Consider the following 57671-nt stretch of genomic DNA (forward strand, 5'->3'; position numbering starts at 1 on the left):
CCGACTCCACCGGATCCAGCTCCGCCCGGGTCGCATCCCCGAACGGATCCCTGCCCTGCCAGCCAACGGTCCACAGACCGAACGTAAACCTGTCCTCGGGAGTCGGGTTGAAGCGCTTCGACATGGTGCGGCCCTTGCTGTCGTACCGCCCGGCTCCCGTGCCGGGACGGTTTTGTTTGATGGCATGACTAATACGTCACGGACAAGGTGCCGCGCTAGTCCCAAGTGACGCCCGTCTCTCGGTTCCGGGGGGTGAGGAGGGTGCTCTCGTCGGTAATCACGCCTGCTCAGCGCGGGAAGAGTCGCTTCGGACCCCTGGTGGCCGAATTTGTTTTGTGTACGATCAAAAGGCTTTCGAGACGTCCGCGCTCCCATCCGACCGCTCTCGCCCCCACCCCCGAGGAAGACTATGAAGTTCACCGACGGCTTCTGGCTCGTCCGCGACGGTGTGCACCTCTCGTACGCCACCGAAGTACGGGATGTACGCGCCCAGTCGAAGCGCTTCACCGCCCATGCCGCCGTGAAACGGGTGACGCGCCGGGGCGACACCCTGAACGCGCCCCTCATCACGGCCGAGTGTTTCTCCCCGGCCGAGGGCGTCATCGGCGTCCGGGTCACCCACCACGCGGGCAAGCGGCACCCCGGCCCCGAGTTCGCGCTCACCGGCGACCCGGACGGGGCCGGCGAGGTCCGCCAGGACGGGCCCGTCACCGAGCTGACCAGCGGCCCGCTGACCCTGCGCCTGGACCGGTCCGGCCCGTGGACGCTCACCTTCCACGACGCGGACGGGCGGGAGCTGACCCGCGCGGACGCCAAGAGCACCGCGTTCGCCACCACCGACCAGGGCGCCCACCACATGGTGAGCCGGCTCGCGCTCGGCGTCGGCGAGCAGATCTACGGCCTCGGCGAGCGCTTCACCCCGTTCGTGAAGAACGGCCAGGTCGTCGACATCTGGCAGGCCGACGGCGGCACCAGCAGCGAGCAGGCGTACAAGAACATCCCGTTCTACCTTTCCTCGCGCGGCTACGGCGTCTTCGTCAACCATCCGGGCGCCGTCTCCTTCGAGGTCGGCTCGGAGTCGGTCGGGCAGGTGCAGTTCAGCGTCGAGGACCAGACGCTGGAGTACTACGTCGTCGCCGGCCCCGCCCCGAAGGACGTCCTCGCCCGCTACACCGCCCTCACCGGCCGCCCCGCGCTGCCCCCGGCCTGGTCCTTCGGCCTCTGGCTCACCACCTCGTTCACCACGGACTACGACGAGGCGACCGTGACGTCCTTCGTGGACGGCATGGCCGAGCGCGGCATCCCGCTCTCCGTCTTCCACTTCGACTGCTTCTGGATGCGCGAGTACCAGTGGTGCGACTTCGAGTGGGACCCGGACGTCTTCCCCGACCCGGAGGGCATGCTGGCCCGGCTGAAGGAGAAGGGCCTGCGGATCAGCGCCTGGATCAACCCGTACATCGCCCAGAAGTCCCCGCTGTTCGAGGAGGCCGCGGAGCTCGGCCACCTGGTGCGCCGGCCGAACGGCGACGTGTGGCAGTGGGACCTGTGGCAGGCCGGCATGGGCCTGGTCGACTTCACCAGCCCGGACGCCCGCGCCTGGTTCCAGGCCAAGCTCAAGCCGCTGCTCGACCAGGGCGTGGACACCTTCAAGACCGACTTCGGCGAGCGCGTGCCCACCGATGTGGTCTGGCACGACGGCTCCGACCCGGAGCGGATGCACAACTACTACACCCACCTCTACAACCAGACCGTCTTCGAACTCCTGGAGAAGGAGCGCGGCCAGGGCGAGGCCGTCGTCTTCGCCCGGTCGGCGACCGCCGGCGGCCAGCAGTTCCCCGTGCACTGGGGCGGCGACTGCTGGTCCTCCTTCGGCGCCATGGCCGAGTCCCTGCGCGGCGGGCTGTCCCTGTCCCTGTCCGGCTTCGGCTTCTGGAGCCATGACATCGGCGGCTTCGAGGGCACCCCCGACCCGGCGGTCTTCAAGCGGTGGCTGGCGTTCGGCCTGCTCTCCTCGCACAGCCGGCTGCACGGCTCCTCGTCGTACCGGGTGCCGTGGGAGTTCGGCGAGGAGGCCGTCGACGTCGCCCGCCGCTTCACGCTGCTCAAGCACCGGCTGATGCCCTACCTGTACGGCGCCGCCGTCGAGGCGCACCGCACCGGCGTGCCCGTGATGCGGCCGATGGTGCTGGAGTTCCCCGGCGACCCGGCCTGCCGCCCGCTGGACCGACAGTACATGCTCGGCCCCGACCTGCTGGTCGCCCCGGTGTTCAGCGAGGACGGCGAGGTGGAGGTCTACCTGCCGGAGGGCACCTGGACGCACCTGCTCAGCGGCGAGCGGGTCACCGGCCCGGCCTGGCGCACCGAGCGGCACGGCTACGACAGCCTGCCGCTGTACGTCCGGGAGGGCGCCGTCCTGCCGCTCGGCGCCGACGACCAGCGGCCCGACGGCGACTGGCTGGACGGGGTGACGCTGCTCGCGCACCCCGCGGCCGGGGACGCGTACGCCGCCGAGGTCACCGTCCCGGACCTGACGGGCGCGCCGGCCGCGACCTTCCGGGTGCGCCGCGACGGCGATGTGCTGCGGGTGACCGCCGAGGGCACGGACCGGCCGTTCACCGTCCAGGTGGCCGGCGGGGAGCGGGCCGAGGGCACCGGGGAAGTGACGGTGCCGCTCGCCTGACCGCCGGGTCCGCGGGCCCCGGAGGTGCCGCCTCCGGGGCCCGGGGCCGTGCGGGTCAGCCGGTCGTGAGGTGCTCGCCCAGCACCGTGCGCAGGGAGCGCGGCTCGCGGCCGATCAGCTCCGCCAGCGTCGGGTCGACGGTCGCGAACTCCCCGGCCCGGGCGGCGGCGAAGATGCCCAGCAACTGGTCCGCCACGGGGGCCGGAGTGCCCTGGCCCGTCAACCGCTGCCGGAACTCGTCGTCGGAGACGGTGACCCTCTTGATGCCGCGGCCGGTCAGGTCCTCGACGACACCGGCGATCTCCGCGAAGTCGAGCGCCCGGCCGCCGGTGAGCGGCGGGGTGGGGCCCTCGAAGCGGCCCTCGTCCAGCAGGACGGCGGCGGCCGCGTCGGCGAGGTCGGCGTGCGCGGTCCAGGCGACCGGCCCGTCCGCGGGCAGCGCCACTTCCCCGGAGTGCGGCGCGTGGCTCACGAAGTGCGCCGCGCTGGTGGCGTAGAAGCCGTTGCGCAGCGAGGTGAACGGCACGCCGCAGGTGCGCAGCGCCTCCTCGGTGGCGGCGTGGTCGCGGCACGCCTGGAAGCGGGAGGAGGCGCCGGCCCCCATCTGGCTGGTGTAGACGATGCGCCGGGCGCCCGCGGCGACCGCCCCCTCGATCGCGGCGAGGTGCTGCGCGACGCACTCCTCGCCCATCTTGTCGACCGAGACGAGGAGCACCTGGGAGGCACCCTCGAAGGCGTGGGCGAGGCTCGCGGGGTCGGCGAAGCTGCCCTGGCGCACCCGCACGCCCCGGTCGGCGAACGCCTTCGCCTTGCGCGGGTCGCGGACGCTGACGCCGATCCGCTCGGCGGGCACGCGGCCGAGCAGGCTCTCGACGACCCGGCGGCCGAGCTGCCCGGTGGCTCCGGTGACGATGATCATGATGCGCTCCCGTGGCATGACAGAGGGGCATGACAGAACTGTTTCCGATGGAATCGCTATGACGTTATCACCGTTACTAACGGCGAAACCACTGCTCACGTATCATCGATTCATGTCATCTCGGGAGGAGACCCGGCAGCGGGTCGTCGAAGCCGCCATCGACCTGCTGACGCGCGGCGGGCGCGACGCCGTCACCACGCGTGCGGTCGCCGACGCGGCGGGCCTGCAGCCGCCGGCCATCTACCGGCTCTTCGGCGACAAGGAGGGACTGCTGGACGCCGTGGTCGAGCACGGCTTCGCCGCGTTCCTCGCCACCAAGCGCGTCGACCCGGACCCGCCGGACCTCATCGAGGACCTCGAGCGGGGCTGGGACACCGCGGTCGAGTTCGGGCTGGCCAACCCGGCGCTGTTCACGCTGATGTACGCCGAGCCCACCCGGACCGGCTCGGCCGCCTACCGGGCCGGCATGGAGATCCTGATGGGCCGCGTCCGGCGGCTCGCCGCGGCCGGCTGGTTGCGCGTGGACGAGGCGCTCGCGGCGCAGATCATCAACGCCACGGCGCGCGGCGCGGTGCTCACCTGGCTGTCCCAGCCCGCGGACCGGCGCGATCCGGCCCTGCTGAGCAGCCTGCGGGAGGCGATGGTCACCGCCGTCACCAACCAGCGGCCGGCCGTGCCGGACGACGGGGGACCGGCGGGCGCCGCCCGCGCCCTGCGCGCCGCGCTGTCCGACCGCACCCCCCTCACCGGCGCGGAGCGCCACCTGCTCGGGGAGTGGCTGGACCGCCTCGCCGCCCAGGGGTGAGGGGCGGTCAGTCCCCGGTCGTGCCGTCGATCAGCTCGCGCAGGATGTCCAGGTGCCCGTTGTGCCGGGACGTCTCCTCGATCAGGTGCATGAGGATCCAGTTGAGGGTGACGTGGCTGCCGTCCCGCACCGGCCGCTTCGCGGTGGCCGACAGGTCGGTGGCGGCGACCAGCTCCCGGTACCGGGCGCTCTGCTCCTCGTACGCCGTGAGCAGTTCGGCGATCGGCGTCGTGGCGCCGATCCGCATCTCCCGGTCGGGGTCCTCGTCGGTCCAGGGGCCCTCGTCCTCCTCGCCGAGGAACACCACCTGGAACCAGTAGTACTCGACCCAGCGCAGGTGGCTGATCAGCCCGCCCGGGGTCATCAGCGGGGACGTGGCCAGCGGGGCGGTGCCGGTCTCGCGGGGGGCCAGTCCGGCGCACTTGGCGGCGGCCGTGGCCCGCGCGTAGTCGAGGAAGGTCGTCAGCGTCGAGCGCTCGTCGTAGGCGGGAGGCATGTCGGTTCGTGTCATCGGGCCAGGGTCCCAGCAATCGGGGGGCGGGTCGCGGCATTTACCGGCGGGCGGGGTCCGTCCACCCGCCGCCCCGCCTGGGTCCGCGGTCCTTCCGCACGCCCCGCCCCCGTCCGTACACCGCGGGCTCCTCCGCGTACCCCGCCCCGTCCGCACGCCCCGAACCCCTCCGCGTACCCCGCCCCCGTCCGGGCCCCTACCTCAGGCCCCGCCTCCGTCCGGCGCCAGGTCCGGTGGCCGTTGCTCCCGGCCGCCCGGGTGGCGGTGGCGCCAGATCCAGAAGACCGCGCAGGACACCAGCGCCCACCCGGCCAGCACCAGGAACGGGAACGCGTGCTGGTGCCCGGCGAAGTACACCGCCGTGTGCTGGGCGTTGACCGAGGCGCCGGGCGGCAGCCACTGGCCGATCACCCCCAGCGCCGACGGCAGCAGCGGCCAGGACACCGCGCCGCCCGAGGACGGGTTGCCCAGCAGGATCATCACCCCCCAGGTCGGCAGCATCGCCCACCGCCCGACCAGGGTGTTGAACATGGTGAAGGTCATGCCGCTGGCGAACATCGTGAACGCCAGGATCAGCCACGACTCCACGAACGGCAGGTCCAGCGCGCCCAGCAGCCAGTCCACGACCGCCGCGATGGCGAACCCGCCGAGCAGCGCGTACGCGGCGGTGAACGCGATCCGCTCCAGCGGGGTCAGCGCCCGCGCGTGCACACTGAGCTGGATCGCGCCGACGAATCCGATGATCACCGCGGCGAGCGAGATGTAGAAGATGGCCAGACCGCGCGGGTCGCCGTCCTGGAGCGGGTTGACGTCCCGGACGGTGACCGACACCCCGGTGGCGCGCCCCACCGCCGGGGCCGCCTGCTCCAGCAGCTCCGCCACCGAGGACCCCGACGCCGAGGACACGTCGAGCAGCACGTGCTGCCCGTTGTCCCGCAGTTCGAAGACGCCGAAGACCTTCTGGTTCTCGACGGCCGCCAGGGCCGCGTCCCGGGAGTCGTACACATGGGTGCGCACCGAGGAGTTGAGCGCCTCGCCCAGCCCGGCCAGGAACGCCCGGCCCCGCGCCTGGTCGTACGAGCCGACGACGGCCGTCGGCAACTGGTGCGGGGTCGGATCGGCCATGGTGTACGTGTACGACCCGGCGAACAGGCCGGCCGCCGCCGCGAGGATGAACACCAGGACGACGGCGGGCCACCACGGCGTCTTGCGGAACCGCGCCCAGCGGCCCTCCGGCGCCGGGGCCGGGGGCCGGCCGTCGGGGGCCGTCTCGGGATTGTCGTGCACGTTCGCCCGTCCTCGGGTCGGCGGACCGGGCCTACGCCCGTACCAGCGGTGTGTCCACCAGGTGTTCGGCGAGGAACCACGCCTGGAGTTCGTTGGTGCGGATGACGTCCGAGACGAGGATGTCGTTGGTGCCGTCGTCGCCCAGGTCCTGCACCCGCGCGGCGGCGTCGTGGGACTCGACGAGGATCAGCTCGTGCGCCTCCAGCAGCCGCGACAGCATCGCGGGCACCTCCTCGACGCCGTCCGGCGCCCGCGGCACCGTGGTCAGCTCCGCGACATGGCGCGGATCGCCGACCGCCACCCCGCCGAGGGTCTGCACCCGCTCCGCCATGGTGTCGATCAGCGCCAACTGCTCACCGGCGTGCTTGTCCAGCAGCAGGTGCAACTGGTAGAACGTCGCCCCGCGCATCAGCCAGTGGTACTTCTTGTACAGGTCGTGCAGGATGCGCGTGTCCGCCAGGACCTTGTTGACCCGCTGGCAGGAGTACAGGCGGGCGTCCATGGACAGCGCCACGGGGAACTGCTTGACGGTGCCGAACTCCTGGACGATCCGGCCCTGCTGGTGCAGCCACGGCTGACTGCCGTCGGTGTGCTGGGCCGGACTCGCCGGCCGCGGATCGGTGCTCACGCCTGGACTCCTTCCACGGGGGGCTGACGGGGAGTGCCGGTGCCTCGCGCGACCGGCCCCGGCCCCCTGCGACAGTCGACCAGCAGGCCGCGGGGCCCGCAAACGCTGCGGCCCGAGTGAGGCACCCGCCCGGAGGGCCGGATTCCGCCCGAACCGTGCAAGGGGGTTGTCCGGGCTTTCGCCCGGCGCCTAGGGTCACCCCGGGTGCAAGCGCTTTCTCCCGTGCGGGTCCGGCCCGTACCGCACCCGCCCCGCTCTTCGCCGGCGTCCGAGGAGGACCGCATGTCCCCGCACCCCGTCCGCCGCCGGGTGGCCGTCGTCGGCACCGGTGCCATCGTGGCCGGCAGCCATCTGCCCGCGCTCAGGGCCCACGCCGACCGGGTGGAGCTGGTCGCCGCCGTGGACGTGGACCCGGCCCGGCTGGACGCCTTCCGGGCCGTGGCGGGCGCGGAGGTCGCCGGGTACCCCTCGACCGGGGCCATGCTGGACGCCGTACGCCCCGACCTGGTGCTGATCGGCACGCCGCCGTCGCTGCACCGGGAGCAGACGGTGGCCGCGCTGAAGGCCGGTGCCTGGGTGCTGTGCGAGAAGCCGCTGTGCCTCTCGCTCGCCGAGTACGACGACATCGCGGCGGCCGAGGAGGCGTCGGGCGGGTACGCCTCGGTGATCTTCCAGCACCGGTACGGCTCCGGCGCGGCGCACGCCCGGGAGCTGATCGCGGGCGGTGCGCTGGGCGCCCCGCTGGTCGCGCACTGCCAGACCACCTGGCACCGCGACGCCGCCTACTACGCGGTGCCCTGGCGGGGGCGCTGGGCCACCGAGGGCGGCGGCCCCACCATGGGCCACGGCATCCACCAGTACGACCTGCTGCTGCACCTGCTCGGCCCCTGGGCGGAGGTCCGGGCGATGGCGGCGCGGCTGGTCCACGACACCGAGGGCGAGGACGTCTCCACGGCGCTGGTGCGGTTCGCGAACGGCGCCCTGGCCACGGTCGTCAACAGCGTCCTGTCACCGGACGAGGTGAGCCGGATCCGCGTCGACTGCGCCGACGCCACCGTAGAGCTGACCCACCTGTACGGGCACCGCAACGACAACTGGACGTACACCCCCGCCCCGCACGTCGACCCCGCACGCGCCGCCGCCTGGCGGACCCCCGCCGCCGACGTACCCAGCTCCCACACCGCGCAGCTCGGCGCCCTCCTCGACGCCTGGGACGCGGGGGCGCGGCCCCCGGGCAGCGGTGCCCAGGCCCGCGCCACCCTGGAGTTCGCCGCCGCCCTCTACAAGGCGGCGTTCACCGGGCGGCCGGTGCGCGCGGGCGAGATCGTCCCCGGCGACCCGTTCTATACGGCCATGCACGGCGACCACCCCGACTGGGCCCCGAAGGAGCGCGTGTGAGCATCCGCGTCACCCACACCCACGGCGAGGACATCACGGTCACCGCGGGCAACGGCACGGAGATCCTGCGGTACGTCTACCGCCCCGACCCCGACCCGTTCGAGTCCCGCAAGCCCTACGCCCACCCGGTGCGCACCCTCGCCGGGCGCACGGTCACCGGCTACCGGCCCAGCGACCACCGCTGGCACAAGGGCGTGCAGATGACGGCCAGTCATCTGTCCGGGCAGAACTTCTGGGGCGGCAACTCCTACGTGCCCGGCCGGGGTTACCTGCGGCTGCCCGAACGCGTCGGGTCCATGCGGCACGACGGGTTCGCCGCCCTGGACGTCCAGGACGGCCGGTTCGCCCTCACCGAGCACCTCACCTGGGTCGCGCACGAGGGCGCCGAGTGGGCCCGGGAGGAGCGCGGCCTGAGCGTCCACTCGGTCGACGCGGTGGCCGGCGCCTGGGCCCTGGACTGGTCGATCCGCCTGACCAACATCCGCGACGCGCCGCTGGTGTTCGGCTCCCCGACCACCGCGGGCCGGGAACTGGCCGGGTACACCGGGCTCCAGTGGCGCGGCCCCCGCGACTTCACCGGCGGCACCGTCCTCGCCCCGGACACCGACGCGGGCGCCGGGGACCTGATGGGGCATCAGAGCCCGTGGCTGGCGTTCACCGCCGAGCACGACGAGACCGACGGACACTCCACCCTCGTCTTCGCGCACGCCCCCGAGAACCTCGACGGGAGCACCGCGATCCACCCTTCCCACTGGTTCGTCCGCGCCGAGCCCGTCCCCACCGTCGCCTTCTCCTGGGCGTTCTTCGAGGAGTTCACCCTGGAGCCGGGGGAGTCCTTCGCCTACCGGTACCGCCTGGTGATCGCCGACGGCGCCTGGGACCGCGACCGGGTCGCCGCCCACCTGGCGGGGCTGCCGTGGTGAGGCCCGCCCTCCCGCACCCGCTGCCCGGCGCGGTGGGCCTGTCCCACCTCAGCGCCTACGGCTGGGAGGCCGCCGACGAGGTGTGCGGCGGCAGCCCCCATCTGCACCTGGTGTGCACGGAGGCGTACGTCGTCACCGGCGGCCGGGGCGCGGTGCAGACCCTCAGCCCCGATGGCTACCGGGACATCACACTGGAGCCCGGCTCCCTCGTCTGGTTCACACCGGGCACCGTGCACCGCATGGTGCCTCGCGGCGAACTGCGGGTGACGGTGCTGATGCAGAACACCGGTCTGCCGGAGGCCGGCGACGCCGTGTTCACCTTCCCGCCCGAGCTGCTCGCCGACCCCGGGGCGTACGCCGCCGCCGCGGCGCTGCCGCCGGGCATCGGGCCGGAGACGGAGGCCGCCGCCCGGCGCCGCCGGGACCTCGCCGTCGAGGGCTACCTGCCGCTGCGCGAGGCCCTGCTGGCCGGGGACGACGGCCCGCTCCGCCGGTTCCAGCGGGCCGCCGCGCGTCTGGTGCGCGACCAGGTGCCCGCCTGGCGGGAGCTGTGGCGGGCCGGTGCGCTCGCCGCCGCCGAACGCACCGGCGCCCAGCTCGACGCCCTGGCGGCCGGGGACTTCGCCCACCTCGACGCGGCCGGTGCCCACCAGGCCGCCCCCACCCGGATCGGCGGCTACGGCATGTGCGGACGCCGGGACGAGTACACGCTGCCGGGCACGACGACCCCGCAGTGACCCGCGTGACAAGTGTCCCGGGCGGAACGGAAGTTAACGGTGCATTAGGACGTGAGCGGTGTGGAAGACGATCTGCTCGCCCATCATCTTGTCATGAACCTGCGGCCCGACGGGCGGGTCGCGGCCTCATGGAGGTGTGGAATGCACCGCAGACTCGCCACCGCTCTCACCGCCTCGTCCCTGGCCCTGGCCACGGTCGTCGGCGCCGCCTCGGCGGCCACAGCCGCCCCCGCCGACAAGCCCCAAGTGCTCGCGAGCTGGACCCAGACCAGCGCGTCCAGCTACAACGCGTGGGCCGCCGCCCGCGCCGACCAGGGCGCCTGGTCCGCGTACGGCTTCGACTGGTCCACCGACTACTGCTCCACCTCCCCGGACAACCCGCTCGGCTTCCCCTTCAGCACCTCCTGCGCGCGGCACGACTTCGGCTACCGCAACTACAAGGCCGCAGGCGCCTTCGACGCCAACAAGTCCCGGCTGGACAGCGCCTTCTACGAGGACCTCAAGCGGGTGTGCGCCCGCTACACCGGTGCCACCAGGACCACCTGCGACGGCACCGCGTGGACGTACTACCAGGCGGTGCGGGCCTTCGGCTGACACCCGCCGCCCGGGGCCGCCGCCAGCGCGGCGGCGGCGCTCGCGAGGCCCAGCACGGCGCCCGCGGCCACGTCGCCCGGGTAGTGCACGCCGGTGTGCACCCGCGCGTAGCCGACCGCTCCCGCCAGCGCCCCGAGGGGTAGTGCCGCCGTCGGCAGCACCGTGCCGACGGCGGCGGCGAACGCCACCGCGGCCGCGGTGTGACCGGACGGGAACGACGCCGAGGCCGGCATCGGCACCCGCCGGTCCACCGTGACCCGGGCCGCCTCCCGGTCCGGCCGGGACCGGCGCACCAGCCGCTTGCCCAGCAGGTTCGCCGAACCGGAGGCCAGCGCCAGCGCCGCCACCCCGAGGAACGCCGCCCGGCGCGGCCGGTCCCCGCCCAGCGCTAGGGCGGCGGCCACGCCCAGCGAGATCTTCGAGTGGTCGGCCGCGTGCGACAGCCCGCGCAGCGCCCGGTCCAGCGTGGGCGTGGGGGTGGCGGCCACCGCCGCGTACAGCGCCCCGTCCAGGGCCCGCAGATCCCGCAGCACGGCGGCCGGACCCCGGCGGCACCGTACGGGGGCCCCGGCGGCCCGGTGCGCCGTGTCGGCGCGGGTCGGTTCGGTCATCGGCTCCTGCTCCACGGGACGGGTCGGCACCAGCCTCGCCGGTGTGCCGCGTCGGGGGCGCCCCGGTGGGGCCCGTTCGGGTGACCGGGGCCTGTCCGGCACGTCCCGTCGCCGGGACGGCGGCCGGCACGGTCCGCAGATGCCGGCCGCGGCGGCGCGGCGGCGGGTGTGCGGGTGTGCGGGGGAGTCAAGCCGGCGGGAGTCAAGGCGGCGCCGCCACCCGGGAGTTCCGTCGGCGACGGACCCGGGCGGCGGCGGAGTACGCCCCCAGCGACACCCCGTGACGGCGGAGCCGAAGGAATCAGCGAGCGGCGGCGGGGTCGAGGGGGTCAGCGGGCCCCGGCGGAATGCGCCCCCAGCGACACCCCGCGACAGCAGGGCCCAGCGGATCAGTGGGCGGCGGCGCGGAAGGAGCGCAGCCGCAGTGAGTTGCCGACCACGAAGACCGAGGAGAAGGCCATCGCCGCCCCCGCGATCATCGGGTTGAGCAGCCCGGCCGCGGCGAGCGGCAGCGCGGCCACGTTGTAGGCGAAGGCCCAGAACAGGTTGGACCGGATGGTGCCGAGGGTCCGGCGGGCCAGGCGGATCGCGTCGGCGGCGGCGCGCAGGTCCCCGCGGACCAGGGTCAGGTCCCCGGCCTCGATCGCGGCGTCCGTGCCGGTGCCCATGGCCAGCCCCAGGTCGGCCCGTGCCAGCGCGGCGGCGTCGTTGACCCCGTCGCCGACCATCGCGACGGTCCGGCCCTCGTCCTGGAGGCGCTCGACCACCTGGACCTTCTCCTCGGGCAGCACCTCGGCGATGACGTCCTCCGGCGCGATGCCGACCTCCCGGGCGACGGACTCGGCGACGGCCCGGTTGTCCCCGGTGAGCAGGACCGGCCGCAGCCCGAGGGCGCGCAGCCTGCCGACCGCCTCCGCGCTGGTCTCCTTCACGGCGTCGGCGACCTCCAGCACCGCCCGTGCCGCACCGTCCCAGGCCACGATGATCGCGGTCCGCCCGGCGGCCTCCGCCCCGGCCCGCGCCCGGGCCAGTGCGGCCGGCAGCTCCATCGCCCACTCGGCGAGCAGCTTCTCCCGGCCGACCAGCACCGCGTGGCCCTCGACGACGCCCTGCACGCCGAGTCCGGGGACGTTGGCGAAGTCCTCGGGCACGGGCAGCGCGCCCAGCCTGGACCGCGCCCCGTCGGCGACGGCCCGGGCCACCGGGTGCTCCGAGGCGTGCTCCAGCGCTCCGGCCAGCCGCAGCACCTCGTCCTCCGTCACGCCCTCGGCGGGGTGCACGGCGAGCAGGGTCATCCGGCCGGTGGTGACGGTGCCGGTCTTGTCCAGGACGACGGTGTCCACCCGCCGGGTGGACTCCAGCACCTCGGGGCCCTTGATGAGGATGCCGAGCTGGGCGCCGCGCCCGGTGCCCACCATCAGCGCGGTCGGCGTGGCCAGGCCCAGGGCGCACGGGCAGGCGATGATCAGCACCGCGACGGCGGCGGTGAACGCGGCCGTCAGCCCCGCGCCGTTGCCCAGCCAGAAGCCGAGGGTGGCCAGCGCCAGAGCGATCACGACCGGCACGAACACCCCGGAGATCCGGTCGGCGAGCCGCTGGGCGGCGGCCTTGCCGTTCTGCGCGTCCTCCACCAGCCTCGCCATCCGGGCGAGCTGGGTGTCGGCGCCGACCCGGGTGGCCTCGACCACCAGCCGGCCGCCGACGTTGACGGTGGCACCGGTGACCGTGTCGCCCACGGACACCTCCACCGGCACCGACTCGCCGGTGAGCATCGAGGCGTCCACGGCGGAGGTGCCCTCGACCACGGTGCCGTCGGTGGCGATCTTCTCGCCGGGACGCACCAGGAAGCGGTCGCCCGCCTTCAGGTCGCCGGCCGGGACGCGCTCCTCCCGGCCGTCGCGCAGCACGGTGACGTCCTTGGCGCCCAGTTCCAGCAGCGCCTTCAGGGCGGCGCCGGCCTTCCGCTTGGAGCGGGCCTCGAAGTACCGCCCGGCCAGGATGAACGCGGTCACCCCGGCGGCGGCCTCCAGGTAGATGTTCCCGGCGCCGTCCGCGCGGGCGATGGTCAGCTCGAAGGGGTGGGTCATGCCCGGCCTCCCGGCGGTGCCGAGGAACAGGGCCCACAGCGACCACAGGAAGGCCGCCGAGGTGCCGACCGAGATCAGCGTGTCCATGGTCGCCGCGCCGTGCCGGGCGTTGGTGGCGGCGGCCCGGTGGAAGGGCCAGGCGGCGTACGTCACCACGGGCGCCGCCAGGGTCAGGGACAGCCACTGCCAGTACTCGAACTGGAGGGCGGGCACCATGGCCATCGCGATCACCGGCACGGCCAGCGTCACGGCGGTGACCAGCCGCTGCCGCAGCGGGCGCAGGGCGTCGTCCGGGTCGGCCTCCGGTGTCCCGGCGTCCTTCCGGGCGGGCGGCTCGGGTTCCCGCGCGGTGTACCCGGTGGCCTCGACGGTGGCGATCAGGTCGCGCACCGAGATGTCACCGGCGTAGCTGACCTTGGCCTTCTCGGTCGCGTAGTTGACGGTGGCGGTGACGCCGTCCATCCGGTTGAGCTTCTTCTCGACGCGTGCCGCGCACGAGGCGCAGGTCATGCCGCCGATGGCCAGCTCTACCTCTGCCGTGGTGCCGGTCGTACGGGTGGTCATGGGTGCTCCTGGGAGGAGGTGGCCGGCCGGGGCCCGGGGCTCGGGCCCCGGCCGGACGGGGGCGTGCGGGTGGCTCAGACGCGACCGGTCAGCTCGTAACCGGCCTCGTCGACGACCTCGGCGATCAGCGCGTCGTCCGGCTCACGGGTGCCGGTGACGGTGACCCGCCCGGCCTCCAGGTCGACCGCGACGCCCGTGACACCGTCCAGGCCGCCGATGGCCTTGGTGAGCGTGTCGCGGCAGTGGCCGCAGGTCATCCCGGAGACGGCGTACGTGGTGGAGACGCCGACGGCGGTGGCGGTGGCGGTGCCGGTCGAGCAGTGGCCGTCGGGGGAGCAGCAGGACGAAGACATGGGTCCTCCGGTCGAGTGGGATGGCGATAGTCTCTTGCCCCTACCCGGTAGGGGTATAGGCGGTGGGCCGAAGTCATGTATACCCCCAGGGGGTACGGGAAGCAAGGCGTCGAGTCGCTTGACTTGATACCCCCTAGGGGTATGGTGAGCTGCATGGAGGACCCCGGCGCCGAACCGCCGGCCCCGCACCCGAGGAGACGACCGCCATGAACACCGCACTGAGGATCACCGCCTTCACCGCCGCGCTGGCTGCGACGTTCGGCACCGCCTACGGTGTCGGCCAGGGCCTCGGCCCGGTCGTCGAGGACAGCGCCCCCGCCGCCCACGGCACGCACGGCGGCCCCTCCCCGGCCCCGGAGGGCGGCGACGGACACGCCGGGCACCAGGGCGCGGACACCGCCCCGGCCGGCGGACTCCAGGTCTCCGAGAACGGCTACACCCTGGACCTGGCCACCCCGCGCGTCCGGGCCGGCGAGCGCACCGAACTGCGCTTCACCATCCGCGACGACCGCGGCCGCGCCGTCACCGCGTACCGGCGCGAGCACGACAAGGACCTGCACCTCATCGTCGCCTCACGCGACCTGGTCACCTACCGCCACCTGCACCCGGTGCTCGGCGCCGACGGCACCTGGCGCAGCCCCGTCGACCTGCCCCGCGCGGGCGGCTACCGCGTCTTCGCCGACTTCACCCCGGCGGCCGAGGGCGCCGAGAACCTCACGCTCGGCGCGGACCTCGCCGCCTCGGGTCCGTACCGGGCCCAGCCGCTGCCGGCCCCCCGCGCCACCGCCGAGGTCGACGGCTACCAGGTCGAGCTGACCGGCACCCTGCGCCCGGGCCGGGCGAGCGAACTGCGGCTGACGGTGCACCGCGACGGCAAGCCCGTGGCCGACCTCCAGCCCTACCTCGGCGCCTACGGCCACCTCGTCGCCCTGCGCTCCGGCGACCTCGCCTACCTGCACGTCCACCCGAACGGCGAGCCCGGCGACGGCACCACGAAGCCCGGCCCGGCCGTCTCCTTCACCGCCACCGCGCCCAGCGCCGGCACGTACCGCCTCTTCCTGGACTTCCGGCACGAGGGCAAGGTCCGCACCGCGGCGTTCACCGTCCGCACCGGCGCGCAGTCCCCGGCGCACACCGAGGAGGCCGGGGGCGGCCACGGACACTGACACCGGGCCGGGGCGAGCGCCTCGGACGGTGACCACCACGAGCCTGGATCAGACGGTGACCACCACGAGCCTGGATCAGACGGTGACCACCCTGACCCCGGCCTCCTCCAGCCGCCGTACCTCCTCCGGGTCCGCCGCCGTGTCCGTCACCAGCGTGTCCACCGCCCCGGCCGGGCAGATCCGGGCGAACGCGCGGCGGCCCAGCTTGGTGGAGTCCGCGGCCACCACCACCCGCTCGGCCCGCTCGCACAGCAGCCGGTTGACCGCGGCCTCCGCCTCGTCGTGGGCCGCGGCCCCGTGCGTGGCGTCGAGGCCCACCACGCCCAGCACCGCCACATCGAGCGTGATCTGACCCAGCACCCCGTCCGCGAGCGGCCCGACCAGCTCATAGGACTGCGGCCGGGCCACCCCGCCGGTCAGCACGATCTTGAACTGGGGGCGGACCGCCAGCTCGTTGGCGATGTTCAGCGCGTTGGTGACCACGGTCAGCGCGGGCGTACCGGAGGCCAGATCGGCGCGCACGGCCAGCGCCCGGGCCACCTCCGTGGTGGTCGTGCCGCCGGTCAGCCCCACCGCCTCGCCGGGCGCCACCAGAGCGGCCACCGCCCGCGCGACGCGCTGCTTCTCGGTGGCCCGCCGCGCCGTCTTGTACCGGAGCGGCAGTTCGTAGGAGACCCCGTGGACGACCGCGCCGCCGCGCGTGCGCACCAGCATCTGCTGCTCGGCGAGCCCGTCGAAGTCCCGGCGGATCGTCGCGGCCGACACCCCCAGCTCGGCCGCCGCCTCCTCGACCTCCAGCCTGCCGCGGTCCACGAGCAGCTCCAGCAGCGCCTTCCAGCGGGCGTCGCGCGACATGCGCCCTCCGTCGTCTCGGTCCTGCGGCGACCCTAACCCACGTACTTCCCCCCGCAAGATGCTTGTTCGTGCTCGAAAGCGCGCGGTACCTTGCAAGAACAGTCACCGCTGGGGAGGGTGCGCCCATGACGCATGTCGAGGACGAACTGCGCGGCCAGCCGGAGTGCTGGGCACGGGCCGCGGCGGAGGCGGAACGGTACGGCGGCGCGTTGCCGCGGCCGGGGGAGCGGGTGGCGATCGTCGGCTGCGGCACCTCGTACTTCATGGCCCGGTCGGCCGCCGCGCTGCGCGAGGACGCCGGTCACGGCGAGACGGACGCCTTCCCCGCCTCCGAGTTCCCCTACCGGCGCGCCTACGACCGGGTGGTCGCCCTCACCCGCTCCGGCACCACCACCGAAGTACTGGACCTGCTCGGCCGGGTGCGGGGCCGCACCCGCACCACCGCGATCTCCGCCGACCCGGACAGCCCCGTGACGGACGCCGCCGACGAGGTGATCGTGCTGGACTACGCCGACGAACGCGCCGTCGTGCAGACCCGGTTCGCCACCACCGCGCTCACCCTGCTGCGCGCCCACGCCGGCCGGCACACCGACGCGGCCGTCGCCGACGCCCGCACCGCGCTCGCCGACGACCTGCCCGAACGGCTCGCCGACCGCACCCAGTTCACCTTCCTCGGCCGGGGCTGGACGGTCGGGCTGGCCGACGAGGCCGCGCTGAAGATGCGCGAGGCGTCCCTGTCCTGGGCCGAGTCCTACCCGGCGATGGAGTACCGGCACGGTCCCGTCAGCGTCACCACCCGCACCACCGTGACCTGGATGTTCGGCGCACCGCCGAAGGGACTGGCCGAACAGGTCGGCAGGACGGGCGGGCTGTGGATCGCGGGCGGACTCGACCCGCTCGCCGAACTGGTCCGCGCCCAGCGGCTCGCCGTCGCCGTCGCCGCCGCCCGGGGCCTCGACCCGGACCGGCCCCGCCACCTCACCCGCTCGGTGATCCTCGCCCCCTGACGCCCGGGAAAGGACGAGCGTGCCCCTCGCCACCACCGGTGACCTGGTCACCCGGGCCGCCGCCGCGGGCACCGCGGTCGCCGCCTTCAACGTCGTCACCCTGGAGCACGTCGAGGCCGTCGTCACCGGCGCCGAGGCGGCAGCGGCCCCCGTCGTCCTCCAGGTCAGCGAGAACGCGGTGAAGTACCGCCAGGGACAGCTCCGCCCGCTCGCCCGCGCCGCCGTCGCCGCCGCCGAACGCGCCGCCGTGCCCGTCGCCCTCCACCTGGACCACGTGGTCAGCGACGCCCTGCTCCGCCGGGCCCCAGACGCCGGGTTCAGCTCCGTCATGTACGACGCCTCCCGGCTGCCCTACGCCGACAACCTCGCCGCCACCCGCGCCGCCGCCGACTGGGCGCACGCCCAGGGGCTGTGGATCGAGGCCGAGCTGGGCGAGGTCGGCGGCAAACACGGCGAGCCGCCGCTGGACGCCCACGCGTCCGGCGCCCGCACCGACCCCGCCGAGGCCCGCGCCTTCGTCGCCGACACCGGAGTGGACGCCCTGGCCGTCGCCGTCGGCAGCACGCACGCCATGACCACCCGTACCGCCGCCCTCGACCAGGGCCTCATCAAGAAGCTGTCGGCCGCCCTCGACGTGCCGCTGGTGCTGCACGGCTCCTCCGGCGTCCCCGACGCGGAACTCACCGCGGCGATCGCCGGCGGCATCGCCAAGGTCAACGTCGGTACCGCGCTCAACACCGCCATGACCGGCGCCATCCGGGACTTCCTCGCCGCCCACCCCGACGCGGTCGACTCCCGCGCGTACCTCGCCGCGGGCCGCCGGGCGATGACCCGGACGGTCACGGACCTGCTGCGGGTGATCGGCGGGACCGCGTCCTGACCGGCGGGACCGCGTCCTGTCCGGCGGGACCGCGTCCTGACGGTGGGCTACTTCCTGACCGCCCTCAGCACCACGAACTTCGGGTCGCTCGCCACCAGCCGGCAGTTGCCGAACAGGCGCCGCAGCTTGACGTGGTAGCCGAGGTGCCGGTTGCCGACCACCCACAGCTCACCGCCCGGCGCGAGTGCCCGCCGCGCCCCGGTGAACATCCGCCACGCCGTGGCGTCGGTGGTCGCCTGGTGGGAGTGGAACGGCGGGTTGTTCAGCACCAGGTCCACACTGCCGTCCGGCACCCCGACCAGCCCGTCGCCGACCCGGAACTCCGCCCGCCCCGGCGCCCCGTTGGCCCGGTACGTCGCCTCCGCCGAGGCCACCGCCTGGAACGACTCGTCGGTGAACAGCACCTCGGCGTCCGGATCGGCCAGCGCCACCGCCGTACCGACCACACCGTTGCCGCAGCCGAGGTCCACCACCCGCCGGGCCCCCGGGCCGGGCAGGTGCTTCAGGAAGAACCGGGTGCCGATGTCCAGCCGGTCGGCGCAGAAGACGCCCGCGTGGTTCACGACGGTCCGCCCGGCCACCGGACCGGCGTCCTCGGGCAGCCGGTAGGTCAGCGGCCAGCGGCCGGCGGGCCGCTCCCGCGCGGGGTCCGGTGTGCAGAAGATCAGCCGGGCCTTCTTCCGGGCCAGCGAGGTCCGGGTCGGCCCGAGGACCCGCTCGAACAGCTCCAGCGTCGAGGTGTGGATCTCCTTCACCATGCCGGTGCCGACCACCACCGTGCCCTCGTGCACGGCGGGCGCCAGCCTCAGCAACTGGTCCTCCAGCAGCGCCAGGCTCTTGGGCACCCGCACCAGCAGCACGTCGATCCGCGCGGGCGGCGGGTCCTGCGTGGTCAGCAGGTGCACCGCGTCCGGCGCCACGCCGTTGCGGGCGAGGTTGGCGCGGGTCGCCTCCTGGGCGAGGTGGGAGTCGGTGATCTGGGTCGGCCGGTGCTCCGCCAGCGCCGTGACCAGCGCGCCCCAGCGGTCGCCCAGGACCACGACCGTGCCGGACAGCGGGACCTCCCGCTCCGCGAGGTGCCCGAGCAGATACTCGTCGGAGGCGTCCCAGGCGCGCAGCGGATCGCGCGGGTCCGCGGGGAACCGGGCCAGCAGCGGCGCGCCCCACTCAGTCGTCATACGGTCGTCCATCGTGCGTCCAGGCTAGCCGAGCCGCAGGTCGGGCCCGGTCGGGCAGGATGGCGGGCATGGACGCCGAGCTGTTCCCCAGGGCCCGTACCACCGTCGCACCCGGTGCCGTCCACGTCCCCGACTGGCTGGACCCCGCGGAGCAGCGCGAGCTGCTCGACGCCTGCCGGCAGTGGGCGCGCCCGCCTGCGGGACTGCGGACCGTGCGCACCCCCGGCGGCGGCACGATGACCGCCCGGCAGGTCTGCCTCGGCCGGCACTGGGGGGTCGTGCCGAAGTGCCCCGCCTGCGGGCGAGCCGTACGGGACAACCCGGACTGCCCCGGCCGGCACGAGTACCCGTACGCCTACTCCCGCACCGCCGTCGACGGCGACGGCGCCCCGGTCAAGCCGTTCCCCGCCCGGCTCGGCGACCTGGCCCGCCGCGCGGTCGCCGACGCGCTGGGCGGGCCGGCCCCGGCGGCGTACGACATCGCGCTGATCAACTTCTACGGCCCCGGCGCCCGCATGGGCATGCACCGCGACAGCGACGAGGACGCGGACGCCCCCGTGGTCTCACTGAGCCTCGGCGACACCTGCGTCTTCCGGTTCGGCAACACCGAGACCCGGACCCGCCCCTGGACCGACGTCGAGCTGCGCAGCGGCGACCTGTTCGTGTTCGGCGGGCCCGCCCGGTTCGCGTACCACGGCGTACCCCGGGTGCACCCGGGCACCGCGCCGGGGGAGTTGGGGCTCACCGGGCGGCTCAACATCACGCTGCGGGTCAGCGGCCGGTAGACCCGCCGCCCCCGCGACCATGGGAGACTCACCTCCATGAGCGGCAAGGCGGACCCACGGAGGGCGGGGGACACGGGCACCTCCAGGACGAAGCTGGACCGGGGACGCGGTGCTCTCGGGCCCGCCCTGGAGCTGGTGCACACCGGACGCGCCCCCACCCGCGCCGTCCTCACCGCCGAACTCGGTGTGACCCGGGCGACGGCCGGCGCGGTCGCCGCCGAACTGGAGGCGCTCGGCCTGATCCGGGTCGACGCCCGGCCCGGCGCCGCCGCCGGTTCCCAGGGCCGCCCCTCGCACCGGCTCCAGCTCGCCGAGGACGGCCCCGTCGCCCTCGCCGCCCAGGTGCACGCCGACGGCTACCGCGCGGCCCTGGTCGGACTCGGCGGCCGGATCGTCGCCACCACCCCCGGCTGCGAGATCGTCGACGCCGACCCGGCCAAGGTCCTCGCCTCGGTCGTCGAGGCGGGCGCCGACCTGCTGCGCCGCACCGGACGGCGCTGTGTCGGCGCCGGACTCGCCGTGCCCTCGGCGGTCGCCGAACCGGAGGGCCTGGCGCTGAACCCGCTGCACCTGGCCTGGCCGGTCGGCGCCCCCGTCCGGCAGATCTTCGCCGAGCAGGTGCGCGCCGCCGGCCTCGACGGCCCCGCCTTCGCCGCCAACGACGTCAACCTGGCCGCGCTCGCCGAACACCGGCACGGCGCCGGGCGCGGCGCCCGCGACCTGCTGTGCGTGGCCACCGGCCACCGGGGCGTCGGCGGCGCCCTGGTCCTCGACGGCCGTCTGCACTCGGGCAGTTCCGGCCTCGCCCTGGAGGTCGGCCACCTCACCGTCAACCCCGACGGCCGCCCCTGCCACTGCGGCAGCCGGGGCTGTCTGGACGTGGAGACCGACCCGCTGGCCTTCCTCACCGCCGCCGGACGCGAGCCGGGCCCCGAGGTCTCCCTGCTCCAGCAGTCCATCGACCTGATCCGCGGCCACTACGCCGACCCGGCCGTGCGCGCCGCCACCGAGGCCCTCATCGACCGGCTCGGCCTCGGTCTCGCCGGGCTGGTCAACATCCTCAACCCGGACCGCATCATCCTCGGCGGACTGCACCGCACCCTGCTGGACGCCGACCCGGAGCGGCTCCGCGCGGTGGTCGCCGACCGCAGCCTGTGGGGCCAGAGCGGCAGCGTGCCCATCCTCGCCTGCACCCTGGACCACAACAGCCTGGTCGGCGCCGCCGAACTGGCCTGGCAGCCGGTCCTCGACGACCCCCTCGCGGTCCTCGGCTGAACCGCCCCGGCCGCGCCACCGCTGTCGTACGACGGCCTGGGCCCCTCTCCGGCGGCACCCTCGACCCGCTCTCCGCGCCCGCCGGCGAGCAGTTCGGCCGTACGGCGGCCAGGGGCGGCCCCGCGTCGGCCGGGGCCGCCGGCCCGGGCCGGCGGCCCCGTACCCCGTGGACGGGGAAGGGGTCACCGCCCGGTCAACCGGCAACGGCCGAGCGGGCGGGAGCGGGTCGCGCCCCGCGCGGGTCCGCCCCGCGGCCGGCCGGGGCGAACGCGTCGGCGGGCACCTCCTCCACCACCCGCCGCGGCGGACGCGCGGAGCGCGACGGCAGGTGCGCAGGGGTGGAGAGCGTGAACCAGACGACCTTGCCGGACTCGCCGTCCGGCCGGGCCCCCCAGCTCTCGCTCATCGCGGCCACCATGGACAGGCCGCGCCCACGGGTCGCGAGCGGATCGGCGTCGTCCACCACGGGAAGACGCGGATCGTGGTCGCGCACCGAGACCGTGACCCGGTCGGGCAGCAGCTCGATCCGCACGGTGCACGTCTTGTCGGGACGCGCGTGGAGGTGGACGTTGGTGAGCAACTCCGTCACACCGAGCACCGCCCGGTCGATCAGAGGATCCAGATGCCAGTAACGCAACTGCGCAGAGACGATTCTGCGGACCTGGCCGATCCGCGACGGCAGGGCTTGCAGCTCCACCGCGCAGTGCCTGCTTGGGTGACTGATCACGGCTGCGACTCCCCGACATAGAGGTCCGGAAGAACACGGAGTACGGATCCAGCAGGCGCTCGTGTCACACCACCGCCCGCTGTCCTGGCCGGCGGGCTGGTTCGCAGCGTTGTCGCCGGTAAACCCAGAGTGACGTGAGACCAGCGTGGCGCACGGGGTGAGGTGCCGCAACTCACGGACATCTCAGCCGTCGGAGGACGGGACGTGCCGCTCACCGCCGGGGCACGCCGGTATCCGGCCCCCGGCGGCGGACCGGCGCCGCACTGCCCGCGCCGCCCGCGCCGGGGCGCTCTCGGCCCCGGCGCCGTGATCGCCCGGGAGGGCGGTCCCGCCGCCGTGACCGCCCGGCGAGTCGACCCGGTTGCCGTGACCGCCCGGCACGTCGCCCCCGCCATCGCCGATCCGGACCTGTCCCGCCCGGGTCGGTGAGCGCAGCCGCTCGTCCCCGCGTACCCCTCGGGCGGTGAACTCCGGGTCCGCCATGCGCCGCCGTCCCCTCGCGCGTCGGTGTGCCGGACCGGGCTCAGGGGGGCCGGTACCGGCTCGTGTCGTGCTGTCCGTGGATGCCTCCGTGGCGGGACTTGGTCCCATCCGCTGTGCAGTCTGCCCGCCCCCGCCGCCCGGCACCAGTACGCGCGGGGGCCTTCCACCGAGCCCGGGGACCTCGCGCGAATGCGCCCCCCGATGCGCCCTTGTACCCCGTCGCAGGGCCTTCCCTTTGAGCCACCCAAAGAAGTGTTTATGCAGGTGAGAAGCGTGCGCCAGGTGCTTATGATCGGAGGTGCCGGTCGCGCGACGCGCCGTCGGCGCGCAGAGCGAAGGAGCCCCGCCGTGAGCACCCCCCAGCCCCTTTCGACCGGCCTCACCCTCGACGTCGACCGCAGCGACGCCGCCTACCGGGCGTGGCTGAAAGAAGCCGTCCGCAAGGTCCAGGCCGACGCCAACCGCTCGGCCGACACGCACCTGCTGCGCTTCCCGCTCCCCGAGCCGTGGGGCATCGACCTGTATCTGAAGGACGAGTCGACCCACCCGACCGGCAGCCTCAAACACCGCCTCGCCCGCTCCCTGTTCCTCTACGGACTGTGCAACGGCTGGATCCGGCCGGGCCGTCCGGTCATCGAGGCGTCCAGCGGTTCGACGGCCGTGTCCGAGGCGTACTTCGCCAAGCTGATCGGTGTGCCCTTCATCGCCGTGATGCCGCGCACGACCAGCGCCGAGAAGATCCGCCTGATCGAATTCCACGGCGGGCGGTGCCACTTCGTGGACGACTCCCGGAAGATGTACGAGGAGTCCGCCCGCCTCGCGGCCGAGACCGACGGCCACTACATGGACCAGTTCACCTACGCCGAACGCGCCACGGACTGGCGCGGCAACAACAACATCGCCGAGTCGATCTTCCGCCAGTTGCAACTGGAGCGGTTCCCCGAACCGGCGTGGATCGTCGCCACGGCCGGCACCGGCGGCACCTCGGCGACGCTCGCCCGTTACATCCACTACATGCAGTACGACACCCGCGTCTGCGTCGCCGACCCCGAGAACTCGTGCTTCTTCCACGGCTGGACCACCGGCGATCCGGACGTCACCTGCGAGGGCGGCTCCCGCATCGAGGGCATCGGCCGGCCCCGGATGGAACCCAGCTTCGTGCCGGGCGCCATCGACCGGATGATGAAGGTGCCGGACGCCGCGAGCGTCGCCGCCGTACGCGCCCTGGAGCGGGCCATCGGCCGCCGGGCGGGCGGCTCCACGGGGACCGGGCTGTGGAGCGCGCTGAAGATCGTCGCCGAGATGGTGGCCGAGGGGCGCCGGGGCAGCGTCGTCACCCTGCTCTGCGACCCGGGCGACCGCTACCTCGACAAGTACTACTCCGACACCTGGCTCGCCGGCCAGGGCCTGGACATCACGCCGTACACGGCCGCCGTGGACCATCTGCTGCGCACGGGCGAGTGGCCGGAAGGACTCGGCTGACACCCGGCGGACGGCGGTCCGACACGGCGACATGGCGGTCCGGCGCGGCGGCACGGAAGTCCGGCGCGGCGGGCGCCGACGGGGGCGGTGGGCGGCGGCGGAAGCGGCTGGCGCCGGCGGATCCGGCTCAGCCGGTCTCGTCCGGCCCGCCCGCCGCGGCGGTTCGGCCGGTCTCCTCCGCCTCCCCCGCCACCACCACCCGCAGATGCTCCGCGACCTCCGCGCGTGCCTCCTCGGGCAGCCCCGCATCCGTCACCAGGGTGTCCACCTGATCGAGGGACGCGAACGAACTCAGGCCCACCACACCCCACTTGGTGTGGTCCGCGATCACCACGACCCGCCGCGCCGACTGCACCAGCCGCCGGTTGGTCTCGGCCTCCGCGAGGTTCGGCGTGGACAGCCCGGCCTCCGCCGAGATGCCGTGCACGCCCAGGAACAGCACGTCGAAGTGGAGCGCCGCGATCGCCTGGTCGGCCACCGGCCCCACCAGCGAGTCGGACGGGGTGCGCACCCCGCCGGTCAGCACCACCGTCGCCGTGCCCGGCCGCACCCCCGCGCTGCGCTGCGCCGCGTGGAACACATCGGCCACCCGCACCGAGTTGGTCACCACCGTCAGATCCGGCACCTCGACCAGCCGGTGCGCCAGCGCGTACGTCGTCGTGCCGCCCGACAGCGCGATCGCCGCGCCCGGCGCGACCAGTTCGGCCGCGGCCCGCGCGATCTCCTCCTTGGCGGTCGGCTCCAGGCCCGACTTGGCCTCGAACCCCGGCTCGTGCGTACTGGCCTCGACCACCGGCACCGCGCCGCCGTGCACCTTCTCCAGCACGCCCTGCCGGGCCAGCGCGTCGAGGTCGCGGCGGACCGTCATGTCCGACACGCCGAGCTTGCGGGTCAGCTCGTTGACCCGGACACCGCCCCGGCGCCGCACCTCGTCGAGGATCAGGGCCCGCCGCTGCTCCGCGAGGAGGTTCTGATTCTCGCTCACGTACGCTCCGGTCCTTTCGCCGCAAAACCGCCCGACACGCCCGGCACACCCGCTGCCACGAGGGCGTTCGCCCGCTCCGGTGCGCCGACGTCTCATCCTCGCACGCCCCGTCGCGCACCGCGCCACCGCCTTCGCGTCACGCACCGGTCACCCCCGCGCCCCCCGCCCGTCACACGGTTCGGGGAGATTCCGTGCGAGCGGGTGTACGCCGTGCGCAGAACCGCCATCCTGGTGCCCGCAGCACACAGCCGACGGCGCGTCACGGGGGATGGGCGAGACAGTGGAACAGGCGCACGCACAGGCCACGGGGGACACGGACACCCGGCACGACCCCGGCCCACGGCCCGACAGCACCGGCACCGCCCTGGAACTCCTGGTGCACGGAGTGGGCGGCGCCACACCGGGGGAGATGCTCGACGACCCGCGCACGGTCCGGGTCACCGGCGACGACATCGCGGCCGTCTTCCGGCGCACCGAGGACGCCGACGCCGAGTCCCGCCCCGCGGACTACCGGGACAAGCCGGTGCCGGAGGCGTACGTCTGGTGCAACCTCACCTCCGGCAACGGCACCCGCGCCCTGTGGCTGCTGCTCCTGCCGTTCATGGTGGCCAACCTCGCCCACTGGATGCGGCCCGCCGCCGAGGGCCGCCGCCCGGCGCGGCTGTACGGGCTGCTGGTCCGGCTCTGCGGGCTGACCCTGACGGTGCTGCTGACCGCCGCCGCCTGCGAGGTCGCCCTCGACCTCGCCGCCTGGCAGTGCGCGGGCACGCGCGCGTGCGCCGACCGCCACTCCTGGCTGGGCTTCCTCGCGCCGGCCGGGCCCGACGCCGGATGGTGGAGCCTGCCCGGGCGGCGCCTCGCCCTCGCCGCCGCGGTGCCCGCCGCCCTCGTCGGCCTGCTCTGGTACCTCTCCCTGCGCACCTGGCGCGCGTACGAGTCCCAGCGGCCCCTGGAACACGACCCGGAGCCCGACGAGGCGAGCGGCCGCACCGCGCTCGGCCGGCCCGGATTCTGGTACGGGCGCCGCCTGGTGGCCCGGCTGCGCGCCGCGCACACCGCCGCCGGGCTGCTCACCGTAGCCGTCGCCGTCGCCGCGCCGGCGGCCCGCTTCGACCACCGGCCCGGCGGCCCCGCCCTCCTGGACGCCCTCGGTTGGCTGCTGGAAGCGGCGCTGGCCGTCTGCGGCGTGGCCGTGGTGACCGTCGTCTGCCGCCGGGGCCGCGGCGAACGGCGCCTGGACCGCCGGCTCGACCGCAGGCTCGTACGCCGGCTCCCGCTCGCCGCCCTGGCCCTGCTGCTGCTCGCGCTGCCGTACGCGGGCTGGGCCCGCCCGGGGTGGGCCTCCGCCGGGCGGCTGCCGGTCGAGCACGCCTTCGGCGCCCTCGCCCTGGTGCAGGGCGCCCTCGTCATCGCCCTCGCCGTCGTCGCCCACCTGCTGCACCGCACCGGCTCCGACCCGCGCACCGCCATGCGGGGCCTGGGCGGGCCCGCCGTCGCCATGCTGGCCTGCGCCCTGGGCGGCGTCATGTCCGGCGGCGTCGCCCAGCGCGTGTCGGACTGGCTGGACGGCACCGGCACCTCCCTCGCCGGGCCCCCGGTCCTGCTGACCTGGCAGGCGTCGGTGATCCCGCCGCTCCTCCTGGTCGTCCTCGCGCTGTGCGCGCTGCTCGCCCGCGCCACCTGGCGCACCGCCCGCGCCGAACGCGCCGCCGTGGCCGCCGACCACCCCGAAGGGCCCGGCGACCCGGCACGCACCCGCCGGATCGCGACCGTCCGCGCGATGGCCGGCCTCACCGACCGCGCCCCGCTGCTGATCGCCGTCGTCTCCGCCGCCACCTTCGTGCTGGGCGCCGGCGCCCTGGCCGGCGCGTTGGCCACCGGCCGCACCCCGGCGCACGCCGCCGAGGGGACGTACCCCCTGGTGCACGGTGGCGCGCAGACCGCGCAGGCGCTGGGCTCCTGGCTGATCGGCCTCGGGTTCATACTGTTCGTCACCTTCGGCCGCCGCGCCTACAAGGACGCCTCCGCGCGGCGCACCATCGGCATCCTGTGGGACGTCGGCACCTTCTGGCCGCGCGCCGCCCACCCCTTCGCGCCGCCCTGCTACGCCGAGCGCGCGGTGCCCGACCTGACCTGGCGGATGGCCACCTGGACCCGCGCCACCGGCGGGCGGCTGGTCATCTCCGGCCACTCCCAGGGCAGCGTCCTCGCTGCCTCGGCGGCCTGGCAGCTCGCACCGTCCGACCGGGCCCGCGTCGCCCTGCTCACCTACGGCTCCCCGCTGGAACGCCTGTACGGCCGCTGGTTCCCGGCCTACTTCGGGCCCGCCGCCCTCGCCTCGCTGCACCAGGAGGTCGACTGCTGGCGCAACCTGTACCGGCTCACCGACCCCATCGGCGGCCCGGTGCGGCTGCCCGGCGAGTGCGGCCCCGCCGTCGACCGGGCGCCCCTGAAGGACCCCCTCGCCTACGGCCGCACCGCACTGCATCCGCTGCCCTCGCCGATCCTCGGGCACTCCGACTACCAGGCCGACCCGGCGTTCGCCGAGGAGCGCGAGCGGCTGCTGGCCCGGCTGCGCCCCGGGCTGCCCGCGCCCCGCCCCGGCGGCGACGGGCCGGGCACGGTACCGGCCGCCGACGGCGGGCATCAGGGCTGCGCGGGCAGGTCCTCCGCGTAGAGCAGGGTCAGGTCGTCGGTGCTGGGGTCGGCGACCTGCGCGACCCGGCTGGCGTGCCGCTCCACCATCGCCTCGAAGGTCTGCCGCGCGGTCCGGCCGTTGCCGAACGCCGGGCCCTTGGGCAGGGCCGTGAAGTACTTCAGCAGCGCCTCGGACGCGCCCGGCGCCAGCCGGTACTCGTGCTCCTCGGCCTGCTGCTCCACGATCCGCAGCAGCTCCTCGGGCCCGTAGTCGCCGAAGGTGATGGTCCGTGAGAAACGGGAGGCCACGCCCGGGTTGACGGACAGGAACCGCTCCATCTCGGCCGTGTAGCCCGCGACGATCACCACGACCGCGTCGCGGTGGTCCTCCATGAGCTTCACCAGGGTGTCGATGGCCTCCTTGCCGAAGTCCCGGCCCGCGTCCTCGGGGGAGAGCGCGTACGCCTCGTCGATGAACAGCACACCGCCACGCGCCCGTTCGAACGCCTCCTGGGTGCGGATCGCCGTCGAGCCGATGTGCTCACCGACCAGGTCGACCCGGGAGACCTCCACCAGGTGGCCGTTCTCCAGGACGCCGAGGGAGGCCAGGATCTCGCCGTACAGCCGGGCCACCGTGGTCTTGCCGGTGCCGGGGGAGCCGGTGAAGACCAGGTGCCGCTTGACCGAGGCCGCCTTCAGGCCCGCCTCCTGGCGGCGCCGGCCCACCTCGATCATGTCGATCAGGGCGCGCACCTCGCGCTTGACGCTGTCCAGGCCCACCAGGGCGTCCAGTTCGCCGAGCACGTCCTGGGAGGAGCGGGCCGGCCCGGCGGGCGGCGCGGCCGGGACGAGGGGCTCCTGCTCGGTGCTGCGCTGACCGGGGATCGAGCCCAGCAGCCCGGTGGAGCGGCCGACCGTCTCCACGGCCGTCTCCCGGACGGGCGGCGTGCGCAGGCTCGCGCTCTCGTCGCTGGTGCACTCCTCCACCAGGGGACCGGCGTCCGGGCCCGCCTCGGACCCGCCGTCCGCGAACTCGTACCCGCCGCGGGCGCACCGCTCGGTGCGGCACTTCTTCAGCGTCGTACGGCAGTTGTCTATGACGTGGAAGCCGTAGCCGCCGCTGCCCGTCACCCGGCAGCCCAGGAAGCTGCCCCGGCCCCCGGCCGACACGTACACCCCGGCCTCGGCGGGGGAGTCGATCACGCACCGCTCGATGGTGGGGTCGGCGCCCTTGGTGACGATCACGCCGGTACGGGTGCCGTCCACGGTGCAGTTGTTCAGGGTGCCGCCGCTGCCGTGGTCGCGGAACCAGGCGCCGGTCGCGGCCTCGCGGATCCGGCAGTCGTCGAGCTGGGCGGTGGCGCCGTCGCTCACCGACACCGCCGTGTTGCGCACCTGGGTCAGGTCGCTGTCGACGACGTCCGCGCGGGAGCCGCGGTCCAGCACGAACAGGGCGTCCGGCACGTCGTGCACCCGGCAGGAGTCCAGGACGGCGGTGGCGCCGTCGCTGACCCAGACGGCCGGGTAGTCGCCGGTGCTGTCGAAGATTTCGCACTGGTTGGCGTCCACCCGGGTGCCCGGGTCCCACACCGACAGGCCGTTGCGCCCGAACTGCCGCACGGTGGTGCGGGTCAGCGTCAGGACCGAGCGGGAGCGCAGGTCGACCGCGTTCTCCGGGATGTCGTGGATGCGGCAGTCGGCGAGGGTGAGCACCGCGTCGGTGTCGAGCGTGACGCCGTCGGCGGTGGTGCGGTGCACATCGCAGTCGGTGAGGTGGGCGGTGGCCCGGGCGGTCACCTGGACGCCGCTGCCCCGCACCTCGTACACCTCGCAGCCCACGGCCTCCAGCGCGGAGCCCTCGCCGGTCACCGTCAGCCCCGAGCCCGCCGCGTGGTGCACCCGGCAGCGCTCCAGGCGGGGGTGGCCGCCGGAGCGCACCGCGACACCGGCCTGGCCGGCCGCGACGACCTCGCACTCCTCGAACACCCCGCCGCCGCCGTCGACCACGGCGATGCCGACGCCCGCCGGGTTGTCGACGGTGCACCGCCGCGCGGTCGGCCGGGCGCCGCCGCGCACCTCGATGCCGGCCGCGGACCGGGTGACGACCCGGACGTCCAGCAGTTCGGGCGTGCCCTCCTCGACCAGCACGGCCGGGGCGGCGGCGTCCTGCCCCTCCACGTGCAGGTCCTGGACCACGGCCGAGGCGCGCACGGTGAGCGGCACCCCGTCCGCCGGCGCGATCCGCACCGAGCCGTGGGCTCCCTCCGGCCCGCGGAGCGTCACCGCGCGCTGGACGACGAGATTCTCCCGGTAGGTACCCGGGGCGATGGTGAGCACGTCACCGTCCGCCGCGGCCTCCAGGGCGGCGGCGAGCGATGCGTACTCACCCGTGCGGCGCCGCCACCGCGACGTGCCGGTGTGCGTCACCTGGACCGTGCCCTGTGCCATGGTGTTGCTCTGCCCCCACCTCGTCGTACTGCTGGCCCGGTCGCCGCCGGGATGTCCCTGCGGCCCGTCCACGCGCGGGTCGTGCCGGAACGGATGCCGGCCGGCTCCACCGTAGCGCGCGTGCGGAGTGCCGGTTGACCGGAGACGGAAGCCGGTCAGATGCCGGTGCCGGTCCGCCCCCAGTCCGGGCCCGCCCGGTCCCATGCCTGGTCCCACCGCGCGTACCGGCGCCGGACCATGCGCCAGACGATCAGCCGCCGGGCGCCCTCGGTCAGCCCGGCGGCGGCCAGGGTGGCGCCGAACCCGGCGAGGACGGCGTGCGTGGTGGCGGTCGCGGTGTCGAGCGGACGGGCCACCAGCCGTCCGTGCGCGTCGGTCCATATCGCGAAACGGTCCCCGGCGTGCGGGGCGGCCAGGCCCGCCAGGAGCGGCCCGCGGTGCCCGGTCCCGTCCGGGGCCGTCCAGTCGGCGAGGACGCGGCTGCGCAGGTCTCCCGCGGCGGCGTTCTCCGGGTCGGCGTCCAGCGGGGAGCGGTCCAGTTCACGGACGACGGTGGCCGTCACCCGGTGGTGGGTCACGCGCTGGTCGCGGACGGACCGCTCCAGGGCGTCGCCGGCCGCGCCGCCCACCAGCACACCGGCCACGGGCGCGGCCAGCACCATCAGCACCAGGGCCACCAGGGCCACCCATGCCTCGGCCAGATCGGTCGTGCGGCGCAGCGGATTGTGCCGCCAGCGCCAGAGTCCCCCGATCGCCCGCACCGTCCGCACCCCCTTCCCGCTCCGTGATAACCCCCGTCGGAGCAGCGCACGCGCGGGTCCGCAGAAGAGAGAGCGAGATCACCTCCGGACGGACCCCGCCCGCGCCCTCGCGGATCTCTCGTGCACTTCTCCCGCGATGCCAACGCGCGGGCCCCCGGGGAGGGTTCCCGGCCGGGGGCGACGCGGATCACCCCACGCGGATCACCCCACGCAGATCACTCCACGACGGTGAACGGATCGCCGACGCGGATCGTGCCGCGGGAAAGCGGCACCAGGTTCTGCCCGAAGACCAGCCTGCCGTCGCGGCGCCGGTGCCGGCCGAGGGTGTGCAGGGGCTCCCGGCCGCGATCGGCGGTGCCCTGGTCGGTGGTGGTGACCACGCACCGCCCGCACGGCTTGGCGACCCGGAAGGCGACCTCCCCGATGGTGACGCGCGACCAGGTGTCCTCGGCCCACGCCGCGGTGCCCGACACGACCACGTTCGGCCGGAACCGGTCCATGGGCAGCGGGCCCTCGTCCGCGTGCTCCCCTTGCGCGATCAGGGAGTTGAGGGCGTCGAGGGAGGCGCTGGTGGTGAGCAGCAGGGGGAAGCCGTCCGCGAGGGAGACCGTCTCGCCGGGCAGCGCGTACGCCGGGTCGACCGGGCGGCGCGTGGCGGGGTCGTCCAGGTACACCAGACGGACGTCCGCGCCGGCGTGCGCGCTGCACCAGGCGTGCGCGGCCGGGTCCTCGGCCGGCACCACCTCGACCTTGTCGCGGAACAGCTCCACCGTGACCGTCCCCCCGGACGGCGGGACCGGCACGGTCAGCGGCTCGGCCCCGGGCGCGGACAGCCGCAGGCCGCCGCCGGGCAGCGGCTCGGCGGCGGCCAGCGCCAGACGTGGCCGCTGGCGCTGTGTGACGACCTTCCCCCCGTCGTCGACCAGCATCCACCGGCGGTCTCCGGCCAGTCCCCAGGGCTCCACGACGGCCTCCTGGGGTGCCGGACCCCGGAACGCCTTGACCGGATGGATGTGGATCGACTGCAGTCGTTCGTTCCCCATGCGCCCATCGTGCCAGGTGGCACCGACAGCCGGGGATGCGGCTCAGTAGCCGCGGTACTGCTGGTTGTTGTACGGGTCCTGGTACGGCGCCGGCGCGGGCCGGGGCGCCGCGGGGCGCATCGCCTCGTACCCCGCCGGGGCGGGCGCCGCCGGGCGCGGCTGCTGCGGCTGCTGGGGGCCGGGGTAGCCGCGGGGCGCGCTCGCCTGCTGCGGGATGTACGGGGCGGGGGCCTGCTGCAGCGGGGCGGGCTGCGGCGCCTGCTGCGGGTAGCCGTAGGCGGGCTGGGCCGGGGCCGCCGGGAGGGCGGGCAGCGCCGAGGGGAGCGCGGGCAGGTGGCCGCCCGGAGCGTCGTAGGCGGCGGGGACCCGGATCGGGGCGATCTGCGGGGTGCCCCGCTCGGCCACGAGCGAGTCGTAGATCGGGGTGTCCGGGAAGGAGGCGGAGTAGTAGCCGCCGCCATAAGTGGAGCGGGGGGTGGTCATGGCACATAAGTTAAGCCCACGATGTGCTGGTTGGGGAGACCGATAAGAGGGTTGTTTTCCGCGTCGGCAGTGACCTTGGACCCTCAATGCGAGCGAACTTGACGAAAAAGGGCATGCCAGAGTTGTGATTTTCTGGTAAGGGCCAAGTTCCGGGCGGGTTACGGGCGGTGGACCAGGCCGGGCGCGGCAGAATTGACGGACCGCCGGGACCCGGCCCGGCCTGCCGACACCTGATGGGGGCGGACATGTCAATGTCGAAAGGGGCCAACACCCCGGTGCCGACCACGGCGCTGCGCGTCGAACTGGGGTGGACTTCCGGACCCGGTGTCCCCGACGCGGACGCCTCGGCGCTGCTGCTGGTGAACGGAAAGGTCCGCTCCGACGCGGATTTCGTTTTCTACAACCAGCCGGCGCACTCCTCCGGGGCGGTGCGGCACGAGGGCAAGCGCGACGCCGGCGGCCGGGTCACCGACACCCTGCTCGTCGACCTCGCGCGCGTGGAGCCCGCGATCGAGACCGTCATCGTCGCCGCCTCCGCCGACGGCGGGTCGTTCGGGCAGGTCCCCGGCCTCTACATCGAGGTCCGGGACGCGGACCGGGGGACGGTGGCGGCCCGCTTCGACAACCCGGGGGCGACGGTCGAGACGGCCTTCGTGCTCGGCGAGTTCTACCGCCGCCAGGGCGCCTGGAAGTTCCGTGCCGTGGGGCAGGGCTACAGCAGCGGGCTGGAGGGCCTGGCCACGGACTACGGGATCACGGTGGACGAGCCGCAGGCGGCGGGGGCCCCGGCGGTACCGCCCCCCGCCCCGGCGCCCGCCCCCGCTCCCGTTGCCCCGCCCGCTCCCGTCGCCCCGGCCCCGGCCTCCGCCCCCGGCACGCCGACCGGCACCCCGTCCGCCCCGTCCGCCCCGGCCTCCGCTCCGCCCGCGCAGCCCGTGCGGCTCACCAAGGTGACGCTCACCAAGGCGGCGCCCTCCGTGTCGCTGACGAAGCAGGGCGGCACCTCCGGCGCCCTGCGGGTGAACCTCAACTGGGAGGTGCGCAAGCAGTTCTCCGGCTGGGCGCGCAAGCTGGGCCGCCCCACGGCCCTGCACAGCGACCTCGACCTGGACCTGTGCGCCCTGTACGAACTGGCCGACGGCAGCAAGGGAGTCGTCCAGGCGCTCGGCAACGCCTTCGGTGCGCTGCACCAGCCCCCGTACATCCACCTCGACGGCGACGACCGCACCGGTGCCGTGTCGACCGGCGAGAACCTCACCGTCAACCTCGACCACAAGCAGGCGTTCCGCCGCATCCTGGTCTTCGTCACCATCTACGAGGGCGCGCGCTCCTTCGCCGACCTGCACGCCACGGTCACCCTGCAACCGCAGTACGGCGCCGCCATCGACTTCTCGCTCGACGAGTGCACGGTCCCCTCGACGGTCTGCGCCCTCGCCCTGATCACCAGCACCGGCAGCGACCTGGTCGTCCAGCGCGAGGCCCGCTACCTGGTGCCGCAGCGCGGGGTCAGCCCCCAGCGGACGGTCGACCAGGCGTACGGCTGGGGGATGAACTGGACCCCCGGCCGCAAGTGACCCGCCCCGGCCCTCACACCTCGTCGGCCACGGCGTCCGGACGCGCGTAGGTGCGGCCCTTCCAGGCCGCGCCCCGCCCCCGGTAGTGCCGCACCGCCGAGTCGACCGTCATCAGCAGGTACAGGAACGCGGTGAACGGCAGCAAGGGCGCCAGCCACAGCGGCTGCCGGTAGTAGCGCAGCATCGGCAGGTACGTCCCCGCCATCACCAGCCAGGCCGACCCGCCGAGCACCGCGCCCGCCGCGCTGCCGGCCACCGCGCCCGCCACCAGGGCGACGGGCGGCACCAGGTACACCAGGGCCAGCCCGAGGACCGTGCCGGCGAGCAGCAGGGGGTTGTGCCGCAACTGGGCGTACGCGCTGCGCGCGACCATCCGCCACAGGTCGCCCAGGCGCGGATACCGACGCACGCTGTCCACCCGGTCGGCCAGCCCCAGCCAGATGTGCCCGCCGCCGCGCTTGACGGCCCGGGCGAGCGCCACGTCGTCGATCACCGCGTGCCGGATGGCGTCCGGGATCCGGGCCCGCTCGGCCGTCTCGGCCCGCAGCAGCACGCAGCCGCCCGCCGCCGCGGCCGTCCGCGACCCCCGCCGCGCGATCCACCGGAACGGGTAGAGCTGCGCGAAGAAGTAGACGAAGGCCGGCACGACCAGCCGCTCCCAGACGCTCGCGACCCGCAGGTGCGCCATCTGCGAGACGGCGTCGAAGCCGCCGGTACGGGCCGCCGCCACCAGCGTCCGCAGGCTGTCCGGGGCGTGGGCGATGTCGGCGTCCGTCAGCAGCAGGTACTCGGGCTCACGCGCGCGTGCCAGCGCGATGCCGTGCCGGACCGCCCACAGCTTGCCGGTCCAGCCCGCGGGCGGCTCGCCGGGCGAGGACACGGTCAGCGGCAGCCCGCCCCGGCCGCGGGCCAGCTCGCGCGCCAGGTCCCCGGTGCCGTCCGTGCTGCCGTCGTCGACGAGGAAGACCTCCGCCCGCCCCGGATAGTCCTGGGCGAGCAGCGAGGGCAGGCTGTCCGGCAGCACCGCCGCCTCGTCCCGGGCCGGCACGACGACGCACACGGTCGGCCACGCGTCGGGGTCCCGGCGGGGCGGCAGCCTGACGTCGGTGCGCCAGAAGAAGCCCTGCAGGAGCAGCAGCCACAGCCAGGCGGCGAGCGACACGGCGGCGGACCAGACGACGGCGATCACATGCGCAGTCTGCCCCACCGGACCGGCCCCGCGCGGCCCATCGACTATCGTGGCCGGGTGAAGATCGCGCTCATGGACTCCGGAATCGGTCTGCTGGCGGCCACCGCCGCGGTACGGCGTCTGCGGCCGGACGCCGATCTCGTGCTCTCCCTCGACCCCGACGGCATGCCCTGGGGCCCGCGCACCCCCGAGGACCTCACCGGACGCGCCCTGGCCGTCGCCGAGGCCGCCGCCGCCCACCGTCCGGACGCCCTGATCGTGGGCTGCAACACCGCCAGCGTGCACGCGCTGCCCGCCCTGCGCGCCCGGCACGAGCCCGGGCTGCCGGTCGTCGGCACCGTGCCGGCGATCAAGCCGGCCGCGGCCGGTGGCGGCCCGATCGCCATCTGGGCGACGCCCGCCACCACGGGCAGCCCCTACCAACGCGGGCTGATCGAGGAGTTCGCCGACGGCGTGCCGGTCACCGAGGTGCCGTGCTGGGGACTCGCCGAAGCCGTCGAGCACGCGGACGAAACCGCGATCGACGCCGCCGTCGCGGCCGCCGCCGCGCTCACCCCGGAGGACGTAACGACCGTCGTCCTGGGGTGCACCCATTACGAGCTGGTCGCCGAACGCATCCGGGCCGCCGTGCGGCGCCCCGGCCGTCCGCCCGTCGTCCTGCACGGCTCGGCCGGCGCGGTCGCCGCCCAGGCGCTGCGCCGTGTCGGCGCCCGGCCCGCTCCCGGCGCCCCGGCCGAGGGCGGCCTCACGGTGCTGCTCAGCGGACGCGAGGGCGCGCTGCCCGCACCGGCCCTGGCGTACGAGGAAGGCAAACTGCTGCGCGCGGTCACCCCCGCGGGCTGACCGCCCGGCGGCCGGTGGTCCGGTCGGCGCAGTCACCCTCCGCAGTGCGGTACGCGCGGAGCGGAAACGTGAGTAACCTCTTAGCCATGAGGGACCACCGCCATGGCGAGCACGCTCCCCACCCCGACGTCTGGACCGGCCGGGCCACCAACCGGGTCCAGTGGCTGCTGGCGCTCGTCGGCGCCGCCTGCCTGGCGCTGGGCATCGCGCTGGCCGTCGACTCCGCCTGGGAGTCCGGCATCGCCCCGCTGGCCATGGCGGTCGTCGGCTGCATCGCGGCCGGCCTGCTGGTCCTCTTCGGCACCCTGGCGTTCGTCCACGTCGCGCTGAAGGTGGACCGGGAGTGCCTTGAGGTGCGCTGCGGCCACATCGGCGTCCCGCGCCGCCGCATCCCGCTGTCGCATGTCGCCGGCGCCGAGTTCGCCCCCCTGGTCACCCCCCGTCACTGGGGCGGCTGGGGGTACCGCTGGCGGCCCGAGAAGGGCACCGCCGTGGTGGTCCGGCGCGGCGAGGGCGTGGTCCTGCGCCTGTGGGACGGCCACACCTTCACGATCACGGTCGACGACGCGGAGGCGGCCGTACGGATCATCAGGGACCGGCTGCGGCCCACGGCGCCGGGCACGGTGTACTGACCGGCGAGCACCGGAGCCACCGTCGTCGTGGTGCGTGCGGCCGGGCGCCTTCGGCGCGTCGACACGGCCCTTCACGCCCCCCGTCGTGCCGTTTCGTCCCGGAGCGGGCGGGCCGTGGCCAGGCCCGCGAGCAGTCCGGCGCCCACCGAGACCGCGGTGAAGCTGAGCGCGTTGCCCACCGCGGCGAACGCCGCCAGCGCCGTGAGCGCCACACCGGCCGTCAGCGCGACGGGCGTGGCGCGCGGCGAGCGCGACAGGGCGTACAGCACCCAGCAGAAGGCGGCACCCAACAGGACGACTCCCACGACCCCCTGTTCGGCCGCCGCCTGAAGGGGCGCCGAATGCGGTTTGCCGTCCGGCAGCGAGAGCCGGACCGCCGTCGCGCTCAGCTCCCCGAACCGCCCGGGACCCACCCCCAGGCCGGCCTCCGCGCGGGCCATCGCCACCGCGTCGCCCCACAGCCCGACACGGTGGGCCGGCAGCCGGTCCTCCACCACGGCACCCGGCCCCTTTGGCAGCCTGCCCTCCGCCACCGCCCAGGGCAGCGCGGTCACCAGCGCCCCGGCCAGACCGAGACCGGCGACGGCCGGGCCCCGGCGGCGCACCCGGCCGGCGGCGAGCGAGCACAGCAGCACCCCGGCCGCCGCGACGCACCCGACGGCCGAACCCAGGGCCGCCGCCGTCGCCGCGATCCCCGCCGCCAGCAGCCACAGCGCGCACCGCGCGGCCGGCGCCAAGCTGCCCCAGGCCGCGCAGCACGCGGCACCCGCCGACAGGGCCAGCAGCGCGGCGGTCGCCCCGGCGTGCCCGAGCGGGTCGGTGATCCGCGGACCGGGCGCGAGATGCGGCACCGCCACCGTCAGCCCGGCCCCGGCCAGCGCGGCGGCACCGGGCGCGGCCACCGGCAGCAGCGCGCCGCAGATCCGCCCCACGGCGTACCCGGCGGCCACCGCGAGCACCGCCAGCAGCACGCCCTCGGGGCGGCCGTGCCGGGCGGCGGCCGTGACCAGGGCCCAGACGGCACAGCTCCCGAGGACCAGCACCCCCGCCACGTCCACAGCGCCACGTCCGTCACCGCCGGCCCGCGTCCCGGCCGCCGACGTCACCCCCGTGGAACCCACCGCGTCCCCCGTCCCCCAGTCGTCCCCCCGGACCGGCGGCACCCACCGCGGGGCGCAGCCGGGACTCCGGCTCACCGTAACGGCTGGTGGCCGGTTCGGGGACGGGCCGTGCACGGCTCCGCCCGAGCGACGCGGCAGCCGTCGGGGGCGGCACCGGCCGTCCTGTCGGCCCCGAGGTCACGCGCCGTAGACTCCCGGGGTGACCGTCACCGCACCATCCGTCGGCGGGCCGGACCGACTGGAGCCGGAGACCGCGCCCAGGGCGCGCGCCGCCCGGCTCGGGCGCCGCCTCCTCCCGGCCGCCGCGGCAGCGCTCTCCGGAGTACTGCTCTACGTCAGCTTCCCGCCGCGCACCCTGTGGTGGCTGGCCCTGCCCGCCTTCGCCGTCCTCGGGGCGGTGCTGCGCGGCCGGAGCTGGAAGGCGGGCCTCGGCCTCGGCTACCTCTTCGGCCTGGGCTTCCTGCTGCCGCTGCTGGTGTGGACCGGCGTGGAGGTCGGCCCCGGGCCCTGGCTGGCGCTGGCCGCGATCGAGGCGGTCTTCGTCGCCCTGGTCGGCGCGGGCGTGGCCGCGGTCTCCCGGCTCCCGGGGTGGCCGGTGTGGGCGGCGGCGCTGTGGACCGCCGGGGAGGCCGCACGCGCGCGCGTGCCGTTCGAGGGCTTCCCCTGGGGGAAGATCGCCTTCGGTCAGGCGGACGGTGTCTTCCTGCCGCTCGCCGCGGTCGGCGGCACACCGGTGCTCGGCTTCGCCGTCGTCCTGTGCGGCTTCGGCCTGTACGAGGCGGTCCGCCTGGCCGTCGCGGCCCGGCGCACCCGGACCGTGCGGCGGGGCGCCGCCGCCGTCGCCCTGCTGAGCGTCGCCGTCCCGGTGGCGGCCGCCGTCGCCGCCCGGCCACTGGTCAGCGCCCGGGCCGAGGACGGCTACCGGACCGTCGCCGTCGTCCAGGGCAACGTCCCCCGCGCGGGGCTCGACTTCAACGCCCAGCGCCGCGCGGTGCTCGACCACCATGTGCGCGAGACCGAACGGCTGGCCGCCGAGGTCGAGGCCGGCCGGGTCGCCCGGCCCGACCTGGTGCTGTGGCCGGAGAACTCCTCCGACATCGACCCGTTCACCAACCCCGACGCCCGCGCGGTGATCGACCGGGCGGCCCGGGCGGTCGACGCCCCGATCTCGGTCGGCGGGGTCGTGGAGCGCGACGGCAGGCTCTACAACGAGCAGATCCTCTGGGACCCCGACAAGGGCCCCGTGGACACCTACGACAAGCGGCAGATCCAGCCGTTCGGCGAGTACCTGCCGCTGCGCTCGCTGATCGGGGCGATCAACGGCGAGTGGACGTCGATGGTCCGCCAGGACTTCAGCCGGGGCCACGAACCGGGCGTCTTCACCATGGACGGCGCCCGGATCGGCCTCGTCACCTGCTACGAGGCCGCCTTCGACTGGGCGGTGCGCTCCGAGGTCACCGACGGCGCCCAGTTGATCTCCGTCCCCAGCAACAACGCCACCTTCGACCGCAGCGAGATGACCTACCAGCAACTCGCCATGTCGCGCGTCCGCGCGGTCGAGCACAGCCGGACCGTCACCGTGCCGGTGACCAGCGGCGTCAGCGCCGTCATCCTGCCCGACGGGACGATCACCCAGCGGACCGGCATGTTCGTCGCCGACACCCTGGTGCAGAAGGTGCCCCTGCGCTCCTCACGGACGCCCGCCACCCGGCTGGGCACCGCACCCGAGATCGCCCTGCTGCTGGTCGCCGCGGGCGGACTGGGCTGGGCGGTCGGCGCGGGCGTGCGCGGGCGCCGCGCCGGTGCCGGGTAGCCGTACGCCCTCCGTACGCCCGGTGGACCTGACCGGCGGCACACACCGGGCCGGTTAAGGTCGGGCGCATGGCTACTCCCGACTTCATCCGCGAACTGCGTGCCTCGGCCGGACACCAGTTGCTGTGGCTCCCCGGAGTCACCGTCGTCGTCCTCGACGACGAGGGCAGGGTGCTGCTGAACCGGCGCTCCGACAACCGCCGCTGGTCCCTGATCGGCGGCATCCCGGAGCCCGGCGAGCAGCCCGCCGCCTGCGCCGTGCGCGAGGTGCTGGAGGAGACCGCCGTACGGTGCGTGGTCGAACGGGTCCTCAGCGTCCAGGCGCTGGACCCGGTGACGTACGAGAACGGCGACGTCTGCCAGTACATGGACATCACCTTCCGCTGCCGGGCCGTCGGCGGCGAGGCCCGGGTCAACGACGACGAGTCGCTGGAGGTGGCCTGGTTCGCGGTGGACGCGCTGCCGGACCTGGGCGAGTTCGGACGGGCCCGGATCAAACAGGCGCTCACCGACGCACCCACGTGGTTCGACCCCACCGGTACCGGCTGAACTGTAGGGCGTGCCCATATGGGGTGCCGGGCCGGCGCTGCCTAGGGTCGGCCTCATGACCTCGCCCAGCGTCCTCCCGGCCCCCCACGCCCTCCCGCTCGACCTCGGCGGCCGCACCGCCCTCGTCACCGGCGCCGCCGGTGGCATCGGCCGTGCCTGCGCGCTGCGGCTGGCCGCCGCCGGAGCCGAGGTCAGAGCGGTCGACCGGGACGCGGCCGGCCTCGACGCCCTGGCCGGGGACGCCGGTGACCTGCCCGGCACCCTCACTCCGCAGGTGCTGGACCTCACCGACCTGGACGCCGCCGAGCGCAGCGCCGCGGGCGCCGACATCCTCGTCAACAACGCCGGGCTCCAACTGGTCCGGCCCCTGGAGGAGTTCCCGCCGGACGTGTTCCACACCGTCCTCACCGTGATGCTGGAGGCCCCCTTCCGCCTCATCCGGGGCGCGCTGCCGCACATGTACGGGCAGGGCTGGGGCCGCATCGTCAACATCTCCTCCGTGCACGGCCTGCGCGCCTCCGCCTACAAGTCGGCTTACGTGGCCGCCAAGCACGGCCTGGAAGGGCTCTCCAAGACCGCCGCCCTCGAAGGCGCCGCGCACGGCGTCACCTCCAACTGCGTCAACCCCGGTTACGTCCGCACCCCTTTGGTGGAGAAGCAACTCGCCGACCAGGCCCGGACGCACGGCATCCCCGAGGAACGCGTGCTGACCGAGGTACTGCTGCGGGACAGCGCCGTCAAACGTCTCATCGAACCGGAGGAGGTCGCGGAGGCGGTGGCGTACCTGTGCGGACCGGGGACGTCGTTCGTGACCGGCACGTCGCTGGTGCTGGACGGAGGGTGGAGCGCGCACTGAGGCCGGAGGGCGGGAGCCTCGATTCCGCGAGGCCGCTGCCGCATCCCGGCCCGCCGAAGCCGTCCCGGAGCGGCCGTATCGTTTCTCCACAGCCGCTGCCGGCCTCGCCGTGCGGGTTTTCCACAGGGGTGACGAGGCGGCCGGGCGATGGGTGATCCTGTGCACATGCCTCGCGATCACGTGCAACACGTCGAGCGTTCCGCCCACGGTGCCGGAGCGCCGGCCGGTGACCCCGGGTTCGCGCCCGCCGTCCCACCGAGCCGTGGCGCCGGCCCGGAGCCGGACCCCGCCACCGAGACGCCGTTCCTGGAGCTGCTCGCCCGGGGCGCGTCCGCCGAGGCGTACGAGCAGCCGGTGCTGCTCGCCCGCGCCGAAGGCTGGTCCGCCGACCGGATCGCGGCGCTGGAGCGGGCCAAGGCGCTCGCGCTGCGGGTGCGCGCGGAGCTGGAGGGGCGGCGGCGCCGGGAGGCCGAGCTGTCCGCGCTGTTCGAGACCGCCCACGACCTCGCCGGGCTGCGCGACCTGGACGCCGTGCTGCGGGCCATCGTGCAGCGCGCCCGCTCCCTGCTCGGCACGGACGTGGCCTACCTCAGCCTCAACGACCCGGCGCGCGGCGACACCTACATGCGGGTCACCGAGGGCTCGGTCGCCGCCCGCTTCCAGCAACTGCGGCTCGGCATGGGCGAGGGGCTCGGCGGCCTGGTCGCCCAGACCGCCCGCCCCTACGTCACCGAGGACTACTTCAACGACGACCGCTTCCGGCACACCCGCACCATCGACACCGGTGTGCGCGACGAGGGACTCGTGGCCATCCTCGGTGTGCCGCTGATGCTCGGACACCATGTCATCGGGGTGCTGTACGCCGCGGACCGGCGGGCCCGGGTCTTCGAACGGGAGCAGATCGCCCTGCTCGGCTCCTTCGCCGCCCTCGCCGCGGCGGCCATCGACAGCGCCAACCTGCTCGCCGAGACCCGCTCGGCCGTCGCCGACCTGGAGCACGCCAACGAGATCATCCGCGACCGCAGCGCGGTCATCGAACGGGCCTCCGACGTCCACGACCGGCTCGCCGAACTCGTCCTGCGCGGCGGCGGTGTCCACGACGTCGCCGCCGCCGTCTCCGAAGTCCTCGACGGCACCGTCGAGTTCGCCGAGGCGGCCGTCGCACCGTCGCGGGCCCTGGAGGCGTCCCGCACCGACGGACACGCGGTCCGGCACCGCGACGACTGGGTCGCGGCCGTCACCGCCGGCGGCGAACTGCTCGGCGCGCTGGTGCTGCGCGGCCACCCCGGCCTCGACCCGGTCGACCAACGCACCCTGGAACGCGCGGCGATGGTCACCTCCCTGCTGCTGCTCGCCCGGCGCTCCGCCGCCGAGGCCGAACAGCGGGTCCGCGGCGAGCTGCTGGACGACCTGCTCGACGCCCGCGACCGCGACCCGCGCCTGCTGCGCGAGCGCGCCCGGCGGCTGCGCGCCGACCTCGACACCACCCACACCGTGCTCGCCGCCCGCCTCGACGGCCCGGCCGCCGACGCCGGCCAGGCGGCGGACGCCCGCAGACGCCTGTGGGCCGCCGCCTCCCACCTCGCCGCGACCGGGCAGGGCCTGGCCGCCGCCCGCGACGGCGGCACCGTCCTGCTGCTGCCCCTCGGACCCCGGGACACCGCCACCGACGTGGCCCGCCGCACCGCCCGGCAGCTCGGCACGGCCGTCCACGAGACGGTCACCGTCGGCGCCTCCGCCCCGGTCGGCGATCTCGCCACCCGCCCCGAGACCGTGGCCGCCGCCTACACCGAGGCCCGGCGCTGCCTGGACGCCCTGCGCCTGCTGGGCCGCTCCGGGGACGGCGCCGCCGCCGAGGACTTCGGGTTCCTGGGGCTGCTGCTGGCCGGCGACCGGGACGTCGCGGGGTTCGTCGAACGGACCATCGGCCCGGTCGCCGCGTACGACGAGCGGCGCGGCACCGACCTGCTGCGCACCCTCGACGCCTACTTCGCCTGCGGGATGAGCCCCGCCCGCACCAAGGACGAGCTGCACGTCCATGTGAACACGGTGGCGCAGCGCCTGGACCGCGTCGGCCGCCTCCTGGGCGACGACTGGCAGAGCCCGGCCCGCGCCCTGGAGATACAACTCGCCCTCAGACTCCACCGCCTGTCGGCACCGACACGGCACTGACCCCGGTACGCGCGGGCGTACGGGGCCGGTGCCGGGGCCCGATGCCGGCGGCGGGGTCAGGGGCGGCGGGCGTCCGGCGGCGCGGACGGGGTCAGACGCGGCGGGCGTCGGGCACGGGTACGGCGGCCGGTTCGCGGTGTCCGTCGCCGGGGGCCACCTCCGTCAGGTCGCGGTGGCGGGTCTCCTTCGCCGCCAGTACGGCGACGACGGTCAGCACGGCCGCGGCGATGACGTACAGGGAGATCGGGACGGAGCTGTCATGGGCGTCCAGCAGCGCGGTGGCGATCAGCGGCGCGGGCGCGCCCGCCGCGACGGAGGCGAACTGGGCCCCGATGGAGGCGCCCGAGTACCGCATCCGGGTCGCGAACATCTCGGAGAAGAAGGCAGCCTGCGGCGCGTACATCGCCCCGTGCAGCACCAGTCCGACGGTCACCGCGAGCAGCAGGGCACCGAAGCCACCGGTGTCGATCAGCGCGAAGAACGGAAACATCCACAGACCGACCCCGGTCGCGCCCACCAGGTACACCGGGCGGCGCCCGACCCGGTCCGACAGGGCGCCCCACGCCGGGATGACCGCGAAGTGCACGGCGGAGGCGATGAGGACCGCGTTCAGCGCGGTCTGCTTGGAGACACCGGCGGAGGTGGTGGCGTAGACGAGGATGAAGGCGGTGACGACGTAGTAGCTGATGTTCTCCGCCATGCGCGCGCCCATGGCCACCAGCACATCGCGCCAGTGGTCGCGGAGCACGGAGACGAGCGGCAGCCGTTCGCGTTCGGCCGTGCGCGCCTCCGCCTGCGCCAGCGCCTGCTTGAACACCGGTGATTCATCGACGGAGAGCCGGATCCACAGACCGACGATCACCAGCACACCCGAGAGGAGGAACGGGATGCGCCAGCCCCAGTCCTGGAACGCGGCGTCGGACAGCACGGCGGTCAGCAGCGACAGCACCCCGGTCGCCAGCAACTGCCCGGCGGGCGCCCCGGTCTGCGGCCACGACGCCCAGAAGCCGCGCCGGCGCGCGTCGCCGTGCTCGGAGACCAGCAGCACCGCCCCGCCCCACTCGCCGCCCAGCGCGAAGCCCTGCACCAGCCGCAGCACGGTGAGCAGGACGGGGGCGGCGGTACCGATGGTGGCATGGGTGGGCAGCAGACCGATCGCGAACGTGGCACCGCCCATCAGCAGCAGGCTCAGCACCAGCAGCCTCTTGCGCCCCAGCCGGTCACCGTAGTGCCCGAACACCAGCGCACCCAGCGGCCGGGCCGCGAACCCGACCGCGTACGTCAGGAACGACAGCAGCGTGCCGACCAGGGGATCGGAGCCGGGGAAGAACAGCTTGTTGAACACGAGGGCCGCGGCGGATCCGTAGAGGAAGAAGTCGTACCACTCGATGGTGGTGCCGATGAGACTGGCGGCGACGATGCGCTTGAGGTTGTTCGGAGCCGGTGGAGCGGTTGCGGGCGACGACATCGGCACCACTTCCTGGGGTGTGACGGGGACGATTGCGTGTCGCCACACGTTAGGAACCCGCAGGTCAGAGACGTATGTGGTGGGACGCCATAGTTCGGGGGACGGCTATGCGCGCAGCCACCATGCCGGGGCGGGGGAGAGGCGGTCCGGGGGCCCGAGAGTGGTAGAGACCACTGCTGTCCGATGCGCGTAGTTGGGGGTGTTTTGACGGTGCGGTGCTGACTCCCGTGCTGGTTCGGTGCTGACTGAAAGCCCATGTCAGCACCCGTCTTCGACCGTCCCGTGCTGACTTGGTGCTGACTACGCTGCGTTGAACTCGGACAATCGAGGCTGATCACCTCGCCGTCGCGGCTGGAGGTGACCGGGCTGAAAGGTGACGTTGGCTTCGCCGCTTGGGCTCTGCAGAGGGAAGGGCGCGGTTGCGTGCGGCGCGCGTTCGTCTGCTGGCGGTGTGGCGCGTGGGCATCTGGGTGACGCACGTTGTCCTTGACGCGGCGGGAGGAGCTCGGTGAGCTGTGCCTCCGGCGTGTGCTGGCACCACATGGCACAGGTTGTAAAGACCGTCTTTGGGCGTCCACGCCAGTCCAGGGCGGGCGCGTAATAGCAGGTCAGAGCGTCGCGGTCCGAGGGAGTCAACGTAGTTGGTGACAGACGTGTGAGAGCGCCGTGAGAGCGGGCGAGCCGCGAAGCTCCACCGGGAGCCATCGCGACGGGGGCTCTTCCCGGAGTCGTGGGACGACGAAGCCTCACCGGAGCGATCCGGTGAGGCTTCGTCGTGTAGTCATCTGCGTCGGCGTGCACGATGCGGTTGGTGCGTCATGCAGTCCGTGTTTCTGCGACGCTTTCTCTGGCACGCTTGTTTGCAATCGCACACATTGGGTGGGGTCCGTAATCCAGAAGCCTGATCAGAAGGTCCTGTATGACCACTCCGCGGAGAGAAGCGCGGTGGGTCGCCCGAAAAAGCCTGACGGGCCTCTGTGCGCTGGAAGTCCGTGACAGATGAGGCCCCCGTCGGATGGTTCCGGCGGGGCCCCTGTCTTCTGTACTGGCTTGCAGGGCGGTGGATGGCGGGGCTAGCTCCGTCCCTGTTTGCAGTTCTGTGCTGGCAAGCAATCGTGGCAATAGCTGAAGGTCAAGGGGCTTCTTCGGTGTGGATGCACCCTGGCTCGCTCCTTGTGAGCGGCGCGGCGTGGCCGCCTGAGCGTGAGGGCGTGGCGAGCTGAACGGCCGGTGGTTCGACGCGGCGGCCTGATGTCGGACGAACGGCGTGCAGGTGCTGAACGCTGACGCTTATGACCGGACCGATGCCGGTAGGGCGCCGTACTCCTGGAAGGGCGAGGCGCGGTGCGGGGCTCGGGTATTTGTTCGAAAAGATTGCCAGTAAGGGCGCAGAGTTTGTGATGTATCTAGCTCTCACCTGCTGATTTCTTCACCCGAGGCCGTCGTGGCATGTGCTGCCGCTTACCGAGCCGGCCTCCGTTGTCAGTGGTGGCCTCTACGGTTCCTAATGGCCGACGCGAAATGCCCGTGTCGGCTTGCGCGAGCGTGGGCGCCGACAGAGCCTGCGGATTCGCTGAGGGCGGGGGATGCCGTCATCCGCCGGGGTCGTGAGAGAGCAGGACGCATGGAATTGGACTACGACCGGTTGGTTGCGTTGCGCAAGCAGAGCGCAGCGTGGCGGCTGCTGACGGCCAACAATGCGGCGTTGATGCTGAGCTTCCTCAACAAGGTGTTCGTCGAGCAGGGGGCGCGCTCGGTTGCTGGTGTGGAACTTGTCGAGCGGCTGGATGACGAGTTGTTCGCGCTCAATGAGCGGCTGGGGCACGGGACGTTTCCCCAGTCCGCCAAGGCGTATCTGGACGACTGGGCGGCGCCGGGGAACGGCTGGCTGCGCAAGTATTACCCGCCGGATTCGGACGAGCCGCACTATGACGCCACGGCCGCGGTCGAGAAGGCCATCTCGTGGATCAGGTCACTTGAGGAGCGTTCGTTCGTCGGTACGGAGTCGCGCCTGAATACGATCTTCGATCTCTTGCGGCAGATGACGTTCGGGACGGAAACCGATCCGGAGGCGCGGCTGGCTGAACTCGCGCGGCGCCGTCACGAAATCGACCTGGAGATCGAGCGAGTTGAGGCCGGCGAGGTGGACGTTCTGGACAGCGCGGCGCTGCGGGACCGATATCAGCAGGTGACCGATACGGCGCATGGGCTTCTGGCCGACTTCCGTGAGGTCGAGGCGAATTTCCGGGATCTGGACCGCGATCTGCGCAGCAAGATCGCGGCTTGGGACGGGGCCAAGGGCGAACTGCTGGATGAGGTGCTGGGCAGCCGCGAGAGCATCGCGGAGTCGGACCAGGGCCGGACCTTCCAGGCGTTCTACGACTTCCTGCTCGCGCCGAGCCGTCAGGACGAGCTCAAGACGCTGCTTGCCGAGGTCGAGGCGATGGAGGCCATCGACGAACCCGATCCGCGCATGCGACGCATGCCCCGGGACTGGCTGGAGGCCGCCGAGCGCACCCAGGCCACCGTGCGACAGCTGTCGGATCAGCTACGACGATTCCTCGATGACCAGGTGCGCTCGGAAGACCGCCGTGTCCTGGAGCTGGTACGCGCGATCGAGACCCACGCACTGGCGCTGCGAGACGTGCCGGGCGTGGATCTGGTCGCCGAGATCGACGCAGCGACCCCGGCCATCGCTCTGCCGATGGAACGGCCGCTGTATACGCCGCTGGTCAAGACACCGATCGACAGCACCAGCATCGAAGCGGGGGACGAGGAGTTCGCCGCCGACGCGCTGTTCGAGGCGGTCTACGTCGATCCCGCCCGGCTTACGGCAGCCGTCCACGACGCCCTCGGCGCGCGCACGCAGGTGTCCTTGGCCGAGACTCTGCGTGAACACCCCCTGGAGCAGGGGCTCGCTGAACTGGTCGCCTACTTCGCGCTGCCCGACGACGGGTTCGCCACGGTCTTCGACGACCACCGCCAAGAAGAGATCACGTGGATCGGCGAGGACGACGTCCAGCAGGTCGCCACCGTGCCCGTCGTTACCTTCGCCCGCATCAACCCCGGCATCGCCTGGGCCACCGACCAGAAGAAGGAGGGGCGATGACGACGCCTTCCACTCCCGCCCCACAGCCGTACACTCTCTCCTTGCCGGTCAACCAGCTGCTGAAGGGTCCGGTCTTCCGTGACCAGCACGAGCGGGCCTGGGACGCGCTGGTGCACCTGAGTGCTCGGGTGAAGGACTACGTCGAGGTCATGGGGCTGCGCGTGGTGATCGACGAAATGGAGGGCTACGCCTTCCTGCAGTCGATGCCCGACGACGAGGACGCTGTCCGGGACCCTCGCATGGCGCCGCCGCGGTTGATTCCGCGCCGTTCACTGTCCTACCCCGTCAGCCTGCTGATCGTGCTGCTGCGCAAGCGGCTCGCGGAGTTCGACGCCGGTGCCGACGGCACCCGCCTCATGATCACCCGGGACGAGATCGTCGAGATGATCCGCACGTTCCTCCCGGCCGGCAGTAACGAGGCGCGCCTAGTCGACCAGATCGATGGCCACATCCACAAGATGGTGGAACTGCAGTTCCTGCGCCGCGCCCGAGGACAGGAGCAGTTGTTCGAGGTGCAGCGGATCATCAAAGCCTTCGTCGACGGACAGTGGCTCGCCGACTTCGAGACCAACCTGGCCCAGTACGCAGCCTCCCACATCGTTCAGGAGAAGACGCAGTGATCCCCGTTCAGTCTGGCCCTGCCGACCCGACCATTCCCGCCACCTTCGCCGCGGCCGGGTTTCGGCTGGAGCGCATGGAGGTCTACAACTGGGGCACGTTCGACAAGCACGTGTGGTCGTTCGGCCTGGCCGGCGCCAACGCGCTGCTGACCGGGGACATCGGTTCCGGCAAGTCCACCTTGGTGGACGCGATCACCACCTTGTTCATGCCCGCCCGCAAGATCGCCTACAACCGGGCTGCCGGAGCGGAGAGCGGCGAGCGCAGCCTGCGTTCCTATGTGCTGGGCCACTACAAGTCCGAACGCAACGAAGAGACCGGAGCCACCAAGCCGGTGGCGCTGCGCAAGCCCGGCAGCTACTCGGTCATCCTGGGCGTGTTCCACAACGCCGCGCTGGAATTGACCGTCACGGTGGGCCAGGTGTTCTGGCTGCCCGACGCCAACGCCACCAGCCCCGAACGGCTGTTCCTGGTCGCGGATCGGGCCCTGTCCGTGGCCGGTGACTTCGCGGACTTCGGCACCGAAGTGCGAGCCCTGAAGAAGCGCCTCGAAGCTAGCGATGTCCGTGTCCACAAGTCGTTCCCGCCCTACAGCAAGGACCTACGGCGCCGGATGGGCATCGAGTCCGAGCAGGCCCTGGAGCTCTTCCACCAGACGGTGTCGTTGAAGTCGGTGGGCAGCCTGGACGACTTCGTACGCAGCCACATGCTCGAGCCGTTCGATGCGGCCGCGATGACTGACAACATCGTCAGCCACTTCGACGCCCTGACCACCACCTACAACTCCGTGCAGCGGGCCCGAGCCCAGATCGAAGCCCTCACCCCGCTGCTCGCGGACTGCGACACCTACGAGGGCCTGGCCGCCCGGATCGAGGAAGCCGATGCCGAGCAGGCTGCGCTGCGGTACTTCATGGCCGCGCGTACGGCGGTTCTCCACGAGGCAGAACGCGCCGAGCTGGAACGGTCGCTGATGCGTCTGGAGGGTGAGAAGAAGGCTGCCCAGGAGGAGCTGGAGCGGCTGCGCGGCCAGGAACGCCGGTGGGAACTTGAGCGTGAGGGCCTGGGCGGCGGGCGCCTTGGCGAACTGGAACGCCAGATCGAGGAGGCGGATCGGCTGCGCATCGCGCGCGAAAGGCTCGCCCGCCACCACGCCCACCTGCTGGAACAGGCCGGACTGGCTCCGGCCAGTGATCAGGCCCAGTTCACCGACCGCCTTGAGGAGATCTCCCGGGCCCAACACGACGTCGCCGCGGACAAGAAGGAGACGCGAGCGGCCCTGGAGAAGCTCGCCGTTCAGGCCGATCGTCTTCACCAGCAGGCCCAAGACATCAACGAGGACCTGGTCAGCCTGCGTTCCCGCCGCAGCAACATCCCCCGCAAACAGCTGCAGGTTCGCACCCTCCTGTGCCAGGAACTCGGCATCGAAGAGAGCACGCTGCCCTTCGTCGGCGAACTCATCCAGGTCCGCGACGAAGAACAGACCTGGGCGGGCGCCGCCGAGCGGCTGCTGCGCGGCTTCGCACTGTCCCTCGTCGTCCCCCAAGGCCAGTACGCCCGCGTCTCCGAGTGGATCAACGACCACCACCTGGGCACGAAGCTGGTGTACTTCCGCGTCCCCAACCACACCCCGGCCCGGCGCACCCAGCCGGCCCCTTCGACCGCGTTGTTCACCAAGCTCGAAATCCGCGGCGACTCGCCCTTCGCCGAGTGGCTGGCCGGCGAACTCGAACGCCGGGCCTCGCACACCTGCGTGGCCACCATGGACGACTTCCGGCAGGCCGAACTCGCCATGACTGCACAGGGATTGATCAAGGGGACGCGGGGCCGCCACGAGAAGAACGACACCACCCGCATCGACGACCGCAGCACCTACGTGCTCGGCTGGACGAACCAGGCAAAGATCGACGCCCTCCTGGACCAAGCCAGCAAAGTCCATGCAGCCCAGTGCGAGACGGCCGACACGAAACGCAGCCTGGAAGCCGCCCACGAGGATGCCATCAGCCGCGACAAGGTCCTCGACCGGCTGGCGGCCATGGGGGAGTTCAGCGAGATCGACTGGCCTTCCGTCGTGCGGCACATTGCCGAGCTGACAGAGGAGAAGCAGCGCCTGCAGGCCGACTCCAAGGACCTGAACGAACTCACCCGCCAACTGGACAAGATCGCCGCTGAGATCAAGCAGCAGGAAGCGGCCTACGCGAGCGCGACCGAGAGCTGGGGCCGCATCGACGGGGAACGGGACGCCGCAGAACGCGCCCGCGACGAAGCACGCGTCATCCTCGCCGAGCCGGCCGCCACCGACGCCCAGGCCCACTTCCCCGCCCTCGAACAACGCCTGAACGAAGCCCGACTCACCTGCGCCACCGCCAAGGAGTGCGCCCGCGCCGAGACCCGGCTGCGTGAGGAGGGGACGGCGCGAAAGAACCGGTGGAGCAAGGAGCAGACCCGCCTCGCCCAGGCGATCGCCTCCCAGATGCGCACCTTCCGCACCGACTACCCGGCCGAGACCAACGAGCTCGACGACTCCGTCGCCTCCGCCGCCGGCTACCGCGCCCTGCACTGCCAGCTCGTCGCCGACGACCTGCCGCGCTTCGAAGAGCAGTTCCGCACCTACCTGAAGACCAACGTCATCCGCGAAATCGCTGGATTCCAAGCACAGTTGAATAACTGGGCCGATGAGATCGGCGAACGGATCACCACCATCAACGAGTCGCTGGCCGACATCGACTACAACCCGGGCCGCTACATCATGCTCCAGCCCGAGAAGACCCCCAACACCGAGATCCGCGACTTCACCGCCGAACTGCGCGCCTGCACCGACGACGTCCTCTCGGGTGACGACTCCGACCTGTACTCGGAAGAGAAGTTCCACCAGGTCCAGCGCCTGATCGAACGCTTCAAGGGCCGCGAAGGCCACACGGATGCCGACCGAGCCTGGACCAGGCGCGTCACCGACGTGCGCTACTGGTTCGTCTTCAGCGCCAGCGAACGCCGCCGCGAGGACGACAGTGAGTACGAGGTGTACTCCGACTCCGGCGGCAAGTCCGGCGGGCAGAAGGAAAAACTCGCCTACACCATCCTGGCAGCCTCCCTCGCCTACCAGTTCAAGCTCGACACCACCGCCAACAGGAGCCGCACCTTCCGTTTCGTGGTCATCGACGAAGCCTTCGGCCGCGGCTCCGAGGAATCCGCCCGCTTCGCCCTGGACCTCTTCAAGCGCCTGGGCCTGCAGCTCCTCATCGTCACCCCGCTGCAGAAGATCCACGTCATCGAGCCGTACGTGTCCGCCGTCGGCTTCGTCGACAACCCCACTGGACACCACTCCCGCCTGCGCACCCTGACCATCGCCCAGTACCGCCGAGAACGCCTCGCCCACGCCCTGGCCGCCGGACAGCCCGCCACCGGACAGGACCACTGACATGGCGGCCACCTCCACCCCCACCTGGACCACGCCCCGCGACGTCGCCGCCCGTCTGCGCAAACGCTGGGAGCGCGGCGAGTTCCTCAGCCAGCTCGCCGACGGTACGGACTTCGACCCACTCGCCATCCCCCTGCGCGGTCCGAAGGCCGGCGACATCACCCAGCACTACGACGACGTCCTCGCCTGGGCCACCTCATGGGCCCCCGACAAACACCGGCACCTGCGCATCGAGTACCGGAAGCTCGGCGGACGCCTCGCCGGCGTGAACAACGCCCCCGCCCGGGCCTGGATCGACCACCGCGACGACCTGTTCCAACTCCTCGGCGTCACCAACACGGTCACCCGCTACACGTCCCTCCTGGCCGCCGCCCGCGAGAGCCTGCCCCCGCTGGCCGCGTGGATGGCCGAGCACCCGATGAAGGTCGTCCAGCGGGATGCCGACTGGCCCCGCCTCCAGGCCACGGTCCGGTGGATCACCGACTACCGCGGCCCGGCCGTCTACCTGCGCCAGCTCGACGTGCCCGGCGTTGACACCAAGTTCATCGAACACCACCGTGCCATCCTGACGACCCTGCTGGAGCACTGCCTGCCCGAGGACCGCATCAACTCCGAGGTCGTGCGCACCGACTTCGCCGCCCGCTTCCGCTTCCTGCGCAAGCCCGTCTACTTGCGGTTTCGGCTCCTCGACGGCGCGTCAGTGGCCGGCTTTCGCGAGCTCACGGTCCGCGCGGACGAGTTCACCGCGCCACCGCCCGGCATCACGACTGTGTACGTCGTCGAGAACGAGACCACCTACCTCGCTTTCCCCGACCAACCTCACAGCATGGTGATCCACGGCGGAGGCTACGCCGTCACCCAACTAGCTGCTCTGTCTTGGCTGCACGGCACACGCCTCGTCTACTGGGGCGACCTGGACACCCACGGCTTCGCCATCCTCGACCGGCTGCGCCGGGCCTTCCCGCACACACGGTCCATCCTGATGAATCGGAACGTTCTCCTGGAGCACCGAGGTCAGTGGGTGAAGGAGGACACCCCCACCCACCAGCACCTCGGCACGCTCTCACCGGACGAAGCCGATGCCTACGACATCCTGGTGTACGGAGAGTTCGGCTCCAAGGTGCGACTCGAACAAGAACGCGTGCGGTTTCACCTACTCGAAGAAGCGCTCAACGAGCTCCGCTGAGGACTGCGCACAACACAGTTGGCCAGCCGGTGCTGGCGAAGGGCACTTGCAACGAGCCTTGGTGAGCAACTCCTGGTGCCTGACGAGCGCCGTAGCGCGAAGGAGGTCACGGAACGAGTCGGCCACCCTGCCACGGGTCTTCAGCGCGTGACAGTTCGGGCCCAGAGCGATCATGGCCCTGGGAAGGTCGTCGCCACCCTTGGCGTGATCGTCTATGTGATCCACTTCCAAGAGGTAGGAGCCGTTGCGACCGAGGGCCGAGGTGTAGCGAGGATCAGGACATCGCGGGTTCTCGCAAGCCCCCTGGCTCCGCTCGAGCACCGCATGGCGGGAGGCTGCGATGCGGCTTAGCCGCTGACCACCTTGGGACCTGGGACGGTGGCTCTTACCGTCCCGCACGGCGCGCTCCGCCCGGGCATTCAGCTCCGCGTAGCGGAGGGCCGGATCTGCCATACGGCGCAGTAGAGCAGCAGTCATTCGACATCGGGAGAGCGCGTCGGCAGCCGATTCCTCGACCGGTAGCGCGAAGTGTCCCTCCGCCGCATCCCAGTCGTTGTCGAACTCACCGTTGCGCAGCCGCGCACACTCCCAGCGGCTGCGCTCCAACTGCGCAAGAGTGTCCGCCGTGCCCGGCCAAAGCGCCCCGTAGAGGAGCCCAGCTCGACGAGAAGGGACACCGGCCACTGCGGACCGTGGACACCGACGGCCCCCGGTGCCGGGCTGTAGCGGTACCGGCTCGGCCTCGCCCTGACCACCGTCTCCGGAGGACAGAGTTCCTGAGTACGCCAGAAACAGGCAACAGCGCGGTTCGGGGGATGTGACCAACGGTCCGGCCGCAGGGGCGTACGGGCCGGAGGCAGGACCACTGTGGGGCGCGTCGCCCGGGGCGATCGGCTCCTGGCGGAATCGTGCCGTGGCGGCAGGCGCCCTGTGCTCTCATCGAAGCTGTATCCGTGCCAGGAAGGCCCCTTGAGCTACCTGAGGTTGCTGCGCAACGGCCGGATCGCCGCGGTGTGGGCATCGCAGCTTCTCGCTGTGATGGGCGGGCGCCTGTACGCGCTGGCCGTGATGTGGCTGATGTTGATGCAGGAATGGATCCACGCGCCGCAGCCCACCTAGCGACAAGCCGACCGAGAACATCGTTGCCTAACTGAGCTCCATCGAGTGCGCCTTCGACCTGATCACCAGTACATAATTGCGATCCGTGGGCGGCCCACTGTCCCCCCGTCGGTGGGCCGCTCATCGCATGTCAATGATCTTCTGTGTTGTCGCCGCTGTCCCTTGGACACAACGGACGCCTAGTGCGCTTCGACCGAGGCCGGTGCTGTCGTCCCTGGCCTGCGAACCCCCGCGCCGGCCGGCCGAAGAAACACCCTGGCGCGAGATCGTCGATGCAGGCAGGAGCAGCAAGGTGGGCCAGGCGGCCGGATCAGCAGACCTATCACAGCAGTCCTGACGTCCAGGGGACGGATATTGGCGGCGCCCATGTGCTCGGCGGCGGACCGCTCCAGGTCGGTGTGCACGGTGCGGTCGTTGTTGGCGACGATGTACCAGCTTGGCTTCGTCCGCCAGGCGGTGCCGGGAACCTGCTGGTTTAACAGGTCCGCCACTGGCAGAGCGCCTGTCGCCAGGACGAGCTTCTGCTCCGCTTCCGGGAGGTCGCCGCAGAAGTGCGGTACGCCTGAGGGCTTGAGCCACACGCGGCCTCCGGCAGGATTAGAACCTGCGACACCCGCTTTAGGAGTGGGATCGAATCCTTGCCGGATGACGCGCGGCGCTGCCGCGTGGTGCTGTTCTGCCTGGTCAACGTCACGCGGCTCGGTACTCGATCCCGCTCCTGACGCCTCGTGCCGGACCGTCCGCTCACGCATCGCGCACGCATAAGAGGGATGTGTGGGCTCGCTGACGGCCTGGCGGTCTCAGAAGGCCATGGGCCTGGCGAGCAACACGGGTTCCTGGTCCAGCCCCTCAAGCACAAGATGAGGGATGACTTCGAGGGTGATCTCCAGGGCGTATTCCAAGGCCGCCGCGTTGGCGGACTTGTCTACGTCCAGGGCCTCCGACCACTTGCGAGGCTGGTACCGCGCCAGCATCGAGAAGGTGTACAGGATCAGCCACCAGGACATGAGCGGAGTCGGGGGTGCCTTACAACGGCTAACACAATGAGGTGGATCCGTCCTGGCCGCCGTGTCCGGGGCGGGAGTTGAGCGTTCTGTCCGGCGTGGGGATGACGCCGTGGATCGTGTCGGATGAACTATGGGAGCGTCTGGAGCCGTTGCTGCCGCAGCGCGAGCGCCGCTTCCGCTACCCGGGCCGCAAGCCGCTGCCGGACCGTAAGGTGCTGTGCGGGATTCTCTACGTCCTGCACACGGACAACCAGTGGGAGTACCTGCCGCAGGAGCTCGGCTTCGGCTCGGGCATGACCTGCTGGCGCCGTCTGCGGGACTGGAACGAGGCCGGCGTGTGGCAGCGGCTGCACGAAGTCCTGCTCGCAGAACTCAACGCCGCCTCGCGGCTGGACTGGTCCCGCTGCGTAGTCGACTCCTCCCACGTCAGGGCCTTAAAAGGGGGCAGCTCACCGGTCCGTCACCGGTAGACCGGGGCCGGGCCGGCTCCAAGCACCACCTGATCACCGACGGGTTCGGCACCCCGCTCGCAGTCCTGCTGACAGGCGGCAACCGCAACGACATCACCCAACTGCTGCCCCTGCTGGACGCGCCGGTCCACGGTCGGGTCGGTCGGCCCCGCCGCAGACCCGACTCACTCTTCGCGGACCGCGGCTACGACCACGACAGCTACCGCGACCAGGTCCGAGCCCGAGGCATCGTCCCGGCGATCGCCCGCTGCGGGACCCCACACGGCACCGGACTGGGCATCTACCGTTTGGTGATCGAACGGACCTTCGCCTGGCTCCACGGCTTCCGCCGCCTACGCAACCGCTGGGAACGCAGGACCGACATGCACGAAGCGTTCCTCAAACTCGCCTGCTGCCTGATCACTCACCGACAACTCGGCTCATTGTGTTAGCCGTTGTAAGCGAACTGACGGGCCCCTCATGTACGATCGAGGCTGACCTGCTCAGATAATTTCTTGCCAATAACCAGGCGCTTGCTGCATCGCCCAGTTAACCATGACGCTGCTGCCATCGCGCGCGACAATGAGCCCTGGGGCCAGATCGCCGTTTAGAGACGCGTCGATCACTTGAACGTGCGAGCTTGATTCGCCAGCGGTGAAGGCCCAGAACAGTGTTGCGGTGGCTTCCAGGCCATGCTGATTGTATTCGGATATACCCCTGAAGGCCCATGCCAGATCTGTGTCACTGTCATGCGGGCGTGGAAACACCCATGTTCCACTTGCGCAAATCCAGGTTTCTCCATCTGAGGTGCATTTAGCGGGAGCTGCTTGAAAGCCCTTGAAGCTGGCGCGGGTGGCTCGCAGAATCTCACCCATGGTGAATATCCTGCGGTTTCCGTCAGCGGATCCTGCCTCGTGAACCTCTGGTTTTCCTGGGAATTTGCTGTCGAGTATGGCGGTGATGAGGGCGTCGATGATGTCTGCGCTGTTCATCATGGGTAGCAGGTCTGCCGCATCGGCAGGCTGGCTGATTTCGGCAAAGACCTCGGGGAGGCTACGGCAGAGCCGGGCACACACGCCTTCGGGTAGGTCATTGGCCAGTGCAGGGTGCAGTTGTCCTTTGTTGCGAGGATCAGTAAATCCACCGTCGTTCGAGACTAGCAGAAGCGGAAGTTTTCTCCCCTCGGGATCGACGTCAGCTTCTGCCGCAGCCGCTGCGGTTAGCCATATGGCCGCATCCCGACCGCCTTCGCCATTGTCCTTGCATGGCGGTTCCCGCCATGCCTCTCTTCGCAATGCCTCGGATGCCACAGATTCGGGAGTGCGGAGAACGCGGAACCGCTGTCGAAGTTGAGCCTCGTATGCGCGGACTGCTTTCTCCGGATCGCCAGCATCAGGGCCAAAACCGATGTGGTTAAGAGTAAAGGGAAGGGCGGAATTTTCAGGGGCATAAGATTCTAGTCTGCCGGCCAGTTTGTTCCAGGCCCGTTCAAATGCCGCGATGTCGTCCTCCAAGCGGCGCCTAGCGCTACTCAACACTTCCCACAGAGAGACCTCGCTGATGGCTAGTGAATGCCCAGTTCGCTCGCCGACCACTCGCAGAAGTGACCATGACGGGCTCCCCGGCGGCATGCTGAGGATCTGGTTGCTGTCGATGACGATCACCTGCACGACAGTAGGCAGATCGGACTCCTAGCGCCCACGTTTTTCGCACACAAGCCGGTGGAGGCCCTCCGGAGGGTGACCTTCCTCCCCGACGTCCAGCTCTCAGCGGCGCCACTCATGGACTACGGAAGGCGCCCGGACGAGCTCCCCAACGCCATGTCCGGTCCCGCACATGAGAGTTGTGGAGGGGGGAGAACAGGTACACAACCCTCACCACGACCCTGCCATGCGGCGCGCCGGACCGGCCTGGACGAGGACGTCTATCAGCACTTTCTGAAGATGCCCGGCGCGCAGCGGCTCGCGCACAACACGGCGCTCACCGTTCACATGCTCATGGACCAAGCCCGGCGGGCCCGGCACTACAGGGTGCACCGGGGGCCGGCATCGGGCGGTCGCCATGGCCCGAGAGGTAGCCCGGCTTCTGACCGAGTTCTCCAAGGCCGGGGATTACCGGGGCGAGTGGACGCACCGTGGCGGGCACCGGCCTGTGTTGCCGTCCAGCAAGCACGTATGAGCGTAGGTGCTCCGGCCCGCAACCAGCGCGCGCATGCCAGCATAGGTGCGTCCGTGCACGGACGGAGGATGACCAAGTGGTC

The 57671-nt window shown here is 72.8% G+C and carries 47 protein-coding genes and 1 pseudogene; 26 read left to right on the forward strand and 22 right to left on the reverse strand.

Annotated features, from left to right (window positions below):
* Positions 1-124: pseudogene (locus IE316_RS35495) on the reverse strand (xylose isomerase); the annotation flags it as partial.
* A gap of 285 nt (positions 125-409) precedes the next feature.
* Between IE316_RS35495 and yicI the strand changes: the two are divergent.
* Complete coding sequence (gene yicI / locus IE316_RS11840) at positions 410-2680, forward strand: alpha-xylosidase (RefSeq protein ID WP_190204217.1); 2271 nt, start codon at positions 410-412, stop codon at positions 2678-2680.
* Between the two features lie 55 nt (positions 2681-2735).
* Here yicI and IE316_RS11845 read toward each other — a convergent pair whose 3' ends face one another.
* The gene (locus IE316_RS11845) at positions 2736-3599 is read right to left on the reverse strand and encodes an SDR family oxidoreductase (protein WP_190204218.1); all 864 of its coding nucleotides are present in this window, start codon (positions 3597-3599) and stop codon (positions 2736-2738) included.
* Between the two features lie 112 nt (positions 3600-3711).
* On the opposite strand from IE316_RS11845, the gene IE316_RS11850 reads away from it, so the two are divergent.
* A complete protein-coding gene (locus IE316_RS11850; RefSeq protein ID WP_190204219.1) occupies positions 3712-4404 on the forward strand; it encodes a TetR/AcrR family transcriptional regulator in 693 nt (230 codons plus the stop codon).
* Between the two features lie 7 nt (positions 4405-4411).
* On the opposite strand, the gene IE316_RS11855 is transcribed toward IE316_RS11850, so the two are convergent.
* The 3 genes from IE316_RS11855 to IE316_RS11865 all read right to left on the reverse strand — a co-directional run bounded on the left by IE316_RS11855 (position 4412) and on the right by IE316_RS11865 (position 6830).
* Positions 4412-4915 carry a DinB family protein gene (locus IE316_RS11855; RefSeq protein WP_190204220.1) on the reverse strand — a complete coding sequence of 168 codons (504 nt, stop codon included), beginning with the start codon at positions 4913-4915 and terminating at the stop codon, positions 4412-4414.
* 201 nt (positions 4916-5116) lie between these two features.
* Positions 5117-6202: an ABC-2 transporter permease gene (locus tag IE316_RS11860; protein ID WP_190204221.1), complete on the reverse strand. Its 1086-nt coding sequence runs from the start codon at positions 6200-6202 to the stop codon at positions 5117-5119.
* 31 nt (positions 6203-6233) lie between these two features.
* Positions 6234-6830, reverse strand: coding sequence for a Dps family protein (locus IE316_RS11865; protein ID WP_190204222.1), 597 nt, complete (start codon positions 6828-6830; stop codon positions 6234-6236).
* Positions 6831-7112: 282 nt separating this feature from the next.
* Here IE316_RS11865 and IE316_RS11870 point away from each other — a divergent pair, with 282 nt between their 5' ends.
* The 4 genes from IE316_RS11870 (at position 7113) to IE316_RS11885 (ending at position 10482) form a co-directional block, all read left to right on the forward strand.
* Positions 7113-8228 carry a Gfo/Idh/MocA family protein gene (locus IE316_RS11870; protein WP_190204223.1) on the forward strand — a complete coding sequence of 372 codons (1116 nt, stop codon included), beginning with the start codon at positions 7113-7115 and terminating at the stop codon, positions 8226-8228.
* Positions 8225-9151 (forward strand): DUF6807 domain-containing protein, encoded by a 927-nt coding sequence (locus IE316_RS11875; protein WP_190204224.1) that lies wholly within the window; start codon positions 8225-8227, stop codon positions 9149-9151. The genes IE316_RS11870 and IE316_RS11875 overlap by 4 nt, the downstream gene beginning before the upstream one ends.
* Positions 9145-9888 (forward strand): cupin domain-containing protein, encoded by a 744-nt coding sequence (locus IE316_RS11880; RefSeq protein ID WP_190204225.1) that lies wholly within the window; start codon positions 9145-9147, stop codon positions 9886-9888. Before IE316_RS11875 ends, IE316_RS11880 begins: the two co-directional genes overlap by 7 nt.
* A 141-nt stretch (positions 9889-10029) precedes the next feature.
* On the forward strand, positions 10030-10482 hold the full coding sequence (locus tag IE316_RS11885; RefSeq protein WP_190204226.1) for a phospholipase: 453 nt from the start codon (positions 10030-10032) through the stop codon (positions 10480-10482).
* Here IE316_RS11885 and IE316_RS11890 read toward each other — a convergent pair.
* The 3 genes from IE316_RS11890 to IE316_RS11900 all read right to left on the reverse strand — a co-directional run bounded on the left by IE316_RS11890 (position 10455) and on the right by IE316_RS11900 (position 14097).
* Positions 10455-11093 carry a phosphatase PAP2 family protein gene (locus IE316_RS11890; protein WP_190204227.1) on the reverse strand — a complete coding sequence of 213 codons (639 nt, stop codon included), beginning with the start codon at positions 11091-11093 and terminating at the stop codon, positions 10455-10457. The genes IE316_RS11885 and IE316_RS11890 overlap by 28 nt on opposite strands.
* Before the next feature lie 389 nt (positions 11094-11482).
* Positions 11483-13744 carry a heavy metal translocating P-type ATPase gene (locus IE316_RS11895; protein WP_190204228.1) on the reverse strand — a complete coding sequence of 754 codons (2262 nt, stop codon included), beginning with the start codon at positions 13742-13744 and terminating at the stop codon, positions 11483-11485.
* A 74-nt stretch (positions 13745-13818) separates the two neighbouring features.
* Positions 13819-14097 (reverse strand): heavy-metal-associated domain-containing protein, encoded by a 279-nt coding sequence (locus IE316_RS11900; protein ID WP_190204229.1) that lies wholly within the window; start codon positions 14095-14097, stop codon positions 13819-13821.
* Between the two features lie 206 nt (positions 14098-14303).
* Between IE316_RS11900 and IE316_RS11905 the strand changes: the two genes are divergently transcribed.
* Positions 14304-15263: a DUF8832 domain-containing protein gene (locus IE316_RS11905; RefSeq protein WP_190204230.1), complete on the forward strand. Its 960-nt coding sequence runs from the start codon at positions 14304-14306 to the stop codon at positions 15261-15263.
* 75 nt (positions 15264-15338) lie between these two features.
* On the opposite strand, the gene IE316_RS11910 is transcribed toward IE316_RS11905, so the two are convergent.
* Positions 15339-16118 (reverse strand): DeoR/GlpR family DNA-binding transcription regulator, encoded by a 780-nt coding sequence (locus IE316_RS11910; protein ID WP_190204231.1) that lies wholly within the window; start codon positions 16116-16118, stop codon positions 15339-15341.
* Between the two features lie 125 nt (positions 16119-16243).
* On the opposite strand from IE316_RS11910, the gene IE316_RS11915 reads away from it, so the two are divergent.
* Together IE316_RS11915 and IE316_RS11920 are read left to right on the forward strand one after the other, a co-directional pair.
* The gene (locus IE316_RS11915; protein WP_190204232.1) at positions 16244-17125 is read left to right on the forward strand and encodes an SIS domain-containing protein; all 882 of its coding nucleotides are present in this window, start codon (positions 16244-16246) and stop codon (positions 17123-17125) included.
* Positions 17126-17144: 19 nt separating this feature from the next.
* Positions 17145-18005, forward strand: a complete 861-nt coding sequence (locus IE316_RS11920) for a class II fructose-bisphosphate aldolase (RefSeq protein ID WP_190204233.1) — start codon at positions 17145-17147, stop codon at positions 18003-18005.
* Between the two features lie 47 nt (positions 18006-18052).
* Here IE316_RS11920 and IE316_RS11925 read toward each other — a convergent pair whose 3' ends face one another.
* Positions 18053-19183 carry a methyltransferase gene (locus IE316_RS11925; protein ID WP_190204234.1) on the reverse strand — a complete coding sequence of 377 codons (1131 nt, stop codon included), beginning with the start codon at positions 19181-19183 and terminating at the stop codon, positions 18053-18055.
* 68 nt (positions 19184-19251) lie between these two features.
* Between IE316_RS11925 and IE316_RS11930 the strand changes: the two genes are divergently transcribed.
* Both IE316_RS11930 and IE316_RS11935 read left to right on the forward strand, forming a co-directional pair.
* A complete protein-coding gene (locus IE316_RS11930) occupies positions 19252-19968 on the forward strand; it encodes an alpha-ketoglutarate-dependent dioxygenase AlkB family protein (protein WP_190204235.1) in 717 nt (238 codons plus the stop codon).
* A gap of 36 nt (positions 19969-20004) precedes the next feature.
* Positions 20005-21243: an ROK family protein gene (locus tag IE316_RS11935; RefSeq protein ID WP_190204236.1), complete on the forward strand. Its 1239-nt coding sequence runs from the start codon at positions 20005-20007 to the stop codon at positions 21241-21243.
* A gap of 193 nt (positions 21244-21436) precedes the next feature.
* Here IE316_RS11935 and IE316_RS11940 read toward each other — a convergent pair whose 3' ends face one another.
* Together IE316_RS11940 and IE316_RS11945 are read right to left on the reverse strand one after the other, a co-directional pair.
* Complete coding sequence (locus IE316_RS11940) at positions 21437-21970, reverse strand: ATP-binding protein (protein ID WP_190204237.1); 534 nt, start codon at positions 21968-21970, stop codon at positions 21437-21439.
* 183 nt (positions 21971-22153) lie between these two features.
* On the reverse strand, positions 22154-22453 hold the full coding sequence (locus tag IE316_RS11945; RefSeq protein WP_190204238.1) for a hypothetical protein: 300 nt from the start codon (positions 22451-22453) through the stop codon (positions 22154-22156).
* Positions 22454-22801: 348 nt separating this feature from the next.
* On the opposite strand from IE316_RS11945, the gene cds1 reads away from it, so the two are divergent.
* Positions 22802-23935: an L-cysteine desulfhydrase Cds1 gene (gene cds1 / locus IE316_RS11950; protein WP_190204239.1), complete on the forward strand. Its 1134-nt coding sequence runs from the start codon at positions 22802-22804 to the stop codon at positions 23933-23935.
* Positions 23936-24062: 127 nt separating this feature from the next.
* On the opposite strand, the gene IE316_RS11955 is transcribed toward cds1, so the two are convergent.
* Positions 24063-24920, reverse strand: a complete 858-nt coding sequence (locus IE316_RS11955; protein ID WP_190204240.1) for a DeoR/GlpR family DNA-binding transcription regulator — start codon at positions 24918-24920, stop codon at positions 24063-24065.
* A 268-nt stretch (positions 24921-25188) separates the two neighbouring features.
* Between IE316_RS11955 and IE316_RS11960 the strand changes: the two genes are divergently transcribed.
* A complete protein-coding gene (locus tag IE316_RS11960) occupies positions 25189-27597 on the forward strand; it encodes a hypothetical protein (protein ID WP_229910349.1) in 2409 nt (802 codons plus the stop codon).
* On the opposite strand, the gene IE316_RS11965 is transcribed toward IE316_RS11960, so the two are convergent.
* The 4 genes from IE316_RS11965 to IE316_RS11980 all read right to left on the reverse strand — a co-directional run bounded on the left by IE316_RS11965 (position 27567) and on the right by IE316_RS11980 (position 32292).
* The gene (locus IE316_RS11965; RefSeq protein WP_190204241.1) at positions 27567-30005 is read right to left on the reverse strand and encodes a right-handed parallel beta-helix repeat-containing protein; all 2439 of its coding nucleotides are present in this window, start codon (positions 30003-30005) and stop codon (positions 27567-27569) included. The two genes, IE316_RS11960 and IE316_RS11965, sit on opposite strands and share 31 nt — an antisense overlap.
* Before the next feature lie 155 nt (positions 30006-30160).
* Positions 30161-30766, reverse strand: a complete 606-nt coding sequence (locus IE316_RS11970; RefSeq protein WP_190204624.1) for an Rv1733c family protein — start codon at positions 30764-30766, stop codon at positions 30161-30163.
* Between the two features lie 215 nt (positions 30767-30981).
* Positions 30982-31809: an MOSC domain-containing protein gene (locus tag IE316_RS11975; RefSeq protein WP_190204242.1), complete on the reverse strand. Its 828-nt coding sequence runs from the start codon at positions 31807-31809 to the stop codon at positions 30982-30984.
* A 42-nt stretch (positions 31810-31851) separates the two neighbouring features.
* Positions 31852-32292: a DUF6643 family protein gene (locus tag IE316_RS11980; protein WP_190204243.1), complete on the reverse strand. Its 441-nt coding sequence runs from the start codon at positions 32290-32292 to the stop codon at positions 31852-31854.
* Positions 32293-32543: 251 nt separating this feature from the next.
* On the opposite strand from IE316_RS11980, the gene IE316_RS11985 reads away from it, so the two are divergent.
* Entirely contained in the window at positions 32544-33866 is a 1323-nt protein-coding gene (locus IE316_RS11985; RefSeq protein ID WP_190204625.1) for a TerD family protein, read from the forward strand.
* A gap of 13 nt (positions 33867-33879) precedes the next feature.
* Here IE316_RS11985 and IE316_RS11990 read toward each other — a convergent pair whose 3' ends face one another.
* The gene (locus tag IE316_RS11990; RefSeq protein ID WP_373311162.1) at positions 33880-35073 is read right to left on the reverse strand and encodes a glycosyltransferase; all 1194 of its coding nucleotides are present in this window, start codon (positions 35071-35073) and stop codon (positions 33880-33882) included.
* A gap of 39 nt (positions 35074-35112) precedes the next feature.
* Between IE316_RS11990 and IE316_RS11995 the strand changes: the two genes are divergently transcribed.
* Positions 35113-35898: a glutamate racemase gene (locus IE316_RS11995; protein WP_229910350.1), complete on the forward strand. Its 786-nt coding sequence runs from the start codon at positions 35113-35115 to the stop codon at positions 35896-35898.
* Between the two features lie 86 nt (positions 35899-35984).
* Positions 35985-36530: a hypothetical protein gene (locus IE316_RS12000; RefSeq protein WP_190204246.1), complete on the forward strand. Its 546-nt coding sequence runs from the start codon at positions 35985-35987 to the stop codon at positions 36528-36530.
* Positions 36531-36601: 71 nt separating this feature from the next.
* Here the strand turns inward: IE316_RS12000 and IE316_RS12005 are convergent, their stop codons facing one another.
* Positions 36602-37588: an O-antigen ligase family protein gene (locus tag IE316_RS12005; protein ID WP_229910351.1), complete on the reverse strand. Its 987-nt coding sequence runs from the start codon at positions 37586-37588 to the stop codon at positions 36602-36604.
* Positions 37589-37850: 262 nt separating this feature from the next.
* Here IE316_RS12005 and lnt point away from each other — a divergent pair, with 262 nt between their 5' ends.
* The 4 genes from lnt (at position 37851) to IE316_RS12025 (ending at position 43040) form a co-directional block, all read left to right on the forward strand.
* A complete protein-coding gene (gene lnt / locus IE316_RS12010) occupies positions 37851-39464 on the forward strand; it encodes an apolipoprotein N-acyltransferase (protein ID WP_190204247.1) in 1614 nt (537 codons plus the stop codon).
* A 68-nt stretch (positions 39465-39532) separates the two neighbouring features.
* Positions 39533-40012 (forward strand): NUDIX hydrolase, encoded by a 480-nt coding sequence (locus IE316_RS12015; protein WP_190204248.1) that lies wholly within the window; start codon positions 39533-39535, stop codon positions 40010-40012.
* A gap of 55 nt (positions 40013-40067) precedes the next feature.
* Complete coding sequence (locus tag IE316_RS12020; RefSeq protein ID WP_190204249.1) at positions 40068-40868, forward strand: 3-hydroxybutyrate dehydrogenase; 801 nt, start codon at positions 40068-40070, stop codon at positions 40866-40868.
* Positions 40869-41033: 165 nt separating this feature from the next.
* Positions 41034-43040 (forward strand): helix-turn-helix domain-containing protein, encoded by a 2007-nt coding sequence (locus IE316_RS12025; protein WP_190204250.1) that lies wholly within the window; start codon positions 41034-41036, stop codon positions 43038-43040.
* 91 nt (positions 43041-43131) lie between these two features.
* Here the strand turns inward: IE316_RS12025 and IE316_RS12030 are convergent, their stop codons facing one another.
* Positions 43132-44508, reverse strand: a complete 1377-nt coding sequence (locus IE316_RS12030; protein WP_190204251.1) for an MFS transporter — start codon at positions 44506-44508, stop codon at positions 43132-43134.
* 1624 nt (positions 44509-46132) lie between these two features.
* Between IE316_RS12030 and IE316_RS12035 the strand changes: the two genes are divergently transcribed.
* The 5 genes from IE316_RS12035 (at position 46133) to IE316_RS12055 (ending at position 53955) form a co-directional block, all read left to right on the forward strand.
* A complete protein-coding gene (locus IE316_RS12035) occupies positions 46133-47617 on the forward strand; it encodes a DUF3375 domain-containing protein (RefSeq protein WP_208611263.1) in 1485 nt (494 codons plus the stop codon).
* A gap of 41 nt (positions 47618-47658) precedes the next feature.
* The gene (locus tag IE316_RS12040; protein ID WP_229910352.1) at positions 47659-48237 is read left to right on the forward strand and encodes a DUF4194 domain-containing protein; all 579 of its coding nucleotides are present in this window, start codon (positions 47659-47661) and stop codon (positions 48235-48237) included.
* A 74-nt stretch (positions 48238-48311) separates the two neighbouring features.
* Positions 48312-51650: an ATP-binding protein gene (locus IE316_RS12045; RefSeq protein WP_190204253.1), complete on the forward strand. Its 3339-nt coding sequence runs from the start codon at positions 48312-48314 to the stop codon at positions 51648-51650.
* Between the two features lies 1 nt (position 51651).
* The gene (locus IE316_RS12050; protein ID WP_190204254.1) at positions 51652-52836 is read left to right on the forward strand and encodes a Wadjet anti-phage system protein JetD domain-containing protein; all 1185 of its coding nucleotides are present in this window, start codon (positions 51652-51654) and stop codon (positions 52834-52836) included.
* A gap of 969 nt (positions 52837-53805) precedes the next feature.
* A complete protein-coding gene (locus tag IE316_RS12055) occupies positions 53806-53955 on the forward strand; it encodes a hypothetical protein (protein ID WP_190204255.1) in 150 nt (49 codons plus the stop codon).
* Between the two features lie 800 nt (positions 53956-54755).
* Here the strand turns inward: IE316_RS12055 and IE316_RS36205 are convergent.
* Entirely contained in the window at positions 54756-55094 is a 339-nt protein-coding gene (locus IE316_RS36205) for a YaaC family protein (RefSeq protein WP_373311177.1), read from the reverse strand.
* On the opposite strand from IE316_RS36205, the gene IE316_RS12065 reads away from it, so the two are divergent.
* A protein-coding gene (locus IE316_RS12065; RefSeq protein WP_373311178.1) for an IS5 family transposase occupies positions 55064-55863 on the forward strand; the annotation gives its coding sequence in 2 pieces (ribosomal slippage) (positions 55064-55394 and positions 55394-55863; 801 coding nt in all). The two genes, IE316_RS36205 and IE316_RS12065, sit on opposite strands and share 31 nt — an antisense overlap.
* A 51-nt stretch (positions 55864-55914) precedes the next feature.
* Here the strand turns inward: IE316_RS12065 and IE316_RS12070 are convergent.
* The gene (locus tag IE316_RS12070; protein WP_190204257.1) at positions 55915-57075 is read right to left on the reverse strand and encodes a PIN domain-containing protein; all 1161 of its coding nucleotides are present in this window, start codon (positions 57073-57075) and stop codon (positions 55915-55917) included.
* Positions 57076-57671 lie beyond the last annotated feature (596 nt).

The sequence above is a fragment of the Streptomyces fumanus genome, from assembly GCF_014655295.1.
Lineage (GTDB): Bacteria > Actinomycetota > Actinomycetes > Streptomycetales > Streptomycetaceae > Streptomyces > Streptomyces fumanus.

What these genes read in the sequence shown, in the direction of transcription:
- yicI (WP_190204217.1), top strand. Translation starts at nt 410, where the DNA reads ATGAAGTTCACCGACGGCTTCTGGCTCGTCCGCGACGGTGTGCACCTC.
- IE316_RS11845 (WP_190204218.1), bottom strand. Translation starts at nt 3,599, where the DNA reads ATGATCATCGTCACCGGAGCCACCGGGCAGCTCGGCCGCCGGGTCGTC.
- IE316_RS11850 (WP_190204219.1), top strand. Translation starts at nt 3,712, where the DNA reads ATGTCATCTCGGGAGGAGACCCGGCAGCGGGTCGTCGAAGCCGCCATC.
- IE316_RS11855 (WP_190204220.1), bottom strand. Translation starts at nt 4,915, where the DNA reads ATGACACGAACCGACATGCCTCCCGCCTACGACGAGCGCTCGACGCTG.
- IE316_RS11870 (WP_190204223.1), top strand. Translation starts at nt 7,113, where the DNA reads ATGTCCCCGCACCCCGTCCGCCGCCGGGTGGCCGTCGTCGGCACCGGT.
- IE316_RS11885 (WP_190204226.1), top strand. Translation starts at nt 10,030, where the DNA reads ATGCACCGCAGACTCGCCACCGCTCTCACCGCCTCGTCCCTGGCCCTG.
- IE316_RS11890 (WP_190204227.1), bottom strand. Translation starts at nt 11,093, where the DNA reads ATGACCGAACCGACCCGCGCCGACACGGCGCACCGGGCCGCCGGGGCC.
- IE316_RS11895 (WP_190204228.1), bottom strand. Translation starts at nt 13,744, where the DNA reads ATGACCACCCGTACGACCGGCACCACGGCAGAGGTAGAGCTGGCCATC.
- IE316_RS11900 (WP_190204229.1), bottom strand. Translation starts at nt 14,097, where the DNA reads ATGTCTTCGTCCTGCTGCTCCCCCGACGGCCACTGCTCGACCGGCACC.
- IE316_RS11905 (WP_190204230.1), top strand. Translation starts at nt 14,304, where the DNA reads ATGAACACCGCACTGAGGATCACCGCCTTCACCGCCGCGCTGGCTGCG.
- IE316_RS11910 (WP_190204231.1), bottom strand. Translation starts at nt 16,118, where the DNA reads ATGTCGCGCGACGCCCGCTGGAAGGCGCTGCTGGAGCTGCTCGTGGAC.
- IE316_RS11915 (WP_190204232.1), top strand. Translation starts at nt 16,244, where the DNA reads ATGACGCATGTCGAGGACGAACTGCGCGGCCAGCCGGAGTGCTGGGCA.
- IE316_RS11925 (WP_190204234.1), bottom strand. Translation starts at nt 19,183, where the DNA reads ATGACGACTGAGTGGGGCGCGCCGCTGCTGGCCCGGTTCCCCGCGGAC.
- IE316_RS11930 (WP_190204235.1), top strand. Translation starts at nt 19,252, where the DNA reads ATGGACGCCGAGCTGTTCCCCAGGGCCCGTACCACCGTCGCACCCGGT.
- IE316_RS11935 (WP_190204236.1), top strand. Translation starts at nt 20,005, where the DNA reads ATGAGCGGCAAGGCGGACCCACGGAGGGCGGGGGACACGGGCACCTCC.
- IE316_RS11945 (WP_190204238.1), bottom strand. Translation starts at nt 22,453, where the DNA reads ATGGCGGACCCGGAGTTCACCGCCCGAGGGGTACGCGGGGACGAGCGG.
- IE316_RS11960 (WP_229910349.1), top strand. Translation starts at nt 25,189, where the DNA reads ATGGGCGAGACAGTGGAACAGGCGCACGCACAGGCCACGGGGGACACG.
- IE316_RS11965 (WP_190204241.1), bottom strand. Translation starts at nt 30,005, where the DNA reads ATGGCACAGGGCACGGTCCAGGTGACGCACACCGGCACGTCGCGGTGG.
- IE316_RS11975 (WP_190204242.1), bottom strand. Translation starts at nt 31,809, where the DNA reads ATGGGGAACGAACGACTGCAGTCGATCCACATCCATCCGGTCAAGGCG.
- IE316_RS11980 (WP_190204243.1), bottom strand. Translation starts at nt 32,292, where the DNA reads ATGACCACCCCCCGCTCCACTTATGGCGGCGGCTACTACTCCGCCTCC.
- IE316_RS11985 (WP_190204625.1), top strand. Translation starts at nt 32,544, where the DNA reads ATGTCGAAAGGGGCCAACACCCCGGTGCCGACCACGGCGCTGCGCGTC.
- IE316_RS12000 (WP_190204246.1), top strand. Translation starts at nt 35,985, where the DNA reads ATGAGGGACCACCGCCATGGCGAGCACGCTCCCCACCCCGACGTCTGG.
- IE316_RS12015 (WP_190204248.1), top strand. Translation starts at nt 39,533, where the DNA reads ATGGCTACTCCCGACTTCATCCGCGAACTGCGTGCCTCGGCCGGACAC.
- IE316_RS12020 (WP_190204249.1), top strand. Translation starts at nt 40,068, where the DNA reads ATGACCTCGCCCAGCGTCCTCCCGGCCCCCCACGCCCTCCCGCTCGAC.
- IE316_RS12025 (WP_190204250.1), top strand. Translation starts at nt 41,034, where the DNA reads ATGCCTCGCGATCACGTGCAACACGTCGAGCGTTCCGCCCACGGTGCC.
- IE316_RS12030 (WP_190204251.1), bottom strand. Translation starts at nt 44,508, where the DNA reads ATGTCGTCGCCCGCAACCGCTCCACCGGCTCCGAACAACCTCAAGCGC.
- IE316_RS12035 (WP_208611263.1), top strand. Translation starts at nt 46,133, where the DNA reads ATGGAATTGGACTACGACCGGTTGGTTGCGTTGCGCAAGCAGAGCGCA.
- IE316_RS12045 (WP_190204253.1), top strand. Translation starts at nt 48,312, where the DNA reads ATGGAGGTCTACAACTGGGGCACGTTCGACAAGCACGTGTGGTCGTTC.
- IE316_RS12050 (WP_190204254.1), top strand. Translation starts at nt 51,652, where the DNA reads ATGGCGGCCACCTCCACCCCCACCTGGACCACGCCCCGCGACGTCGCC.